This is a genomic window from Agrobacterium sp. SUL3 (genome assembly GCF_001263295.1).
Lineage (GTDB): Bacteria > Pseudomonadota > Alphaproteobacteria > Rhizobiales > Rhizobiaceae > Agrobacterium > Agrobacterium tomkonis.
On the sequence record NZ_KQ414509.1, the window covers coordinates 107009 to 163661 of the forward strand.

Sequence of the window (56653 nt, forward strand, 5' to 3'; positions counted from 1 at the left end):
TCCCATAACGCCGGCGTGATGGCATTAACTGTCGAGCGTTTTGCCGAGATGGGTCTTGTCGCGCTGATGTTCGCCAATGCGCCGGCATCCATGGCCCCGTGGGGTGGCAACAAACCGCTATATGGCACCAATCCGATCGCATTCGCTACCCCTGTTGGTAACGCCGATCCTCTGGTGATCGATCTGGCGCTTTCCAAGGTCGCGCGCGGAAAGATCATGGCGGCCCGCCAGAAGGGCGAGACTATTCCGGGTGACTGGGCGCTCGACAGAAACGGCCGGCCAACGACCGACCCTGAAGAAGCCATCGAGGGAACCATGGTGCCCGCGGGCGAGGCGAAAGGTGCCGCACTGGCGCTGATGGTGGAAATCATGGCCGCCGCACTCACCGGCGGAAATTTCGCGTTCGAAGCCTCTTCACTTCTGGATGATAAGGGCGCGCCACCATCACTTGGCCACACGATCATCGTCATCGACCCGGTATCCTCGGGTGGTGCAGTCTTTACTGAACGACTGGCGCTCATCGCCGGCGAGATAGAAAAGCAGGAGAATGTGCGCTTGCCCGGCCGCCGTAGCCAGGGCGTTCGCCGGCAGGCGCTGGAAAGCGGCATCGTCGTCGAAAGCGATATTCTCGCTGAAATCCAGTCGCTTTAAACAGATGCAAAATGAAAAACCCGGCGGACCTGATGATCCGCCGGGCAAACCGTTTATGGCCGCTTTGCATTTGCGTCGATATGGACAGGAAATCATTTCCGGTCCGCTTTTGGTCCGCCATCCCGCCATCGAAATGATGGGATTTTGACGCAGAAAGCCGCTCATCCGGTTTTGGCCTATGGGAAGGGGACGTCTCCACATAAGCCTCTGAAGCGAAAAAGCCTTAGATATCCTGCTCGATCAGGCCACGCAGCAGGGCAATGCTGACGGCATTCAGCAGATTGGTGGCACCCAGCCGGTTACGCACCACTTCCAGCACGTCCTTCACCTCTGCCTCGGTCGCACCGGTCACAAGGGCGATGTGGGAGGGGTGTTTACCCCGCGCCACCAGTCCCAGATAGTGCCGTTCCCGGTCAGATAGGGCGATCTCGCGCGTCTGGCGATGTTCATGCGGCGTTTTTAAAGACATGTTCTTTCTGCCTCAAAAGAGATTGACCTTCCCGGCTTTGCGATCAGGTAATGATTTCATTCCCCGAGGCCCGCCCGCGAACGTTCTGTCTGCACGCGAACGGAAACGTCGATTTCGCCAATAGGTTTCATCTGGCATCAGGAATATGCAATGATGGCCGCTTTCGCAGCCAGCCGGCCCAGCATCGACGTTGTTCCGGGGCATAGGGAGTGCTGCCCCACTGACACTCACAAAACCGGAATCGGTTGTGGATCAGAACAATGTGCAGATTCAAAGCTTTGGAATGTTTTCCGTCACACCCGAAGGGCCACGCGGCGCTCTAATAGGCGATATACTGCACCAATAGAATAACATCTCGCGCCAAGTTTTGCGCTTTTATTGTTATGTTTCGGCACAGAAACCGGGAAAAGCCGACATATTTCTGAATTTTAATGTGTAATTTCGAAATATTGGTGCTGAAAATATGTTTTATCCGGCGGAATGATGCGCATGTTTCTTGCGAATATCCGTCGGGGTCGCCCCAAACCAGCGGGAAACGGAGCGCGAAAACGCACCGGGCGTCGAATAGCCCAATCGATAGCTTATGTCGGAAACCGAAAGGTCGCTCTCCACCAGAAGCTTGAAGCCGGCATTTTTGCGTATGGCGTCCTTTATCTCGTTGAGATTGGTGCCAAGTTCGGCAAGCCGCCGCTGAAAACTCCGTTCGGAAAGATTGAAGTAGGGGGCGATTTCGCCAAGTGAAAGCTCCGCATCCGATAGCCGCATCTGCATATACCGTTTTACCTGATCGATGAAATGTGTTGCATCCGCCGATGTTTCCGGTCGCAGCATCCGGCATTGAAGGTTCATCAGTTCGAACAGCCGCTCATCTGCGTTCGGATTGGCCACGTCGAGGAGCGATACAGGAAGACGCATCGTGTGGATCGCCTGGGAGAAGCTGATCCGCTTGGTCATTCTTTCTTTAAATAGCTGAATATTATTCGGTTTCTGCCGCTCCAGACCGATTTCGACCTGATTGATGCGCTCACCCAGAATATCGCGAAGACGCTGGATCAGAACTGTCAGGGAAAGATCCACATATTGATCACGCTTGACGATGACGGGCGCGAAGGACCAGGAAAGCGTTACATGTGTGGTATCCGCAACCATGGTAAAATTGCTGTTGTTGGTCGCGTAATAAACGTGATCCTGAAGAAACCGCAGGAAAGCCCGCACCGTCGGCGCGCTGATCAGACCGTAACCAAATGCACCGGATGCGCCGGCCGGAAAAGCGGAGGCGCATTGCAGACCGAACGCGTCGTCACCGGAAATCAAGGCGCAGGTTTCGAGCAATCGGCATAATCTGTCGAGGCTTATGCGCTCCGTCAAACTGTCGAAAGTGGCGGGATCAATATCGAGAGCCTTGCAGATGGGGACGATATCGATGCCGCGCGAGCGCGCATAATTGCTAACGCCGGCGGCCAGACCAGCCACCACAGTTATCTCGTCACTGACCCTCTTTTCGGGCATCCCTCGCCTTGGCGTACCATGTTTGGAAATTGTCGCCTGATGGTAAGCTTTGTGTGACCTTTTGTCGAGCGGTCCGGGCCGGGGACATTAAGATCGGTCGGGGCCGACGCTTTGTTCCAGCACCTGCATGATGGTCTTGCCCGCATCTTCGATCGCGCCGCTATTATCCACCGTCGTTACGTCAAAGTCGCCGACGACCGTAAGCGAGCTGCGTTCCAGGCGCCGCAGAATATCCTCGCGGCTTTCCCGCCCGCGCTGTTCCAGCCGCTGCGCCAGCACTTCCGGCCGGGCGACGATGTTCACCACCCTGAGACGGGAAAAGGCGGAACTGAACTCAGGCAAGGCCGAGCGGGAACCGTTGGCAATAACCACGTCTCCCGCCTCAAGTTGGCGATAGACGGCAGCCGGGATGCCATATTTCAGCCCGTGCGCCTGCCAGAAGACGGCGAATGCGCCCTCATCCTGCAGCCGGTTGAACTCCTGCATCGAAACGGCATCGTGATTTTCGCCGCCGGCATCCCCGCTGCGGGTAATCACCCGGCGGGTGAAATGAAAGCCGGGCCGTCCGGACAATTGCCTTGCCGCATAGTCCATCAGCGTATCCTTGCCGGCCCCGCTTGGGCCGACAACCACGATCATCGTGCCGGGCGTTTTCTCACGCCGGCTGTCCTCTCCGTTGCCGGTCATGCCACGCGCTTGCCCTGACGCCAGACCGAGCGGGTGACGGGCACGCCATCTTCGCGGTGAACCCGCACCAGATCGGCCCGCAATCCAGTTGCGATACGGCCGCGGTCAAGAAGACCAACCGTCCGAGCCGGCGTGGCGGTGACCATACGCAGCGCTTCCGGCAGGGTGATGGCTTCCACCTGATCGGCGAGCAGGAACGGTGCGAAAAGCAGGCTGAAGGGCACATAGTCGGAAGAAAGAACATCCAGCACGCCGATCTCGGCGAGATCGCGGGCGGCGATGTTGCCGGAGTGAGACTTGCCGCGAACGATGTTCGGAGCGCCCATCAAGACGCTCATGCCGGCGCTGTGAGAGGCTTTTGCAGCCTCAACGCTGGTGGGGAATTCCGCCAGTTTAACGCCGTGGCCGATGGCTTCGCCCACATGCGCTTCGGTGGCGTCGTCATGGCTTGCGACGGTGATGCCGCGCTTGGCGCAGCTGGCGGCCAGATAATCACGGTGCTTGGCGGAATATTCGGCCGATGCGGCCTGCCGCCGGCGCACGAATTCAGCAAAAGCCTCGTCGCTCAGCCCGCGCTTCTTCTGGTAATAGAAAATGTACTGATCCATGGACTGGAACTGGCGCTGACCCGGGGAGTGGTCCATCAGCGAAATCAGCCGCACGCGCGGATCGGTTTCGAAATCTTCGAAATGGTCCAGAACATCCGCGGAGGCGACCTCACAGCGCAGATGCAGCAGGTGATCTGCGCGCAAGCGGTTCTGATCCGCCGCCGCTTCGATGGCATCAGCCATTTCCCGCATTTCGCCCTTTTTGAAGCCGCCATCCTCGTCCGAGCCGAGCCTCAGGCAATCGAATACGGTGGTGATGCCTGATGACGCAACCTGTGCATCATGGGCCTGAATGGCGGCGATCTTATCCCAGATCACGCCGGGGCGCGGTGAATAATGCTGTTCCAGATGGTCGGTATGCAGTTCCACCAGACCCGGGATCAGGAAATCGCCTTCTAGGTCTTCTCCGGTTTTGGAGGCGCCTTCACTGATATCGGCAATCTTGCCGTCGCGGATCAGAACGGACCCCAGAATGATATCGTCTTCCAAAACGATACGGGCATTGGAGAGGGCGTGCTCGGTCATGGGTTCGCATCTTTCTTTGGCTGCTGGCCAAACGGGTGCCAGCGATGAACGGTAAAGGGGGCGCCGCGCGTTTCTTCAATGAACAAAGCGAGGCCGGAAATGGTGAGAGGCTGATCGACGAATTCGGCAAAACGCGCAGAAAGCACCTCTTGCATGGTGGGCTGGTCGTCCTCGTCGATACGACCGGTCAGTGTCATGTGAAAACGGAAGTCGTCCATGACATGCGGATAACCCCAGAGTGACAGATTTTGCCGTTGGCTCTCCGTCAGCATTTGTGGCCGCCGGCGGGCAATATCGGTCTCGGACAGAGGCGCGCGAAATCGGTCAAAATGGTCGACGATCTCGGCCGCGAAATCCTGCAGTGGCTGGTAGGTCCGGTCTGGAACCAACGCGAAAAACGGTCCGAGCGCGCCAACGACGACACGCGGGATGTCGAAGGCCGGCTGGCTTGCGGCAAAACCCTCGACGGCGGCGAGAAGCGCGGCCTCGCTGTATTTTTCGGCAAGCTCGAAAGGAGCCTTCAGGGTTGCGTGGAAACCGTAACGGCGGGGTTCTTCCGTCATTTCCGCATAGGCGTCATGATCATCATGCAGCGTACCGGAAAATGCATTGCGCCCAAGCCAGCGCGACGCTGCTTCAGTCAGCGGATGATCTTTAGCCGGAGAAAAATAGATGGCGTAGCGCACGGCAAGCACTCTTCAGTGTCATGGAAAACCAAGGATGAGAAGCTATTTGGCGTGACTCGCCCGCTTCCCGCAAGGTCAGGAGTGCGAGGTAATCGCTTTCCGTGACAGAATGATGATGCAGATGGAAAAAAGCACATTCGAAATGCGGTTAAGCCCCCGCACGCCCCTTTGGGGCGCCCGGACCTCGGGGTGAATGCGTCAGGGACAAAAAAACGTCTTTGGGCGGGTGGTTTTATGGGGCGGGGAAAGGAAAGCCGTTACGGCCTTCGCATACAGTCCCGCCCCTTTTATGGCCTAATGCTGCGTTTTCCCAATCAGGCGCGAACGCAGCGAATTGGAGATGTGGTCGAACAGGAAAACGACGAAGAGGATGAGCAGGACCATATAGGCAACCTTGTCCCAGTCGGCGTTGGTACCCATCGCTTCCAGCAGCTTCAGGCCGATACCGCCCGCACCCACCGCGCCGATGATCGTGGCGGAGCGGGTGTTGCTTTCCCAGAAATAGAGCGACTGGGAAATGAAGACCGGCAGCACCTGCGGAAGCACGCCGAAACGATTGACGGCAATCGGGGAAGCACCGACCGATTTGACGCCCTCACGCTGCTTGTCATCGACATTCTCCAGCGCCTCGGCATAGACCTTGCCGAGCGCTCCGGTATCGGTGAAGAAGATCGCGGCAATGCCGGGGATCGGTCCGGGACCGAAACTGCGGGTGAAGAACAAAGCCCAGATCAGCATGTCGATCGAACGCAGGAAATCGAACAGACGCTTCATGCCCCAGTTGGCAGCCCTGTTGGCGGTGATGTTGCGCGCGGCGATGAAGGCGAGCGGCAGGGCAACGAGCGTGCCGAACAGCGTGCCCACAAAGGCCATAACCAGGGTCTGCATCAGCTTGGAAAGAATATCGGCGTGCTGCCAGACGCTGTTGTCGAGGAAATCATCGACCATGTGGTTGATATTCGAGCGCTCGGGATCGAGCCTCTCACCCCACAGCGCCAGAGCCGCGAGTTCGCCATAGCCTTTGCCCCAGAATTCCGACTTGGTGTCGAACAGGAAGTTTGCCCATCCCAGGAACCGGCGCTGCACATAGACCTGGCTGGTGCGGATTTCCGCCTGGCCGGCAAAACCGTAATGGACGAGAACCTTGTTACCGTCCTGCTGGATTTCTTCCGGCAACCCCTCAGGTGCCCGCGCCTGCTCACCATTGATGATGACGGGGTAGTTCTTGCCGTCGACATAAACATCCACCCGGGTTGGCGTCACGTCGAGGCGGTTTTCCATGCCTGCATAAATCACGCTGTAGCCGCCATCCGGCAGGGGCTGCAACCAGTCGATCTTTGAGTCGACCGGATATTGCCCACGGCTGGACCACTGCGGCGCCACCTTGCCATCTTCGAAGCGCAGGCGCGGCTGGGCACGCCAGGAATACCAGTCCTGAATATAGCTTGAGGCTCGATCCCAGCGGCCCTGCATGAAAGCCGGCCCGACATTAAAGAAGAAAAAGCAACTGATGAGATAAACGACGGTAGCGAGAATACCGACCAGCAGACCGTAACGCTGCATGAAGCCGCGTTTGAAAATCGCGGGATGCGCGGCGGTCAGCCTTTCGCGCTCGGCAGTGTTGAGAATGAAGCTTGAGGACATCAGGCTGCTCCCCGTCCGAATTCGAAGGATTGATGGCCGATCAGTCTGCGGCGCAGCCAGCTGGAAAACTGGTCGACGGCGATGATGGTGATCAGCAGCAGGATGATGATGGCATAAGTCTTGGAAGCATGATCGTTGCCGATCGACAGCCGGAACACCTCGCCGATGCCGCCGCCGCCGACAGCACCGATGATGGTTGAGGCACGCACGTTGATTTCGGCGCGCAGCAGCGCGTAGGAGACGAAGTTAGGCAGAACCTGCGGCACGATGGCGAAACGGACACGCTCCAGCCAGTTGGCGCCGGCGGCGCGCAGGCCTTCATCGGGCCTCATGTCGGCATTTTCCACCACTTCGAAGAACAGCTTGCCCAAAGCGCCGATCGTGTGGACTGAAATGGCGATGATCGCCGCAATCGGACCGATCGAGAGAATGGCGGTCAGCAAGCCGGCGACGACGATTTCCGGAAAGGCGCGCAGCACTTCCATTACCCGGCGCACCACCCAGCGCACGAGACCGGCGCCGACAAGGTTGGTGGAGGCGAAGAAGCAGAGCACGAAGGCGAAGCCGGTGCCGATGATTGTCGAAACAAGCGCGATGTTGAGCGTGATGATCAGCTGATAGATGAAGTGCGGGATGTAGAAGCTGTCGGTGATGTAAACGCGGTCTGCGACGTAATTATATTTCAGCGAACCGTCCGCATAGGGTGACGGCAGGTCGAACATCGCCCGGAAGATTTCCAGCGGGCTGTCCGGCACGAAGGTTTTCATGAAGTCGAAGAAATAGGGCAGGCGCTCGAAGAATTTGCCTGAATTGGCCGCGTTGGCAAAATTCAGGGAAGCGGCGAGGATGACGAGAAAGATCACGAGCGAAATAACGGTATAAATCCGTCTTGTCGCAAGCTGCTGTTGATAATGACGCATGACCGTCTGGGACGATGCGCTCAATCCCTTGGGGGAGAGGGTGCCATGATGCAGTGAGGTCGCCATCCGCTTTTTCCTTTATTGGCAAAAGCGGCGGCGCCGCAAGGCACCGCCGCTTTCGGGTATGATCGCAGGATCAGCCGCCGATAACGGACTTACGGGCGTCGATGATCGTCTGGTAGAAGGACGGGTCGACCTTGATGTAAGCGGTGTTCTTGCCCTGGGTGAAACCCTGGAAGCAGGCGAGGTCCTTCTTCGGCAGTTCCATGAAGAAGTTTTCTACCTTCTGCTTCATGGCGTCGCCGAGCTTGTTGGTGACCATGAGCGGGCCGTTCGGGATCAGCGGCGACTTCCAGACTTCGACGATATCGTCCATGTCGAGATTGCCCTTCTTGACCATCTGGTAGAGGTTGCCGGCGGTGTAGCCTTCTTCCCACTTGCCAACGCCCGAACCGAAGGTGGTGCCAACGTCGAACTTCTTGTCGAGAACGGCGAGAACGAGGTTTTCATGGCCGCCGCCGAAGCCGGTTTCAGCGAAGTATTCCTTCACCGGAACGCCGGTTTCCTTCGGAATAGCCACGTTCGGGACGAGGAAGCCCGAGGTGGAGTCAGGATCGGCAAAACCGATCTTCTTGCCCTTGGCGTCAGCCAGCGTCTTGATGCCGCTGTCCTTGCGGGCAACCATGATCGTGTAATAACCGGTCGAACCGTCAGCGCCGGCCGTGGTCAGGATCGGATCTACGGCTTTCGGATCGGCAAGAGCGATCTTCGCGTAGGAGGATGCGCCCATGGAAGCGATGTCGATGGTGCCGCCGAGCAGACCCTGGATGACGCCGTTATAGTCCGGCGACGGGAAAACCTGAACTTCGGAAACGCCGGTCGCAGCCTTCAGGCCATCGGCAACGCACTTCGTGTTGCGGATCTGGTCGGCTTCGTTTTCCGAACCGTCGAGACCGATACGCAGGACCTTGACGTCCTGAGCCATGGCGGAACCGGCCAGAACGCCAAGGGCGACTGCCGAAAGAAGGATTTTCTTCAACATGGACTTTCTCCTGTTTCCCGGCGAGCCGGAGTTTGTTGTGAAGTGTCGGCCCTTGACGCGGGCACAAACGATGCTGAGCGGTTCCTCAGAGCCCGGCGAGAGCGAGCGGTTCGGGACCGGCAGATTGCTGCACCGGACGCGCGGGAAGCTGCGCGCCGGGAATATTGATGCTGGTCGAGGTCATGGTCTCGTCGATGCCAGCCCCTTGAGAATCGGTTCCGTAAATCTCCGTTACGGCCGAAGCGGTCAGTTCCGCCGGTGTTCCGTCAAAGACGACGCGGCCCTGCGACATGCCGATGATGCGCTCGCAATAATTGCGTGCCGTATCCAGCGTATGCAGATTGGTGATGACGGTGATGCCTTCGCGCTCGTTGATGTCGCGCAGCGCATCCATCACGATCTTGGCATTGAGCGGGTCGAGCGAGGCAATCGGCTCATCGGCCAGAACCATCTTCGGAGACTGCATCAGGGCGCGGGCGATGGCGACGCGCTGCTGCTGGCCGCCGGAAAGCGTGCCCGCGGCCTGCATGGCCACATGTTCGATGCCGAGCCGCTCGAGCGCGGCGATCGCCATCAGGCGCTCATCATTGGTGAAGATGTTGAACAGGCTGAGCGCTGTCGAACGGTGGTTGAGACGGCCGAGCATGACATTGGTGAGCACATCCAGGCGCGGCACCAGATTGAACTGCTGGAAGATCATGGCACAGTCGCGCTGCCAGTTGCGGAGCGCTGCGCCTTTCAGCGCCGATACTTCCGTGTCGTTGAAATAGATGGAACCCGAGGAGGGATCAACGAGGCGGTTGATCATGCGCAGCAGCGTTGATTTTCCCGCACCCGAGCGTCCGATAACGCCGACCATCTGGCCCTGCGGTATTTCGACGTTCACGGCATCGACCGCAGTATGGTTGCCGAAACGGCGCGTGACTTGCTTCAGGTGAAAGCTCATTTCCCCGTCCAATCTTCTTTTTTGACGGGGTTCGGCGTAACAGCGGTGCGTGAAGTGTGGATGTCAGTTTCATGAATAAAATATTACAGAATTCGCAGATACGACACCCGAGGGTTCGCCGACAAACCTCTCGTCAGGCATGTCATGAGCAGGAAATCCCGCCGGCATTTCTGGAGCCGACAAACAGAAATCCCGGGACGTGGCCCGGGATTTGCAATTGCTTCGCTATGAGCGGAGTTCATCCACCATATTTCGCCACGAAATCCTCGGCGGCGAGGGCGCGGAAATCATCGAGCGCGCCGCGCAGTCTGGCATGGTCCCAATCCCACCAATTCAGATCGTCCATGCGCCGGCCAAGCTCCGCTGGAAAACGCTCGCGGATCAGCCGGGCGGGCACGCCACCGACGATGGTATAGGGCGCGACATCTTTCGATACCACCGCGCCAGCCCCGATCACCGCACCGTTCCCCACCGTCACGCCGGGCAGGATGGTCGCGCCATGGCCGATCCAGACATCATGGCCGATCACCACCCGCTTGGCGCGGCGGGCGGCGAAGAAATCCGTTTCATCCTCAGCGTCGTCCCAGTAGCTGCGGGCGCGATAGGTGAAATGGTGCAATGTCGCCCGCTGCATCGGGTGATTGGTGGCGTTGATGCGGACGGAGGCGGCGATATTGACGAATTTGCCGATGGTGGCGCACCAGATCGCACCGTCCTGCATGACATAGGAATAGTCGCCCATCTCAACCTCCTCGAGGCGGCAGCGTTCCGAAATTTCGGTATAGCGGCCGATCGAGGAGTTGGTGACGCGGGCGGTTTCGTGAATGGCGGGTTCGAGACCGACCTTGACACTCATGCCGCTGCCTTCCGGGGAGAGAATTGCGAGACGTCGAGAATGCGGTCGGCCACGGCTTCCCGCACTTCCTCGTCGTGGAAGATGCCCAGCAGCGCGGTGCCCTTTTCTTTTTTCTCCCTGATCATGTCGACGACCACGCGCCGATTTGTGGCGTCGAGTGAGGCCGTCGGCTCGTCGAGAAGCAGGATCGCATGATCGGTGATGAAGCCGCGCGCGATGTTGACGCGCTGCTGCTCGCCGCCCGAAAAGGTTGCGGGCGGAAGCGACCACAATTCCCGTGGCAGGTTCAGCTTCGAAAGCAGCGTCGCCGCCTGTTCGCGCGCATCTTCGGCGGCCACCTTGCGGGCCAGAAGCGGTTCGGCAACGACATCGATGGCAGCGACACGCGGCACGGTGCGCAGGAACTGGCTGACATAACCGATCGTGTGATGGCGAATTTCGAGGATCGTCCGCGGCGAGGCATTGCCGATATCAACGACCTGATCCCCGTGGCGGATGAGGATCTGCCCGCTGTCGATGGCGTAGTTGCCATAGAGCATTTTCAGGATCGAGCTTTTGCCGATACCCGACGGGCCGCCGAGCACGACGCATTCGCCGCCGCAAACGGAGAAATTGACATCGCGAACGACCGGCAATTCGATGCCGTCGCGAAGATGCATGGTGAAGCTTTTGAAGACTTCCGAAACGATAAGGGGCGTCGGCATGGCGTCAAACCTGCAGAATAGAGGAAACAAGCAATTGCGTGTAAGGCTCGCGCGGATCGTCGAGCACCCGGTCGGTGAGACCATGCTCGATGACGTCGCCGCCCTTCATCACCATCATGCGATGGGAAAGCAGTCGCGCCACCGCCAGATCATGGGTGACGACGACGACGGCAAGGCCGAGATCGTTGACGAGGCCGCGGACCAGATCAAGCAGGCGTGCCTGCACGGACACATCGAGACCGCCGGTCGGTTCGTCCATGAAGACGAGGCGCGGCGAGGTGACGAGGTTGCGGGCGATCTGCAGGCGCTGGCGCATGCCACCGGAAAAGGCACGCGGCTGATCGTCGATACGGTCGGTGCCGATTTCCACCCGCTCCAGCCATTCGCTGGCCGATTGCCTTATATTGCCATAGTGCCGATTGCCCACGGCCATCAGCCGTTCGCCGACATTGGCGCCGGCCGAAACAGCCATACGCAACCCGTCCGCCGGGTTCTGGTGAACGAAGCCCCAGTCGGTGCGCATCAGGAAACGGCGTTCGGCCTCACCCATGTGGTAGAGGTCGCGCACGGAGCCGTCGCGCATGCGATATTCCACGCTGCCCGCCGTTGGCATCAGCCGGGTGGAAATGCAGTTGAGAAGCGTGGTCTTGCCGGAACCGGATTCTCCGACAATGGCCAGGACCTCGCCCGGATAAAGTTCAAAGGAAACGTTGCGGCAACCAGCCCGGTCGCCGTAATATTTGGAAACGTCCCGGACTTTCAGAAGTGGTGCGTCGCTCATTCTGCGGCCTCCTTCACATCCGCCAGCATATGGCCCTTGTGGCCATGGGCGCGGCGGTCCTCGCAATGGTCGGTATCGGAGCAGACGAACATCCGCCCACCCTTGTCATCAAGCACCACCTCGTCCAGATAGACATTCTCGCCGCCGCACAGTGCACAGGGCTTGTCAAAGCGCTGGATTTCAAACGGATGGTCCTCGAAATCCAGGCTGACCACGTCGGTATAGGGCGGCACGGCATAGATGCGCTTTTCGCGCCCGGCGCCGAACAGCTGCAGCGCGTCCGACATATTCATTTTCGGATTGTCGAATTTCGGCGTCGGCGAAGGATCCATCACATAACGTCCGGCAACCTTCACCGGGTATGCATAGGTGGTGGAGATGCGGCCGTTGCGGGCGATGTCTTCGTAGAGCTTGACGTGCATCAGGCCATATTCTTCCAGCGCGTGCATGACGCGGGTTTCGGTCTCGCGTGGCTCGAGGAAGCGCAAGGGTTCGGGAATGGGAACCTGATAGACCAGAACCTGTCCGGAATGCAGTTCTTCCTCCGGAATGCGGTGCCGCGTCTGGATGATGGTCGCGTCCCTGGTGCGGGTGGTGACGGCAACATTCGCCACCTTCTGGAAAAAGGCGCGGATGGAAACCGCGTTGGTGGTGTCGTCGGCGCCCTGGTCGATGACCTTCAGCACATCGTCGGGGCCGACGATGGAAGCGGTCAGCTGCACACCGCCGGTGCCCCAGCCATAGGGCATGGGCATTTCACGGGAAGCGAAGGGAACCTGATAACCGGGAATGGCAATGGCCTTCAGGATCGCCCGGCGGATCATCCGTTTGGTCTGTTCGTCCAGATAGGCGAAGTTGTAGGCAGCCAGCCCGTCGTCAAATGAAACTTCTTTAAGCATTGCGCGTTAACCTTGCGAAAAAAGGAGTACAAGCTCATGGAGATTGGAATTCTTGCAGCCGTGTTCTTTGCTGTTTTTGCAGCATCGACCGTCTTTTGCGCTTACTGGTTTGGAGAGCAGCACAGCCGCTGAGCTATTCGGCTGCATCGCCCATCCACTCCGCGCCATCAGCGTTGATCGCCTCGAAATCGGCGCGCATTTTCCTGACCAGACCGAGTTCGGCCTGAAAATCCACGTAATGCGGCAATTTCAGATGTTCGACGAAACCCGTCGCCTGGACGTTGTCTGCATGTGAGATGACGAATTCTTCATCCTGCGCCGGGGCGACGACATCTTCGCCGAATTCACCGGCGCGAAGCGCGCGATCGACCAGCGACATGGCCATCGCCTTGCGTTCGCTCTGGCCGAAAACCAGACCATAACCGCGGGTGAACTGCGGTGGCGCTTTGGCCGAGCCCTTGAATTGGTTGACCATCTGGCATTCAGTAACCTGAATGTCCCCAAGCGAGACGGCAAAGCCGAGTTCGGGAACCTCCAGCTCCACTTCAACATCACCGATGCGGATTTCACCGACGAAGGGATGCGTGCGGCCGTAACCGCGCTGTGTCGAATAGGCGAGTGCGAGAAGGAAGCCCTCGTCACCGCGTGCCAGCGATTGCAGACGCAGGTCGCGTGGCATCGGAAATTCCATCGGCTCGCGCGTCAGATCGCCGGCAATATGCTCATCAGGCATATCACCATCGCTTTCGATCAGCCCTTCTTCGGCGAGAATGTCGGAAACCCGCATGACATAATCCGGCTCGCCTTCACGAATGGCGGGGGTTTCGACAGCCTCGTCTTCGAGCAGCGAGGGATCGAGTAGACGGTGGGTATAATCGAAGGTCGGTCCCAGTAATTGCCCGCCCGGCAAGTCCTTGTAGGTTGCCGAAACGCGTCGCTGCACCGTCATGTCAGCCGTATTGACCGGCAGCGAATAGCCGAACCGCGGCAACGTGGTGCGGTAGGCGCGCAGCAGGAAGATGGCCTCGATCATGTCGCCGCGTGCCTGCTTGACGGCAAGGGCTGCAAGCGACTGATCGTAAAGTGAGGCTTCCGCCATGACGCGGTCGACGGCGAGTGAAAGCTGGGAAACGATCTGCGTGACAGTCATCGCCGGCAGGTCACGGTCTCCGCGCCGCTTGTCGGCCAGAAGCCGGTGGGCGTTGGCGATGGCGGTTTCCCCGCCTTTGACAGCAACATACATCTTATGCCTCCACGGATTTAATACGCGTCGTGCGCGGCAGGCAGACGAATTTGTCGGCGCAGGTCAGAATGACATCGACGCCGCGCGGGAAAATGGCGTTGTTCTCCGCCCAGAGCCTCGGGAATATCTCCGGCAGGCCGGAAGGGCTGATGATATTGATGTGGCGGATGCCGGGGCCGGACAGCATTAATTCCTGTCCGCCATCAAGATCTGGCAATTCGATGATGACCGTCGTCGAACGGTCGGGATATTCCTGGCTTCCCTGAGCGAAAAGGCCGAAGGAGGCAATGGTGCTGCCCGCCTCGATCACGGCGAACTGCGCAGCCCCCTTTTCTTCCGTCGCAATCGCGCCGGTGTGAAACCCAACCCAACCCGGCACGGCCGTTTTCCGCAGCGCGCCGCTCAGCCAGACTGGTGTGTCGTGGTCGCAGAGCGCCAGCAGAACCGCACCCGTCGCGGTGGCAAGCGGTGCCGGCGGGGCAACTGCGGTTTCGATCGTCTGCGGTGTGCCCGGCCGGGCCATGCCGTCCATCAGCTTTTTGAAAACCCGTTGGGAATCGAAGACGGCGTCGGAAAAACCGCCCGTCAATGCTTCGGCTTTGACACCCATCAATCTTCTCCTCGAACCATGGTGAAGAAATCGACCCGCGTGGCGGCGGTCTCTTTTGTTTTCCGCTGTTTTTCCTCGGTCAGTCTTTTTTCGACCGGTGAGAGAAGCTCGGTTTCAATGAAGTTACGGGTCGGATTTTCCTGCCAGAGCGCGTCGAAAACGGCTGCGTACCAGGCCTTCTTGCGGCCGGTGCCGAGAACATGGGCATGGCCGACAGTGCCGGAAGCAAGCTTGATCGTTGCGCGGGTAACGGTGGTTTCACCCAGATTGAAAGGCGCGCCGCCGCCGCCGATACGTCCCTTGACCATGACGAGGCCGGTTTCCGGTCCGCGCACATTTTCCGTCTGCGGGCTGGCGTCCTGCCGGTTCCAGACCGTTTCGAGTTCCTGAACGGTTGCGCGGGCGAGAAGGGCCGCCACCCGCTTCCTTCCCGCATGTATATTCGCAGCTTCGTTATTCATCGCTTGACCTCTAATGTCTATTGATATAGACAACTATACAATATAAGCTACAATTAACGGCGATGAATGACAAGCGTGTGACATGAGCCCTGCAGCAGCAATGAAAAGAAAGAACGGCGTCGCGCTCTGGCGGCAGATTGCCGACCGGATCAGAGGCGAGATCGCGGCAGGTGATCACGACGAAACCGGCATGTTGCCGCCGGAAATGGCGCTGGCCGAAAAATTCGGCGTCAACCGCCACACCGTCAGAAGCGCCATTGCCGCATTGGCGAGCGAAGGCATCCTCGAGCCGATGCAGGGGCGTGGCACGATGATCGCCCGCAAGGAACGGCTGAGTTTTCCGATTTCACTGCGCACACGGTTCACGGCAGGCATCGCAGATCAGGTGAAGGAAATGGAGGCGCTGCTTCTTTCCCACACGACCGAACCCGCAAGTGCCGATCTGGCAGCGCGGCTGCAACTGCAGACCGGCGCACCGCTCGTGCGTCTGGAGACCTTGCGCAAGGCTGACACCCGGCCGGTGTCCCGCTCGACCACGTGGTTTCCGGCGGATCGTTTTGCCGGAATTGGCGAGGCCTATCAGAAAAGCGGCTCGATCACGGCCGCTTTCAAATCGCTCGGCGTGGCCGACTACGTGCGCATTTCCACCGTCATCTCCGCCAGCCATGCGGATACGCAGGATCTGGCCGATCTCGAATTGTCGCCGGGCGCGATCCTGCTCGTCACCCAGGCGCTGAATGCCGATATGGATGGCGTGCCGGTGCAATATGCCGTCAGCCGATTTTCGGCCGATACCGTCGAATTCACGGTGGAAAATTAGGCTTATTCCGTCTGCGAAAGACCGAGCACATCCAGCATGGAATAGAAGCCCGGCTTCTTGTCTGAAGCCCAGACAGCTGCCGTAATCGCACCGCGTGCGAAAATGGAGCGGTCGCCGGCATAGTGGGAAAGCTCGACGCGTTCACCCTCGCCGGCAAAGATCACCGAATGTTCACCGATCACTGAACCGCCGCGCAGCGTGGCGAAACCGATGGTGCCAGTCTCCCGCGCACCCGTATGTCCGTCGCGCACGCGAACGGAAGAGGTGGTGAGATCGACCTTGCGGCCGGCCGCGGCCGCTTCACCCAGCAAAAGCGCCGTGCCCGAAGGAGCGTCCACTTTGTGCTTGTGGTGCATTTCCAGGATTTCGATATCCCAGTTCTGCGCATCCAGCGCCTGCGCCGCCTGCTGCGTCAAAACGCTGAGCAGGTTGACGCCGAGGCTCATATTGCCCGACTTGACGATGCGCGCATGGCGCGACGCCGCCTTGAATTTTTCCTCGTCATCCGGCGAACAGCCGGTGGTGCCGATGACATGCACGATGCGAGCCTGCGCGGCGAGACCGGCGAAGGTGACGCTGGTTGCCGGTGAGGTGAAGTCGATCACCCCTTCGGCATGGAGAAAGGCTTGCAGCGGATCGCTGGTGATTTCGACGCCGATGGGCCCAAGACCGGCAATCTCGCCAGCATCGCGGCCGACAAAGGCCGAGCCTTCGCGCGCGACGGCGGCATGCAGCTGGACGCCTGGTGTCTGGTGAATGAGGCGGATGAGCGCCTGTCCCATGCGGCCCGCCGCGCCGACCACCACCAGTTTCATGTCGCTGCTGCCCATGTTTTTACTCACTTTTCATGTCGGGCGGATCGGAACCCGCCGGTATCGGACGTTTGATGTTTGCAGCGGTGACGTTAAAGACCAGCCGCTCGCTTCGCAAGCGTCACATGGGAAGGATAGCCCGTTGAGAGGAGAGCGATCAGGCTCTCCAGCGCCGCCCGTCCAGCGCCAGGCCGAAATCGGCAGGCGTTCTCGCATAGGTGGCGAGGCCGGAAAGGGCCGCCTGCGGATGGGTGACCACGAAGGTCGGAATGGTCCGCATCAGTGCGCTGTGTGGCGCCTTGTCTTCAAAGGCGGCCCGGAACTCCGGGCTCTTCAGCGCCGGGATGATCTTCTGCGAAATGCCGCCGGCGAGATAGACGCCGCCCTTTGCCATGAAAATCAGCGCGAGATCGCCAGCCACGCGGCCGAGATAGGTGCTGAAAAGCGAAAGCGTTTCTTTTGCCTGCGCGTTCTGGCCCGAAAGCCCATGCGAGGTGATATCGGCCGGATCGGAAAAGACGGGTTCGATGCCATCGGTCTTGCAGACGGCGCGGTAAAGATTAACCAGTCCGCGCCCGCACAGGATCTGTTCGCCGGCAACACGGCCCTCGATGGTTTCGATATGCGGGAAAACCGCATAATCACGCGCACTTCTTGGGCCGACATCGATATGGCCGCCTTCGCCGGGCACGGGGAACCACATATGACGGGCGTAAACCAGACCGGCGACGCCGAGACCCGTGCCCGGTCCGAGAACGACGCGCGACGCCAGCATGTCTTTCTTGCCGGAGCCGATAGGCTCGCGGTTGTCGTCGTCAAGCGCTGCAATCGCCAGAGCCTGTGCCTCGAAATCATTGATGACGATGACATCCTTCAGGCCGAGATTAGCCAGCATGCCCTTCGGCTTGACGACCCAGTGGCAGTTGGTGAGCGGTATCTCGTCGCCTTCGATGGGGCCGGCAATCGCAAGAATGGTCGAGACCGGCTGAAGCGATGTCTTGTCCAGGACCGCTTTCTGGATGGCGTCGTCGATCGTCGGATATTCCGCCGTCTTCACGGTGGTGAGGTGCACCGGTTCCGCAAAGGAATCGATCAGGATGGAAAAGCGGGCATTGGTGCCGCCGATGTCGCCAAGAAGGATCGGAAAGGACAGATATTCGGTATCGGACGTCTTCGGCATTGCCTGTTCCATATTGGGGTGCGGGTCAGTCGGCGGAGTTGAAGTCGATCAGGTTTTCTGCGGTGGCGCGGTTGAGCGCCATGGGAATATCGTAAACCGTGGCAAGCCGGGTCAGCGCCTTTACATCCACATCATGTGGCATGGCCGTCAGCGGGTCGGTGAAAAAGATCAGCATGTCCACTTCGCCGGTGGCGATCATCGCGCCGATCTGCTGGTCGCCGCCAAGCGGTCCGCTTTTCAGACGAATGACCTCGAGCGCCGGACAGGCTTCCTGTACCCGCCCGCCGGTCGTGCCGGTGGCGACGATCCTGAAACTGGAGAGCGCCTTCTGGTGATGACGGGCGAAATCCGCCATATCGTCTTTTTTCTCGTCGTGAGCGATGAGCGCGATACAGCGTTGCCCTTCCATGGTCCCAGCCTGTCCCCGTAAAGAATTAAATCGATTTGAAGCCTTCTATAACAGCTTGCCGCCATTTGAAAAGGGAAGCTGTTGAATGCCTCATTTCTGTTTCAGTTCAATGTCGGACGTTGGGTCGGAAGCGGAATATCCGAAGGCGGCTGGAGGGTCGGAGCGTTCTGAATAACCTGTTCCACGCTTTGCTGGCGCACGGCCTGGACCGGCGCGGGGGAATATGCCTGCGCAGCAATACCCTCGGGGTTGGCGGAAGGGGCGGCGGCCACGGCGGCGCAGGCGGCGGGCAGGTCGGAGACCATGACCGGACGCGGTTTCACCGGTTTGGCATTGGGGTCTTTTTTCGGCGGCGCCCATGGTTCTTTGGTAAACCACCAGGCGAGCGACTTGTCGCAGCCATCGCCTTTGCCCACGGCCGCCTGCGGTTTGCAGTTAGGCGCGCCGGGCGGGCATTCGAGGCGAATGTGGAAATGTTCGTCGTGCCCATAGATCGGCCTGATCTTGCCCATGAAGGTGCGGTCGCCGGTCCATGTCTGGCAAAGCTTCTGCTTGATGGCCGGGTTGACGAAGACGCGCTCCACCTGCGGATAGCTCGCCGCCATCATCACCAGCCGGGCATTGAGCGGCGACCATTTGCGATCATCGACCGTCAAAAATTTGCTCTTGTCCAGCATGGAGATGAACGGCACCGTTTCGCGTTGCTCCACACTCAGCCGGGGATTAGGCATCGGCCGCCACCAGACATCCACATCGAGGCCGATCTGGTGCGAGGCATGGCCGGTCAGCATCGGCCCGCCGCGTGGCTGGGAAATATCGCCGAGCAGCAGACCCGGCCAGCCGATCTTCTGCGCATCCTGCGAAAAGCGCTCGAGGAAGGAAATCAGCTGCGGCTGGCCCCAGCGCCGGTTGCGCGAAAGCCGCATGGCCTGCCAGCCGGGACCGTCGGTCGGCATGGCGATGGCGCCGGACTGGCAGCCCTTGGCATAGGAGCCAATCGGCTGGGAGGCCGCTGCGGAGGGCAGCGCCGTGTGGCCGAACACTTCTTTCGCGGGCCGGTCCTCGGCCGATGCGGTTTCCATCTGCAACTGCAGCGCGGAAACGACCGAAATCGCCAGCATGGCCGCCTTGAAAACTCTCGATGATCCCGCCGTCATATAGCCGTGTCCGTCCGATCAGATGATTCTCTTCCCCTTAAGATAAACTGGAACGGGATTTTGTTGAAACCATGTTTCGCCCTGTTTGTGCAAAGCAGGGAATTAAGGGTGCCGATAAAGAGCTTGTGAGTCGAAGCATCTGTTTTTTGCCAATCTTTGTTTTATGCTCTGCGCAACAAACACAAAACAGGAACCGCCCCGAATGATATTGGCTCCACTGAAATCCCGCCTTCTGATCGCCCTTGCGGCATCCGCCATGCTGATCCCGGCGGCGGCCTTCGCCCAGTCGGGCGATGTCTGGCGAAAGGGGATTTCGACGGTCGGGGAACTGAAACATCCTGATGGTTTCGATCATTTCGACTATGTGAACACCAAGGCCCCGAAAGGCGGTGCGCTGCGCATGTCGACGACGGGAACCTTCGATACGCTCAATCCGCTACTCGCCAAGGGCGAGGCGGCGACCGGCCTTTCGCTGGTTTTCGATACGCTGATGAAATCGACGGAAGAAGAGCTGTCAGCCTCCTACGGGCTTCTGGCCGAGGGCGTCAGCTATCCCGACGATATTTCGAAGGCGACATTCCGGCTACGGGCGGAGGCCAAATGGGCGGACGGCAAGCCGGTGACGCCGGAGGACGTGGTTTTCAGCTTCGAAAAGGCCAAGGATCTGAGCCCGCAGCTTGCCACCTATTACACCCACGTCACCAAGGCGGAGGTGAGTGGCGAGAGGGACATCACCTTCACATTCGATGAAAAGAACAATCGCGAATTGCCGCAGATCGTCGGGCAGTTGCTCATCGTTCCGAAGCACTGGTGGGAAGCTGCCGGCCCAGACGGCAAGCCGCGTGATATCTCCCGTGGCACGCTGGAGCCGGTTATGGGCTCCGGCCCCTACAAGATCGCGTCCCTGTCTCCCGGCTCGACGATGACCTATGAGCGTCGCGACGACTATTGGGGCAAGGACGTCAATGTGAATGTCGGGATGAACAATTTCAAAACCATCACCTACAATTTCTTTTCCGATCAGGATGTGGAATTCCAGGCCTTCAAGTCCGGTACGGTCGATTTCCGCCAGGAAGCCTCTTCCAGCCGCTGGGTTACCGGTTACGATTTTCCGGCCGTCAAGGAAGGCCGCGTCAAGAAGGAAGAATTGCCGAACATTTATCGCTCCGTCGGCATCATGCAGGCCTTCGTGCCGAACATGCGTCGTGAAAAGTTCCAGAACCCGAAACTGCGCAAGGCGCTCAATTACGCCTTCGATTTCGAGGAGCTGAACCGCACGCTCGCTTACGGGCAGTTCCAGCGCATCAACAGCTTCTTCATGGGCAGCGAGCTCGCCTCTTCCGGCTTGCCGACCGGGCGCGAGCTGGAACTGCTTCAGGAACTGAAGGACCAGGTTCCGCCGGAAGTCTTCACCACCGAATACCGTAACCCGGTGGCAGGCGATCCTGCCAAGCAGCGTGACAATCTGCGCGAGGCGGTGAAGTTGATGAAAGAGGCCGGTTACGAGCTGCGCGGCAACCGCATGGTCAATGCGGCAACCGGACAGCAGCTGGATATGGAATTCCTGATCGATTCCTCAGGTATGGAAAGAACGATCCTGCCCTATGTCCAGAACCTCAAGAAGATCGGCATCAATGCCACGATCCGCACGGTCGATGCGTCGCAATACACCAACCGCACCCGCAGCTTCGATTTCGACATCGCCGTCAAACTCTGGGCGACATCGGCCAATCCCGGCAACGAACAGGCGGATTTCTGGGGCTCGGCCGCCGCCGATCGGCAGGGATCCAACAACCTTGGCGGCATCAAGAACCCCGCCGTCGATGCTTTGGTCAGAAAGGTCATATTTGCGCCCAACCGGGATGAACAGGTGGCCGCGGCGCGGGCGCTCGACCGGGTGCTTCTGGCAAACAGCTACGTCATTCCGCAATTTTACCGCGGCGAGATGTTCCTCGCTTACTGGAATACACTCACGCGTCCTGAAAACCTGCCTGAATACGGCATCGGTTTTCCGGACGCATGGTGGTCCAGTCAGGCCGGAAACTGACGCTGGCCTTGCTTTCGCGCCGAAGGCTTGATTCACATAGGGCGAAACGAATCGCTTAAGGCGCAGGCAAGCGCTTTCAGGAAAGGACCGGGTTTGACAGAAACGAAAACCGCTGACGTGTCGGCCGGGAGCCGAGGCTGATGGGCGCCTATATCCTCAGACGTCTGGCGTTGATGATCCCGACCATCATCGGCATCATGGGCATTTCGTTTCTCGTCATCCAGTTCGCGCCGGGCGGGCCGGTGGAGCAGGTTGTCGCGCAGCTCACGGGGCAGGGCGACAGCGCCTCCGACCGGCTCTCGGGCGGCGGCGATCTCATGGGTCAATCCGGCGGCTTCGATGAAAGCGGCTCGAAATATCGCGGTGCGCAGGGGCTTGATCCGGAGTTGATCGCCAAGCTCGAGAAGCAGTTCGGTTTCGACAAGCCGCCGCTTACCCGTTTTCTCGAAATGATGTGGAATTACATCCGCTTCGACTTCGGGGACAGCTTCTTCCGCAATTCCTCGGTCATCGATCTCATCATCGACAAGCTGCCGGTGTCGATGTCGCTTGGTTTCTGGATCCTGATCATCTCCTACATCATCTCCATTCCCCTCGGAATCAAGAAAGCCGTTTCCGATGGCTCGACGTTCGATGTCTGGACCTCCGGCATCATCATCATCGGTTATGCGGTGCCGAGCTTCCTGTTCGGTATCCTGCTCATCGTGCTTTTCGCCGGCGGATCGTTCTTCGACTGGTTCCCGCTGCGCGGTCTGGTGTCGGATAATTTTGACCAGCTGAACTGGTGGCAGAAGATCATCGACTACTTCTGGCACCTGACGCTGCCATTGATCGCGCTGTCGCTCTCGGCTTTCGCAACGACGACGCTTCTGACGAAAAACTCCTTCATCGACGAGATCAAGAAGCAATATGTCGTCACCGCCCGCGCCAAGGGTCTCACCGAACGCAAGGTTCTCTATGGCCACGTCTTCCGTAACGCGATGCTGATCGTGATTGCCGGTTTTCCTGGCGCTTTCATTTCGGCCTTCTTCACCGGCTCGCTGCTGATCGAGAATATCTTCTCGCTCGATGGCCTTGGCCGCCTCGGTTATCTCTCGGTCGTCAACCGTGACTATCCGATCGTGTTCGGCACGCTCTTCATCTTCTCACTGATGGGCCTCGTTGTCGGCCTCATATCGGACCTCATCTATACATGGATCGATCCGCGCATCGATTTCGAGCGGAGGGACGTGTGATGACGCTCGCCCATACCGCCGCAGCCGAAACGATAGAAAAGCCGAAGCGCCCGTGGTTTTCGCCGACCACCAAACGCCGCTGGCAGAATTTCAAGGCGAACCGGCGCGGTTACTGGTCCTTCTGGCTGTTCCTGATCCTGTTTTTTCTGAGCCTGATCGCGGAATTCATCGCCAATGACAAACCCATTCTCGCTTCCTACAAGGGTGAGATTCTGGTGCCGGTCATGGTCGATTATCCCGAGGAGAAATTCGGCGGCTTCCTTGCCCAGACCGATTACAAATCCTCCTTCATCCAGGATGAGATCAACGCCAATGGCTGGATGATCTGGCCGCCGATCCGTTATTCCTACCAGACGGTCAATTCCAATATTCCGCATTCAGCGCCCACCGCGCCTTTCTGGCTGATGGATGAAAAAGATCGTTGCTCGGCCTACCCGCAGGGGAATGCCGATCCCGGCTGCACGCTTGGCAATCTCAACTGGCTCGGAACCGACAATCAGGCACGTGATGTCACGGCGCGAATGATTTATGGTTTCCGCATCTCCGTGCTGTTCGGCCTGACACTAACGATCGCGTCGGCCCTTGTCGGCGTCACCGCCGGCGCCATTCAGGGTTATTTCGGCGGCTGGACCGATTTGCTTTTGCAGCGTTTCATCGAAATCTGGTCGTCCATGCCGGTGCTCTATATCCTGCTCATCATCGCGGCCATTCTTCCACCCGGCTTCTTCGTGCTGCTCGGCATCATGCTGCTGTTCTCATGGGTCGGATTCGTCGGCATCGTGAGAGCGGAATTCCTGCGCGCCAGAAACTTTGAATATGTCCGTGCGGCCCGTGCACTTGGCGTTGGCAACTGGACGATCATGTTCCGGCATCTTCTGCCCAACGCCATGGTGGCGACGCTGACTTTCCTGCCGTTCATCCTTTCCGGCTCGATCACGACGCTCACCTCGCTCGATTTCCTCGGCTTCGGCATGCCGCCGGGATCGCCGTCGCTGGGCGAGATGATTGCGCAGGGCAAGAACAACCTTCAGGCCCCCTGGCTTGGCCTCACTGCGTTTTTCACCATGTCCATCATGCTCTCGCTGTTGATTTTCGTCGGTGAAGCGGTGCGCGACGCCTTCGATCCACGCAAGACGTTCCGGTGACGAAGTGTCGTGTTTTGAAAGGCTCTGTAGTAGGATTGCGAATATTGACACTACGGGTGAAGACAAATGAATAGAGTGGTCAGAGAGCACTATCCCGTTAGCAAACTGCCCCCGGAGCTCAGAGAAGGACTCGATGAAGGGGCCATGGTTCGAATCGTGGTTGAAGTCGAGGATACGCCTCGGTTGGATGCTGATGCGCTCTCCGGTTTCGCAGCATTGGCAGATGCGCCGCGTCGATCTTTGAGCGCCGAGGAAGCCGTCAACGCCATGGCGGAGTATCGAAAAAATAATACGCGGCGCGTCACGGCCGAACAGGCAGTTGCCCGTATTCGCGAGCTTCGCGATGAGTGGGATAATTGATGGAAGGCGTTGAAAAGGTCTACATCGATACCAACATTTTTATCATGGCAGTGGAGGGCGAAGAGGCAACGCGGGCGATGCTCCCAAGCCTTTTTCTGGTCGACAATTCCAACGCGCCTGCATTCGTAACGAGCGAACTTACGTTTTCCGAGCTTGTCGTAAAACCCTATAAAGAGCGAAACGATCAACTGATAGATCAATATCAGAACCTGATACTGACGAGCGATTGGCTCAAGGTCGTTCCCGTGGAGATGCCGATTTTGCACTATGCTGCGGTTTTACGAGCGCAATATCCTTCCATAAAACTGCCGGACGCCATCCACCTTTCCACCGCTATAGGATTGAGTTGCTCGCATTTTCTCACCAATGATTTTGGGATTCGCGGAGAATATAACCTCACCCACACCAGATACGGCGTCGTCAAGCACGCGAGACCATTGCAAATTATTCGGCCTGACGCCGAAACGCTAACGTTCCTTCTCGAAAGCCTCAGTGCATGACCCAACCGCTTCTCTCCGTCCGGGATCTCTCCGTGGCATTTCATCAGGGCGGCGCGACCAGCATCGCCGTCGATCACGTCTCCTTCGACCTCATGCCGGGCGAAGTCGTTGCCCTCGTTGGCGAATCCGGTTCCGGAAAATCGGTGACGGCGAATTCCATCCTCAAATTGCTGCCCTATCCGGCGGCGAGCCACCCGTCTGGAAAAATCCTGTTTGACGGCAAGGACATGCTGGCCCTGCCGGAACGCTCCCTGCGTGCGGTCCGCGGCAACGACGTCACCATGATCTTTCAGGAGCCGATGACCTCGCTCAATCCGCTCCACACCATCGAGCGGCAGATCGGCGAGATTCTGGAGCTGCACCAGGCAATCACCGGGGCTGAGGCGCGGGCGCGCACGCTGGAACTGTTGCTGCAGGTCGGCATCCGCGAACCGGAAAAGCGCCTGAAAGCCTATCCGCATGAATTGTCCGGCGGCCAGCGGCAGCGTGTGATGATCGCCATGGCGCTTGCCAACCGGCCGAAACTGCTGATCGCCGATGAGCCGACCACTGCGCTCGACGTGACAGTGCAGGCGCAGATCCTCGAGCTTCTGAGTGATCTGAAGACGAAGCACGGCATGTCCATGCTGTTCATCACCCACGACCTCGGTATTGTCCGAAAATTTGCCGACCGCGTCTGTGTCATGACCAAGGGCAAGATCGTCGAGACCGGCACCGTGGAGCAGGTGTTTACTGATCCTCAGCACGCCTATACGCGCCATCTTCTTGCAGCCGAACCCAAAGGCGAGCCGCCGCATTCCGATGCCAGCAAACCGGTGGTCATGCAGGGTGACGACATCAAGGTCTGGTTCCCGATCAAGGCCGGGTTGATGCGCCGGGTTGTCGACCATGTGAAGGCGGTCGATGGCATTGATATTACCCTGCGCGCCGGCCAAACGGTGGGCGTGGTGGGCGAATCCGGTTCGGGCAAGACGACGCTTGGTCTGGCTCTCTCCCGGCTGATCGCATCTGAGGGACGCATCAGCTTCATCGGCCAGTCGATAGATCATTATTCCTATGAGATGATGAAGCCACTCAGGAACCGGCTGCAGGTGGTGTTTCAGGATCCCTATGGTTCGCTTAGCCCGCGCATGTCGGTGGGCGAAATCGTCGCCGAGGGCCTGAAGGTGCACGAGCGGTCCCTGTCCGCCGATGAGCGCGATACACGTGTCGCCGTCGCGTTGGAAGAGGTCGGCCTCGATCCGGCCACCCGCTGGCGCTATCCGCACGAATTTTCCGGCGGCCAGCGCCAGCGCATCGCCATCGCCCGCGCCATGGTGCTTAAACCCCGTTTCGTCATGCTGGATGAGCCGACATCCGCGCTCGACATGAGCGTGCAGGCGCAGGTGGTCGATCTGCTGCGCGATCTCCAGGCAAAGCATGAACTCGCATACCTCTTCATCAGCCACGATCTGAAGGTGGTAAAGGCGCTCGCCAACGACCTGATCGTCATGCGTCACGGCAAGGTGGTGGAGAGCGGCCCGGCGGCGGAGATTTTCGCCAACCCGCAGCAGGACTATACCAGGGCGCTGCTGGCGGCCGCCTTCAATATTGAGGCTGTCGAAACCAAAGCGGTGAGCCAGTAGGCGCATCGCGCTTCTATTAAGGCAATGATTTTTCTGTTGCTTTGCGGAAAATGCCGACCCATGTTGCGGGGGCAATGTGACGCGGAAACGGATTGATTGTCATGGCAGCGGATGTGATTGTTCTGGGAGCGGGGATCATCGGGGTCTCCGTCGCTCTGCAACTGGCCCGAAGGGGCAAATCGGTGGTGCTGGTCGACCGGCGCGGGCCGGGCGAGGAAACCTCCTTTGGTAATGCAGGGCTGATCCAGAGAGAAGGCGTCGTGCCTTACGCCTTCCCGCAGGATATCGCCCTGCTGCTGCGTTATTCCCTGAACAACAGCATCGATGCTCGCTATCACCTCTCCGCACTGCCGAAGATCGCGCCTTTCCTCGGCCGCTACTGGTATAATTCCGCAGCCACACGCCACGGGGCGATTGCCCGCGCCTATGCGCCACTAATCGAGCATTCGGTTTCCGAACACAGCATTTTGATCGATGAAGCGAAGGCTGGCGATCTGATCGTGAAAAACGGCTGGATGGAGGCTTACAGGACTGCCGCAAGGCGGGATGCGGATTATGCCTTCGCCGAGCGGCTGGCGCGGGACCACGGCATTTCCCACACGAAACTCGATGCTGAAGAGCTTGCCTCCGCTGAACCGCATCTCAGCCGGGATTTCGTCGGCGGCCTGAAATGGAACGACCCCTGGTCCGTGCTCGATCCGCACGCGCTGACGCTCGCCTATCTCAAACTGTTTGAGAGCTACGGTGGAACCTTTGTCCGGGGTGATGCATCGACGCTCAGCCAGACGGTAAGCGGTTGGACGGTGCGTACCGAAACCGGCGCAGTTGAGGCGAAACATGCCGTCGTGGCGCTTGGTCCGTGGGCAGATACGGTGACAGAGAGGCTGGGCTATCGTTTCCCGCTCGGGGTGAAGCGTGGTTATCACATGCATTATGCGCCGCAGGAAGGGACAAAGCTCAACAACTGGCTGATCGATGCCGAGCGCGGCTATTTCCTGGCGCCGATGCGAAAAGGCATCCGCCTGACGACGGGTGCTGAATTTGCCGAACGCGATGCGCCGAAATCCCCGGTACAGATCGAGCGGGCCGAACGGGTGGCTCGCAGCGTCTTTCCCCTCGGCGGCAGGCTGGATGCGGAACCGTGGATGGGCGCGCGTCCCTGCACGCCGGATATGATGCCGATCATCGGCAAGGCGCCAAGGCACAGGACATTGTGGTTCGCTTTCGGGCATGCCCATCACGGCCTCACACTCGGACCGATCACCGGTCGTGTGCTGGCGGAAACCATGCTGGGCGAAACGCCTGTTATCGCCATCGACGCTTATCGCCCTGAAAGGTTCAATCCCTAATAGCTAAATCCGCTGGCCTTCCTGTGACAGGCCACGTAACATGGTCCCATGCAAAGGGGAAAAGGGGCAAGCGTCATCATGGTGGCGAGGTTTCTCATTTATCAGCAGCAGGATGATTTTCGTTAGCGAAGCGCTTCTGCGCGCGAAACAGAAGAGAAACGGCCTGCTGGTGCATGATGGATGATATTGAAAAAGCAAAGAAATTTTTCGCCGACAACCCCGACATCGAAATTCTCGAAGCCTTCGTCATAGACGCGAACGGTGTTCCGCGCGGCAAATGGATTCCGCGTGAGAGGGCAATCGACGTGCTCGAAAAGGGAATGGCCATTCCCCGCTCCGTTTATGCACTGGATATTTGGGGCCGGGATGTGCACGCCGCAGGCCTTGCCGAAGGTACGGGCGATCCGGACGGTTTTTGTTTCCCCGTTCCCGGCACGCTGTCGCGTGTGACATGGCTTGGCCGTCCAACGGCGCAGGTTCTGCTGGCGATGAGAAACCCGGATGGAACCGGCTTTTATGGCGATCCGCGCCATGTTCTGTCGCAGGTTCTCAGCGCCTATAAAAAGGCTGGCCTCACGCCGGTCGTGGCGACCGAACTTGAATTTTACCTGATCGATCCAGTCCGCTCTGCGCTTGATCCCGTGCGCCCGCCGCACAGCCGCGAGGGACGCTGGCACACGGGCCAGACCCAGGTTCTGTCGATTTCCGAATTGCAGGATTTCGAGGATGTCTTCCATGATATCGCCACAGCCTGCCGGGCGCAGGGTGTGCTTGCCGATACGACGCTGCGGGAAAACGGGCCGGGGCAATATGAGATCAACCTCAACCATGTGCCGGACGCCTTGCAGGCCGCCGATTTCGCCGTTTTCCTGAAACGCATCGTCAAGGGCGTGGCGCGGCGGCATGAGCTCGACGCCACCTTCATGGCCAAACCTTATGGCTTGCAGGCCGGCAACGGCATGCATGTGCATTTTTCCGTTCTCGATAGGGACGGCAGGAATATCTATGCCGGCGAAAACGGCCCTTCGGATGCACTGATGCATTCGGTCGGCGGCCTTCTGGAAAATATGGGGGAAAGCATGGCGATCTTCGCCCCCCATGCCAATTCCTACCGCCGCCTGACACCGAGCGAACATGCGCCGACCTACGCTTCCTGGGGCATCGACAACCGCTCGGCGGCGGTGCGCGTCATCGTTGCCAGCAAGGCCGCGACGCGTATCGAACACCGGGTCGCCGGCGCCGATACCAATCCCTATCTCGTTGTCGCAATGATCCTGAGTGCGGCACTTGCCGGCATGAAGGAAAAGCGCCAGCCCGGCGGAGCGATCGCGGGTGACAGCCATGCCATCAACCACGAACCGCTGCCCACCAATTGGGACTACGCCCTGCAGCGCTTCACACGATCGAGCTTTGCTTATGCGACGCTCGGCCAGAAGTACCGCACGCTGTTTTCCGCCTGCAAGCAGCAGGAGCTTTCCGAATTTTCCCTGCGTGTAACCGACGTCGAATATGACGCCTATATCAGGACGGTGTGAGATGGCTGAGGTAACGACTATTCCCAATCCAGGCCACACATCCTCATGGTATGCGGCCTCCGCCAATGTCAAATCCGTGCGACCGACGCTTGAAGGCGCGCTGGAAGCCGATGTCTGCATCATCGGCGGCGGTTTCACCGGCATTTCCGCAGCACTGGAACTCAGTGAACGCGGTTATGCCGTCATCGTTCTGGAAGGTGTGCGGGTTGGCTTCGGCGCCTCGGGCCGCAATGGCGGCCAGATCGTCAACGGCTATAGCCGTGATCTCGAAACCATCGCCGGTCGTTATGGACACGACAAGGCGGTGAAGCTCGGGGAAATGTCGCTGGAAGGCGGCGCGATCATCCGTAGCCGCATCGCCAAATATGCCATCGATTGCGATCTCGTCGATGGCGGCTTCTTTGCCGCCTTCACGCCGAAACAGATCCGCGAGATGGAGGCTCACAAGGCCCATTGGGAAAAGCACGGCCATGGTGGGCTGGAGATGGTCTCCAGGGCGGATGTCGGCATTTATGTAAAGTCCAACCGTTATGCCGGCGGCATGATCGACCGCCTGGGCGGGCACATCCACCCGCTCAATCTGGTGCAGGGCGAGGCGGCGGCAGCCGAAAGCCTTGGCGCGCGGATTTTTGAGAATTCGCGGGTCATTTCGGTAGAACAGGGTGCAAACCCCGTGGTGCGCACGGCGACGGGCAGCGTGAAGGCGAAATATGTACTCGTCTGCGGTAATGCCTATCTCGGCACATTGCTGCCGGAAATCGGCGAGCGGATGATGCCGGTCTCAAGTCAGGTCATGGCGACGGAGCCGCTCGATGCCGATCTGATCGAGGCGCTTTTGCCCGCCGATTATTGCGTCGAGGATGCCAATTATATTCTCGATTATTACCGCCGCACCTCGGATAACCGCCTGCTTTACGGCGGCGGCATCGGTTATGGCGGCAGCGACCCTGCCGACCTGACGGGCGTTATCCGCCCGAACATGCTGAAGACCTTTCCGCAACTGGAAAAGACCAGGATCGACTTCGCCTGGAGTGGCAATTTTGCGCTGACGCTGACGCGCATCCCGCATATGGGCAAGCTTTCGGACAATATCTATTTTTCGCATGGTGACAGCGGCCATGGTGTCACGACCACACATCTGCTCGGCAAGATACTGGGCGAGGCCGTTGCCGGCCACGCCGAACGTTTCGATGTCTGGAGTTCGCTGCCGAACTATCCGTTCCCCGGCGGCAAGACCTTCCGCGTGCCACTGACCATGCTTGGCGCCTGGTGGTACGGCATGCGGGACAGGCTCGGCTTTTAGAGCATTTCCAGCGAAAGCGTGAAGCGGTTTCGCATCCGGAAATGCAACACACAAGGAGTTAGAACGTCACCGTTTTAAGGCCGGAAAGCGCATTCTTCGCGATTTCGTCCGGTGTGGTGTCGATGCTGACGGTTACGACGCCCGGTTCGCCGGTCGGCACTTCCAGCGTGGCAAGCTGGGTTTGAAGCAGCGAGAGCGGCATGAAATGGCCCTTGCGTTCACCCATGCGCCGGCTGAGAAGCTCCAGGCTGCCATCCAGATAAACAAAAGCAAGCGGGCTGCCGGTGGCCGTGCGAAGCCGGTCGCGGTAGATTTTCTTGAGTGCCGAGCAGGAAACGACGACACCGTTGCCTTCGCTGCCCTTGCGCAGTTCCGCGCCGATCAGGTCAAGCCACGGCCAGCGGTCTTCGTCCGTCAGCGGAATGCCCTCGGACATTTTATCGACATTGGATTTCGGGTGAAGCTTGTCGCCTTCTATGAAGGCAATGCCCAGTTTTTCGGCCAGTTCCTCTGCGACCGTGGACTTGCCAGAGCCGCTCACTCCCATCACGACGATTGCCTGTGTCACCCGAACCTCTGATGTTACTGTTTCGACGGTCAGCCCCTAACATGTGCGGCTGACGTCGGGAACATAAAAATGCGAGGCTAGCCCGTGTCAGTGCCCGGTTTTGCGGGCTGCGGTCCTTTCCAGCGCGGAAAAGGCAGAGTGGATCAGGATTGCCAGTGCGGCGACGATCAAACCGCCCTGCAGGATGAAGGCGAGATTGTTGGATTGTAGCCCGGCGATGATCACTTCGCCAAGCGTGCGCGCGGCGACCGTGGAGCCGATGGTGGCGGTTGAAAGGCTGATGACTGCTGAAAGCCGGATGCCCGCGAGAATGGCCGGCAAGGCAAGCGGCAGTTCCACTTTGACAAGCCGCTGCCAGCCGGTCATTCCGCTGCCTCTGGCGGCATCCATCACCGTGGCGGGCAGGGTGGTAAGCCCCGTCAGCGTATTTTCGAACACCGGCAGCAACGCGTATAAAAACAGCGCAATAAGTGTCGGTTTCTCCCCAAAACCGATCATCGGCACTGCAAGCGCCAGTACCGCCACGGGGGGAAAGGTCTGGCCGATATTGACGATGCTGCGCGACAGCGGCAGGAAATCCGCCCCGAAAGGCCGGGTGACGAGAACTGCGAGCGCACCCGCCACCAATGTGGCCAGCCCCGTGGCGATCGCCACGGTGGTCAGATGCGAAAGGGTGAGGGAAAGCAGGTTGGCCTGGGTGTAGATCGCCGGTGCATTGGCCTGCACGAGAGGGCGAAATATCGGCGCGAAGATTTGCGGCGCGGCAAGAAAGACGATCAGCACCAGCACCAGAAATCCGATTGCAAGCAAAGAGGTTGCGTTTTTCATGAGGCTCCGGCAGCACGCTGGAGGAGAACGTCCCGCCGCACCCGGCCGGTGAGCTGGCCATCGTCTTTGACCACCGGCAAGACATCGCAGCCCGCCCATAACATCGCTGATAGGGCATCGCGCTGGCTTGTATGTTCGGTGAGCGGCTCGCCCTCGGCGCTTCCCGGCTCCACGATGTCGGCAATGGAGAGAACCGAAAGCAGTTTCAGCGCGCGTTCGTTTTCGCCGATCATCGTTCGCACGAAATCGGTTGCCGGTTTCAGCACCAGTTCCGCCGGCGGGCAGTCCTGCACGATGCGCCCCTTGTCCATCACGGCAATACGGTCCGCCAGATGAAAGGCCTCGTCCATATCATGCGTCACGAGGACGACGGTGACCCCGAGCTTTTTCTGAATATCGAGAAGATCGTTCTGTGCCTTGGCGCGGATCACCGGGTCGAGCGCGCCGAAGGGTTCGTCCATCAACAAAATGTTCGGCTCTGCGGCGAGCGCCCGCGCCACGCCGACACGCTGTTGTTGACCGCCGGAAAGTTCATGCGGAAAACGGTCCGCATAAAGCGTGGGATCAAGCTGGAAGAGGTGCATCAGCGCATCGATCTTCGCCTCGATACGTTTGCGGTCCCAGCCGACCAACTGCGGAACGGTGGCGATATTCTCCGCCACCGTTCTGTGTGGAAACAGGCCATGGCCCTGAATGGCATAGCCGATCTGTCGGCGCAGTTTGTAACCCGGCATAGTGCTGACATCCTCGCCGTCGATCCGGACCGTGCCGGAGGTCGGTTCCACCAGCCGGTTTATCATCCGCAGCAGCGTGGTTTTTCCCGATCCTGATGTGCCGACGATGACGGTGACGGTGCGCGGCGCTACCGTCAGCGACACCTGATCCACGACGGCTGCATCGCCATATCGTTTCGTGATGGTATCTATCTCGATCATGCCTGTTGCCTTCCGCCTGCGCTGAAGAGATTGCTGTCGATGAGGGCGTCGAGTGTGATCGCGGCGGCAAAACCGAGGAGAACGGTCGGCACGGTGCCGAGCAGCACGAGGTCCATGGCCGTCTGCCCGATGCCCTGAAATACGAAAACGCCAAATCCGCCCCCACCGATCAGCGCGGCGATCGTCGCCAGCCCGATATTCTGCACCAGCACGATGCGGATACCGGTTAAGATGACCGGCATGGCAAGCGGAAATTCCACCCGCAACAGCCTTTGCACCGGTGTCATGCCGAGCCCGCGTGCCGCTTCCCGGACCGCCTGCGAGACGCCGGAAAGGCCGACAACCGTGTTGGAAACGACCGGCAGCAGCGAATAGAGAAACAGCGCCACAAAAGCGGGCGCCATGCCGATGCCGGCAATACCGATCTTTGCCGCGCCCGGCACAGTGGCAGCGATCCATCCGAGTGGCGCGATCAGAAGACCGAAAAGGGCAATGGACGGGATGGTCTGGATGATATTGAGGCTGTTCAGCAGGCCGGCACGCAACCGTTCGACCTTGTAACAGAGTATTCCCAGCGGAATGCCCGCGACGGTTGCCGCGATCAGCGAGCCGATTGCAAGTTCCACATGCCGGAGGGCCTCGGTCCAGAATATATCTGCCCGGCCATCATATTCCTTGATGATGGAGAGATCATTCCAGAGGCCGCTGGTTAAGATCCCTGCAAGTGAGGCAATCGCCAGCAGCAACAGCAAAATTCGCAAGGCGGGTTTCGGCTGGAGACGGGCAATGCAGTCCGTCGCGAGCAACGCCAGCCCGGCAAACATCAGCCAGAAACCGCTGGCAGGTGAGACGCGGGCAAAACTGTTACCCTCCGGTATCAGGGCAGAGGCTGCCTGGCCGACGAAGATCGCCAGTGCCGCCAGCCCTCCCAGCGCCGCCGCCAGTTTTAGCCGCGCCGGGAAGCGAAAGAACGCGATGAAGGCGGCAATCAGGATAATGGCGACAAGGAAGGCTGCGGCCATAGGGGTAAGGGCTTCGAAGATCGTTCGCGCTTCACCCTGAACAATCCGATTGGCACGGAATATCATGAAGGGCGAGGCGAAAAGCGCGTAGAGCAGCAGGCACGAAATCAGCACACCCACCTTGTCAGGCCATTTCGTCAAGTTCCGCTCCCCCTGGGCGCTAAGCTGGGGCCGGATACTGAAAACCGCCCCCGCTTTTCGCCATCCCGCTTCATTGTCTCACAGGTGATTATTTGACGAAACCGTTCTTTGTCAGGAAGTCGAGCGCCACGGTCTTGGCCTGTTCGCCGCCCACCTGCACACGGGCATTCAGCTCCTGCAGCGTTGCCAGATCAAGTTTTTCGAAGACGGGTTTCAGCAGTTCCTCGATATTGGGGTTCTTTTTCAGAACCTCCTCGCGAATGACCGGCGCAGGCTGATAGACCGGCTGCACATGTTTGTCGTCTTCCATCACGACAAGCCCCGAAGGCGCGATACCGCCATCGGTGCCGTAAACCATAGCGGCATTGGCATTGTTCGTCTGGTTGGCGGCAGCTGCGATCGTGGCCGCCGTGTCGCCGCCAGACAGCGTGATCAGCTGCTCCGGTTTCAAGGTAAACCCGTAGGTCGTCTGAAACGCCGGCAAGGCAGCGGCAGAATTGACGAATTCGGAAGATGCGGCAAGAACCACCTCACCGCCGCCCGTAACATATTTGCCGAAGTCCGAAAGCGACTTCAGATTGTTCTTGTCGGCGACATCCTTGCGCAGCGCGATAGCCCAGGTGTTGTTTGCCGGTGATGGCGTCAGCCAGACGATCTTGTTGGCGTCGTAATCAAGCGTTTTCGCCTCTTCATAGCCCTTTGCGGCGTCTTTCCAGAGCGGATCATCGGCTTTGGAGAAAAAGAAGGCGGCATTGCCGGTATATTCCGGGTAGATATCGATTTCGCCCGCCGTAATCGCTTTCCTGACCACCGGGGTGGCGCCGAGCTGGATGCGGTCCGTCGTCTCGATGTTATTCTTGTTCAGCACGGCGAGGATGATGTTGCCGAGGACGCCACCCTCCGTGTCGATCTTCGACGACACAACCACCTGCGCCTGAGCGATGGAAACAGAAAGGGCAAGCGCAAGTCCGGCGCCGGTCAACGTCATCAAGCGGTTCATGAATGTTCCTCCGGTGGGTCAGCCTGCCGAACAGGCGAGAGATCGCCGCCGCAATTGCGGCGAAATATCAACGGCCGTGAGGAAAAATGGTTGCACGCCATTCGGATTTTTAGCGCTGGCGGTTCCGGCTGGGTGCTGTCAGGTCTTGTCGTTCGGCTTGCGGGCGTCCTTGCCCATGACGAGCGGCATGAGTACGGAAAGGAACAGAAGCCTGATGACATGGTGGGAGCCGACATAGGCGGTATCGGCATGCATCATCACCGCCATGGCCGCCATGGTTTCGAGACCGCCCGGCGCATAGGCGATCATCACCGCATTGAGCGGAACGCCGGTGACGCTGGAAATCATCCAGGCAATGCTGCCGGCGATCACCATCACGGCGATAGTGACGACGAAGCCGGCCAGAAAACCTTTGCGCACTTCCATCAGCGATACGTTGGAAAAACGCGTGCCGATGAGGCAGCCGATCAGTACATAGACTGGCAGGCTGAGCCAAGTGGGAACGCCGCCCTCTGTGAGGCCGGTAATATGGGTGCCGATCGAAACGGCCACGCCGCCAAGCAGCAGGGCTGCCGGAAATCTCCAGCGCAGGAAAAGCCAGCCGGTCAGAAGCGATGCGGCGATGGTCAGCGCCAGGGTCAGCAGACCCATTGGCGGGTTGGTCATCAGCGGTTCGGTGCTGACCAGATCGAAATATTCGACGATCAGCGGTACGGAAAGCGTCAGCGCCAGTACTCTGACACTTTGTACGATGCTGACGGTCGCAAGGTCGCTTTTCGTTTCCGCCCCAAGGCTGATGATATAGCTGAGGTGACCGGGGGAGGCGCCCAGCATCGCCGTCGTCCGGTCATATCCGAAACCGTAATGCAGGATCCAATAGGCGACATAGAGCATGATGACGACGGCGGCGAGCACGACGACGAAGCTCAGCGGCCATGTCTTTGCCGCATCGATGACCGAGGGCGTTACGCTCGTTCCCATCGAAATACCGACGACGACGAAACAGGCATTGCGGATGAAGGCGGGAATTCCGAGCTTTACGCCCGCCAGTCCGGTGATCGTTACGGCAAGTGCCGGCCCGGAAAGGAAGGGGGCGGGAACATGGAGCAGGCTGGCGAGCAGTGCGCCCATGCTGCCGACAAGGGCGGTAAGCGCAAATGTATGGAATTCAGGCTTGATGATCATTGCGACGCTGATTGGTTGCTTGAAAAAGCTCGTGACCAAATGCGCCGTTTCGTCTGGCGGCGTCAACCTGCATCGCCAAAAATATTGTATTTCATGAGTATTTTATAAAAGAAAAACCCGCGACCTTCGGGCACGGGCTTTGGCTTTCGCTGTTCTGATATTTGCGTGATCAGGCGGCGGGAAGGGGCATGGCCTTCGGCATTTCCGTGTCGATACCGAGCAGGAAGTTGATCTGCGGGCGCGCCTTGACGAGATCGTCAATCGAATATTCCGCGAGAACATCGAAGAAGGCATTGAGCGCCTTGCGCAGCGCCGAGTTCAGGCCACAGCTGTCCACAAGCGGACACTCAACGGCGCCGTCCTCGAAGCACTCTGCCATGGCAAAACTGTCTTCGGTCACTCGTACCACGTCGAAAAGGCTGATCTTTTCGGCAGGCTTGCCAAGCCGCACGCCGCCATTGCGGCCACGCACGGTTTCTACCAGGCCCGCCTTGTTGAGTGGCTGCAGGATTTTGAAAAGGAACAGCTCAGATACGCCGTAAGCCCTGGCGATCTCTGGAATGCGGCTCAGCTTGCCTTCATTCGCAGCGCAATACATCAACATGCGAACGGCATAGTTGGTCTGTTTGGTCAAACGCATGCTGGTCTCCTAACTCTCAATGTGGAGTTATATAGTCTCTTTTTCAGTTTAGAACAATTCCAGAAACTGAAAAAACTGGCGCCCATTCGATATTTCTCGAACAGCCTTGTTGACCGCCTCAATGATTCATGAACAAACAAGTCAAGAATCTGAATGTAATGGAGGCATTCGTAATGGCAAGCTTGAAATCGTATTTTTCCGCTGCCGTTTTTTCAGGGCTGACGATCGTTTCCGGCGCGCCCGCAGCTTTTGCGGAAGGCGAGGTGAATGTGTATTCCTATCGCCAGCCCGAGCTGATCCAGCCGCTGCTCGATGCCTTCACGAAAGAAACGGGCATAGAAGCCAACGTTCTTTTCCTCGACAAGGGGCTGGTGGAGCGCATTCAGGCCGAGGGCGTCAATTCGCCCGCCGATCTGCTGTTGACGGTTGATATCGCCCGTCTCGTTGAGGCGAAGGAAGGTGGCGTCACGCAGCCGGTTCTCAACGATCCCGTCATCGAAAAGGACATCCCCGCCAATCTCCGCGATCCGCAGGGCGAGTGGTTCGGCCTGACGACGCGCGGCCGGGTGGTTTATGCCTCCAGAGAGCGGGTGACCCAGAAGGACATCACCTATGAGGAGCTTGCCGAACCGAAATGGAAGGGCAAGATCTGCATTCGTGACGGCCAGCATTCCTACAATATTGCCCTTATCGCCTCGATGATCGCCCATCATGGCGTCGATTACACTCGCACATGGCTGACCGGCCTGAAGAATAATCTCGCCCGCAAGCCTGATGGAACCGACCGCAGCCAGGCGAAATCGATCTTTTCCGGCGAATGCGACATCGCGCTCGGCAATACCTATTATGTCGGTCTGATGCTGACCAATGATCGCGAGCCGGAAGAAAAGGAATGGGCGGGATCGGTGCGGGTGATCTTCCCCAACGCCGGCGATCGCGGCACGCATGTGAATATTTCCGGCATGGCCCTGACGAAATATGCACCCAACAAGGACAATGCGCTGAAGCTGATGGAATTCCTGGCGTCCCGCGAGGCACAGGAAATCTACGCCAAGCAGGTCTTCGAATATCCGGTGCTGCCGGGCGCCGAGCCATCCGATGTCGTCAAGGGTTTCGGCCCCATCAATCCGGACAAGCTGCCGCTGACGGATATTGCCGCTCATCGCAGGCAGGCATCCGAACTGGTGGACGAAGTGGGCTTCAACGACGGTCCGACCAACTGACGCCGTTTTCCGGAGACCGGCGGATCAGTTACCCGCCGGCTTATTGTCCAGTGAGGCGTTGTAATCGAGGATAGCCTTGCGCCTTTCCGGCGTTCCGGGATGGGTGGACACAATGCTGGTGCCGCCCTTGTCCCCCAGCTTTTCCTCAAGTAGCGCGAAGAAGCGCTCGATGGCGGTGGGGTCAAGCCCGGCCTGGCGCATCAGTTGGACGGAGCGCTGATCCGCCTGCCGCTCGGCATCGCGCGAATGCGAGAGCGCCAGAAGACCACCACCCTGGGTGAGAATATCTTCCATGGCCGAACCGACGTCGCCGGCAATCAGCATGACGAGACCGGCAACACCGGCGGCGCGGTAAAGCTGCCGCAGGCTGTGTTCATATTCCACATGGCCGATTTCATGCGCGAGAACCCCGGTGATCATCTGCCTGTCGTCGCCTGCGAGTTCCACCAACTCGTCCGTCAATACCAGCGTGCCGTCCGGAAGCGCGAAGGCATTGGGACCGATATAGCCCCCCTTGCGGAAATTCAGCTTGTAATCCTCGGGCGAACCTTCCGCATGGGCGGCGATCCGGGCAAATTCCGCGCGGATGGCGTCCTGTTGTTCCTGTGGTAGTTCGCTTGCGGAGAACACCGTCTGGTCGAAGGCCTGCATGGTGCTGGCCGACATGATTTGCGGAACGATCGGCGGGGTGACAGCGACCGCCAGTTCCACCAGCGCCGGCAGCGCCAGCTTGTAAGTGCCATAAGCCAGAAGTACGGCTGCGGCGGTGATGCCGATCAGTCGCAGGCGGAACTGTTCCAGCCAGTTTACGAAGCCGGCGCGCTTGGTAATGTGCTGGACAAGCAGACGGTCCACACCGTCATTGTCGCGTGTCTCGAACAGCGAACCGTCCGGAAAATGCAACTCCCGGGGAATGGCTCCAACGCGGTGGCTGATCTCGACCGTTTTTATCTCGGCCTGGGTTCTGACATGGTTGTCCTTCGCGTCGAGCACGAGAAGGACCGTGCCGCCAAGCTTCAGCCTGGCGGCGCTGGAAAGGCTGGAGCGAGCGGCGTGCCACTCGCCCGCAACGGTTTCTCCGGTATTAGAAACCAAACTCGAAACCTTCCATATCCATATATTCGGCGCTGACGGCGGCACCCGTTGCTTCCATCGAAGAAAGGACCTCGCCCACATCGCCATTGAAACGGATTGCCGTGCGTTCGACGGTATAACGCGCTTCGCGCACTGCCGCCCATGGCCGCATCAGGCCAAGCGTGAAGACGGTGACAACAAGGTTGGAGGTGACGATCCAGAGGTAACGCCCGCGATGCAGGTCGCTGCGCAGATCGTGCTTTCCGTCCAGCAGCATGGACGAAATAACAACGTTGCGAACGCCGGTGCGATAAACAACGCCCGCGAGGCCGTAAACCAAAAATGCGCCGAAAAGGCCGACATAGAGGGAAGCAAGCGCGGTAACCATGGCGGCCGTTTCGTCTTCGAGGACCGCACTATTGGCCGCAAAGGCGGCAACGCCGAAGAAACCGACCACGATGCTGCCAATCACCACCATGATCGCCGGAATGATCCAGACCCGATAAAGCGCGCTGATCTTGGGGTCGGCACTGAAGGGCCGGTCACCATAACGCAGGTTGCTGAAAATGTAGCGGTTTGCCCAGCGGCTGGACAGTGGCGCCAGAATGCCGAAGGAGAAAAGCGCGACGAGGCTGCCGAGCAGAATAGAGACGAAGGCGCCTCCCGCAGTGCCGACGAAATCGAAACGGACATTGCGATAGCTTGTCACCCGCGCATTAAAACGAATGCTGCGCGTGATCAGCCAGGGAAAGAAGATCATCAGCAGGAGCGCCGGCACGAAGACCAGAAACGGATGGATGAGGCCGACAAGCTGCGAGACGACGATGAAGGCAAATGCAATCAACCGACCCTTGAAGATTTGTCCGCCGGTGGCGTGATAACCGAAAGCGCGGCCGGCCAGCACGGTGTTGCCATTGAAATAACGCTTGCGGCGCACCTTTGCCCAGGCGGAATAGATGCCGATCGTGACGATCGTCAGCAGAATATTGACGATCCAGATACCAAAATATTCCTTGGCATTTCCACTGAACGAGCCGCGTTCGAGTGCGCGCTGATCCACGCTGACAGAGATTTCACTCATAATAGTCCCTCATGACATGCCCCTCTCCGGGCAGATTGAGTTTGCAGGCTTCCCCGTTATCCTCGATTGGCAGCGTCCCCACGCCGCAACGGCTCTCTTACGCGATAACAGCTTTAAGTGGAATTATTTTGACAAAAGAAACTTGATTTTTTTAGTAATCTTTTTAACCGAAAAAGCCCCGCTGTTTTCGCAGCGGGGCTTTTGTTTTGGTTGCCGGCTTTTCGGCTTACTTCATCGTCGGCATGACGAATTCGGCACCCGACTTGATGCCGGAGGGCCAGCGGGAGGTGATCGTCTTGGTTTTGGTCCAGAATTTGATCGAATCCGTGCCGTGCTGGTTGAGATCGCCGAAGCTCGAGGCCTTCCAGCCGCCGAAGGAGTGGTAGGCGAGCGGAACCGGGATCGGAACGTTGACGCCGATCATGCCGATGTTGATGCGGCTTGCGAAATCGCGTGCAGCATCGCCGTCACGCGTGTAGATCGCGACACCGTTACCGTACTCATGCTTCATTGGCAGTTCCAGCGCATCTTCGTAGTTCTTGGCGCGAACGACCGACAGAACCGGCCCGAAGATTTCCGTCTTGTAGATGTCCATGTCAGGCGTGACGTGGTCGAACAGGCAGCCGCCGACGAAATAGCCGTCCTCATAACCCTGCAGCTTGAAATCGCGGCCATCGACCAGCAGCTTTGCGCCCTGTTCAACACCGCTGTCGATCAGACCCTTGACGCGTGTCTGGGCTTCCTTGGTGACGAGCGGGCCCATATCGGCCTTGTCATCGGTATAGGGGCCGATTCTCAGGCTCTCGATCTGCGGGATGAGCTTTTCTACGAGACGGTTGGCCGTTTCTTCGCCAACCGGAACCGCAACGGAAACGGCCATGCAGCGCTCGCCGGCCGAACCGTAACCCGCACCCATCAGCGCATTCACCGCCTGATCGAGATCGGCGTCCGGCATGATGATCATGTGGTTCTTCGCGCCGCCGAAGCACTGCGCGCGCTTGCCGTTCATGGCGGCGGTGCCATAGACATAGCGGGCGATCGGCGTCGAGCCGACGAAGGAGACCGCGCCAATATCGGGATCGGTCAGGATGGCGTCGACAGCGCCCTTGTCACCGTTGACGACGTTGAGGATGCCGGCCGGAAGACCAGCCTCGATCATCAGTTCGGCAAGACGGATCGGCAGCGACGGGTCGCGCTCGGAAGGCTTGAGGATGAAGGCGTTGCCACAGGCGATCGCCGGGGCGAACATCCACATCGGGATCATGCCGGGGAAGTTGAACGGGGTGATGCCCGCGCCGATACCGACCGGCTGGCGGATCGAATACATGTCGATGGCCGGGCCAGCGCCCTCGGTAAACTCACCCTTCTGCAGATGGGGAATGCCGCAGACGAATTCGCAGACTTCGAGGCCGCGGATGATATCACCCTTGGAATCCTCGACGGTCTTGCCATGCTCGCTGGAAAGCAGCACCGCCAGCTCGTTGAGGTCGCGGTTCAGAAGTTCAACGAATTTGAAGAAAACGCGGGCGCGGCGCTGCGGGTTGGTGGCAGCCCATTTCGGCTGTGCCGCCTTGGCGCTTTCAACGGCAGCACGCAATTCAGCGTCGCTCGCAAGCGCAACGGTTGCCTGCACTTCGCCTGTGGCCGGGTTATAGACATTCGATGTGCGACCGCTGGTGCCGGGCACATGCTTGCCGTTAATGAAATGACCGATTTCCTTCATGGGTAGTCCTCCGCGATTTTTTGATGGGCGCAGCATTGCACTTGAATTTGTACAAATCAATGAACTCGGATAAGAAACCGTTGTGCGTAAATTAAAGTACGATAAGCATTTGAGGCGTTTCCTTATCCGGCACGGCGAGTTCGCCAGTCAAAAAAGAAAGGTAAAAGATGGCGAGCGATGAACCTGTCGTGAGGATGGCTGAAATAGAAATCGATCCGACCCATCTGGACGCCTATCGCAGATTGCTTGCAGAGGAGATCGAGGCTTCGGTCCGTCTTGAAAATGGTGTGCTTGCATTAAATGCGGTGGCGATCAAAGGCAGCCCGGAAAAGATTCGCATCCTCGAAATCTATGCGAACCAGGCGGCATACGAGGCGCATCTGCAGACGCCGCATTTCCTGAAATATAAAGAGGGTGTGGCGGGAATGGTGACATCGCTTACTTTGATCGAAGTTGAACCCGTAATGATGCGCAGCAAGCCATGAATTGGGATGACGTCCGCATATTCCTTGCCGTTGCCCGCTCCGGGCAGATTCTCGCCGCATCGAAACGGCTCGGACTCAATCACGCAACGCTTTCGCGGCGATTGACGCTGCTGGAGCAGGCACTGAAGACCCAGCTGTTTATCCGCCGGACGAACGGCTGCGAAATGACCGAGGAAGGTCAGCGGTTTTTGGGTGCCGCCGAGCGCATGGAAACCGAAATGCTGAATGCCCAGGCCAATCTCGGGCGTGTCGATACGGCAGTGGCGGGAACGGTGCGTATCGGTGCGCCGGACGGTCTTGGCGTCTCCTTTCTCGCGCCACGGCTGGGCCGGCTGACGGCCCGTTATCCTGATCTCAAAATCCAGCTCGTTCCCGTGCCGCGTTCCTTCTCTTTGTCGCAGCGCGAGGCCGATATCGCCATCACCATCGAGCGGCCGGAGCAGGGCAGGCTGATGTTCTCAAAGCTCACCGATTATTCGCTCGGGCTTTATGCCTCCGCCGACTATCTGGCTGAATATGGAACGCCTGATGATGTCGAAGCGCTCAAGCGCCATCGTCGGATCGGTTATGTGGAGGACCTGATCTTCTCGCCTTCCCTGAATTACACCGGTGAGATCATGCGCGACTGGGATGCCGCCTTTGAAATCTCCAGCGCCACCGGCCAGACGGAGGCGGTGCGGTCGGGGGCGGGTATCGGCATTCTGCACAATTACATCGCCGGGCAATATCCTGAACTGTTGCGGATCATGCCGCATATCAGCATAAGCCGGTCCTACTGGACCGCCTATCACGAGTCCGCCCGCCAACTGGTTCGCGTCCGTACCGTGGTCGATTTTCTTCAGGAACTCGTGGCTGAAGAGAGGCGAATATTCTTCTGACATATAAGTCTTCGATCTATTAGTAATATTATTTCTCAAGTCAGCCGCTCCGGGCTTGACAAGGGGTGGCTGGCTGAACGACCAATGCAGCCATTGGGAGAGATCGGAACTGACATGTCGACTATGATACGAAAGCTTTCGCCGACTGGCCTCGGCGTGGCCGTCATGCTGCTTGGAATGCTGCTTTTCGCGCTGAACGATGCCATGGGAAAATGGCTTGTATCGACCTATAGCCAGGGGCAGGTTATCCTGATCCGAAGTGCTGCGGCCCTTGTCATCCTGGTTCCCATCGTCTGGCGAGCTGGCCTTTCCGGCCTTGTGAAGGTCGAGCGGCCCGGATTGCAGGTGGCGCGTGTCTTTTTCTCCACCGCCGAGCTTTTCTGTTTCTATTTCGCGGTCGCGAGCCTGCCATTGGCAGACGTCATGACCTACTGGCTGGCGGCGCCCATTTATGTGGCGGCCCTGGCACCGTTTCTGCTCGGAGAAAAGGTCGGCTGGCGTCGGTGGACGGCCATCGCCATCGGTTTCGTCGGTGTTCTCATCGCCTTGAAACCCAGTTCGGCAAGCCTCACTTCCGCTGCGCTGTTTTCCATTCTCGGCAGTGCTGCCTTCGCCTTCATGATGTTGTCCGGACGCCAGCTGCGCAATACGCCGGATACCGTACTTGCCTTCTGGCAGATCATCGGTGCCGGTCTTGCGGGCATCGTTGCAGTGTTTCTAACACCATCCGGCTGGCTGCCGGTCCAGTCCAGCTTCGATCTGGCGTTCCTCAGCCTGCTCGGCGTAGTCGCCATGGCAGCGCATGTGCTGGTCAATCGGGCTCTGAAGCTTGCCGATGCTGCGACCGTCGCGCCGCTGCAATATACGCTGCTGCTCTGGGCGGTGATCTTCGGATGGGCATTCTTCGGTGATGTACCGCATATCAGCATCGTCATCGGCGCGGGCCTGATCGTTCTATCCGGCCTCTATATTTTCTTCCGCGAAAATACGCTCAAGCGACGCCGCGAAACCGCCGAAGGACTGGTCGAAGAACAGGTTTGATCTTTCCTGACCACTGTCGATACAATCACGGGACTTGACGAGGGCGTGATCTTCAGGGAGTAAGAGAAGGTCCTGCGATCATATGTCTCGCATGGACAGAGGAAACAAAGGTGCCGGGCCCCTCTGGCGAGAGTTTTACGGCGCTCTCGCGATGTCGGTACCGCCTGCAAAAATTGGCCGGCGGATTAAAAACTATGAAAAACCTGAATGTGCTTCGCGCGCGTGCTTTCTGCGTGCGGCCTGACGCTCGGCGTCGGTCCGTGAACGTCCTCGTTATCGGAGGCGACCGGACATGAGCCCCGCCCAGAAAACCACGCTTTCCTACTTCAAGTGGGCATTTATCGTCACCATCGTCGGTCTGATCCTCGGCGGTTATCTCGGTTGGGAAATGACCGGAACGGTGGGCGGCACGGCGACGATCTTCTTCATCTGCGTCGTTCTTGCGGTGCTGGAAATCTCGCTCTCCTTCGATAACGCCATCGTCAACGCCAATAAGCTGAAGGATATGACGCCGGTCTGGCAGCACCGCTTCCTGACCTGGGGTATCCTGATTGCCGTTTTCGGCATGCGTATCGTCTTCCCGCTGCTCATCGTCGTCGTTGCCGCCAATGTCGGCCCCTGGACGGCAATCGTCATGGCGGCGACGCAGCCGGAACGTTATTCGGAAATCATGCGTGACGCCCATCTGCCGATTGCGGCTTTTGGCGGCACCTTCCTGATGATGGTTGGTCTCAATTTCTTCTTCGACCATGAAAAGGACGTGCACTGGGTGCGCTGGATCGAGGAAAAGGCTGCGACCTATTCCTCCGTCAAGGGCATCGAGATCGCCTTCGTGCTGGTCGTCATGCTGGTCTTTTCCCGTATCATCGGTGCCAGTGACAACCCGGAACTCGGTCCGGTCGCAGCCAACACCTTCTTCCATTCGGCGATCTGGGGTCTTTTGACCTTCCTGCTGGTGGAAGTCGTCGGCGGTATTCTCGATCGCAGCCAGGAAATGCTGGAAGGCGCGGCCAAAGGCGGCTTCGGTGCGTTTCTTTACCTCGAAGTGCTGGATGCCAGCTTCTCCTTCGACGGCGTGATTGGTGCTTTCGCACTGACCCAGAACCTGTTCATCATCGCCATCGGCCTCGGCATCGGCGCCATGTATGTGCGCTCGATGACGATCATGCTGGTTGAGAAGGGAACGCTTGCCGAATACCGCTATCTGGAACACGGCGCTTTTTACGCGATCCTTATCCTGTCGGTCATCATGTATGTGCAGACCATGTTCCATATACCGGAGGTCATCACCGGCCTTGGCGGTGCGACCCTGATCGGTATTTCGCTCTGGTCGTCGATCCGGCATAACCGGCAGCAAGGCGCCAATGCCGCTGATACGGCCCGCGGTGCAGAAATCTGAGCCACGCGGAAATCTGATCCACAACGATCCCTGCCTTCCGCCCTTGCGGCGGAAGGCAGTTTTTAAGCACTAAATTCCTGTCTGCTTATTTTTATTGCTAATCTTCGTTTGCAGAAATCCGGCCATGGCGCCGCGATTGCACGATAAATCGTTGTTTTCTCTCATATTTGTGCGCCGCAATAAAATTGGCACGCTTCCTGCTTCTCTTGTTTTAAGTCCAGAGGGGACGTTGGAAGCCCGGAAAACGGGTCCGAAATGCCGCCGCGCTGTTCGACCTATCCGGTCTGCAACAGCGCGGCGGTTTTGTTTGTGCGCTATGGTTCTTGAGTTTTGCCGTTCATTGCCTGAAAAAGGCACGATAACGACTGGAAGGTTTATCGGCGTGCCTGCAGAACTTTCGCCCACGGAAGCCTTGGGGCTCTGGCATCGCGTCGCGATCGCGCAGGTCATTGCCGACGCGCCGGATTTGACCTTGCGCCAGAGCGCCATCCTGCTGCAGATTTATCTTGTGCCGCCGCCGCACACCGTTCGCGGTCTCGCTGCAATGCTGGGCGTGACCAAGCCGGTCATCACCCGCGCACTCGACAGTCTCGGGGCGCTGGGGCTGGTCGACAGGGTGAGGGATGAGCGGGACAGACGCAATGTTGTGATAAAACGCACTGTCACAGGTGCGCTCTATCTGGAAAAATTCGGCGATCTGATTATTGATCAGGCGCGTAAGATCTAACTCTGGACGTGAAACCCATGATGCTCGACCGTCGCCTGAATGTTTTCCGCTCTGACTTGGCCGATGAAAAACTGCAAGGTGTGGTGCAGGCCGACCGCTTCGTCAGTGGTTCGCCCGCGCAAGTCGCTGTTCCCGTCATTGGCCTGCGGCCGACGCCAGACCTTGCCTCCGGTATCGATACGGAGCTTTTGTTTGGCGAAACCATCCGTGTCTTCGATAGAACGAACGGCTGGGCATGGGTGCAGGCGGACGCCGATGGTTACGCCGGTTACGTGCCGGAAACCGCTATTGGCGATGTCGTTACCGTCACGCATCGCGTCGTTGCGCCGCGCACCTTTCTCTATCCTGCCGCTGAACTGCGCAAACCACCGGTCGCGGCCCTTTCCATGGGCAGCCTTATTCGCATCGTCGGCGAGGCCGAGACGCGCGGCACCCGATATCTGATGACTGAAAAAGGCGAGGGCATCATCGCCGCCCATTGCCGGGCAGTCGGTGATGCTGTTGAAGAGGATTATGTGGCGATAGCACTGCGCTTCATCGAGACGCCCTATCTCTGGGGCGGCCGCTCGGGCCTCGGCATAGATTGTTCCGGCCTCGTGCAGCTTTCCATGGCAATGACGGGTCGGCGGGTTCTGCGCGATACCGACATGCAGGTGAAGTCGCTTGGCGTGGAAATAGAGCGCGACGAATTGCGCCGCGGTGATCTGGTCTTCTGGAAGGGTCATGTCGGCCTCATGGAAAACGAGGAAACGCTGCTCCACGCCAATGGGCATACGATGAATGTCGCTTGTGAAAATCTCGATGCGGCCATCGAGCGCATCGGCTGGCTTTATGAAAAGCCGACGGCTTTCCGCCGTCTGGAGGGCTGAGAAAGCCGTTTTCACGAAATCGTGCCCGCCTCACCCTTTGTAGGAAGGTCGTCAACGGCCTACATCGGATGAAGGATGGTATGGGACCGGCATCGATGAAGACAAAAACGGCGACGAAATTGGCAGCGTTCCTGACGGCGGTTCTATTGAGCGCCTCGGCACAGGCGCAGACCGTTTACCAGAATGGCTTTGCCCCGGCACCCGATGCCTATGCGAACCTGCCGGGTGTCAAGGACCCGCGCACGCTGCAGCCCAAAGTCCGTTATACCTGCCACAGCGAACTCGGAACTACCGGATATTCCCGCGGCCCCTACCGCGATGTTTTCGGCAGCCGGGGACTTCCCGTTCAGGGTTATCGCTGCACGGATGAAAACGGTATTTCCAGCTTCGGGGGCAGAAATCCGGTCTCAAAGGACTGGTATCCCGGCATCAATCCCGTCGACCCGACCTTCTGAGGTAAAGGGCCAACCTTCTGAGGTAAAGGGATTGAGCGCCTTCACCCGAAAAGTGCGGTACGCTTTTCGAAAAATCGGCTGCACGAGCAAAACTAAGGCCCTCTGCCGCCGCCGCTCTGGACTTGTTGTCGCTTTTTCAGATAAGTCTTTGCCATGACAGGTTGAGACCTGCCGAGGTGCGGGGTGACGTCGGGTCTCGGCCGATGTTGGGGAATGCGAGCATGACGAAGACCGATATAGCGACCCGTGTCCACAATCACACCTGGAAGCTCGATCCGATCGTTCGCAGCCTGATCGACACGGATTTTTACAAGCTCTTGATGTTGCAGATGATCTGGAAGCTCTATCCGGAAGTCGACGCGACATTTTCCTTGATAAACCGTACCAAGACGGTGCGGCTGGCCGAAGAGATCGACGAGATGGAGCTGCGCGAGCAGCTTGATCACGCGCGCACCCTGCGTCTCTCCAAGAAAGAAAATATCTGGCTCGCGGGTAATTCCTTTTACGGTCGTTCACAGATTTTCGAGCCGGAGTTCCTCTCCTGGCTTTCGAGTTATCAATTGCCGGAATATGAGCTTTTCAAGCGTGACGGGCAGTATGAGCTGAACTTCCATGGCCGGTGGATGGACACGACGCTCTGGGAAATTCCGGCGCTGGCGATCATCAACGAGTTGCGCTCGCGCAGCGCCATGCGCTCGCTCGGTTATTTCACGCTTGATGTCCTTTATGCCAGGGCGAAGGCCAAGATGTGGGAAAAGGTCGAACGGCTGCGGGAACTGCCGGGCCTGCGCATTTCCGATTTCGGCACGCGCCGCCGCCACAGCTTTCTTTGGCAGCGCTGGTGCGTCGAGGCGCTGAAGGAAGGCATTGGACCGGCTTTCACCGGCACGAGCAATGTCCTGCTCGCCATGGATTCCGATCTCGAAGCCGTGGGTACCAATGCGCATGAATTGCCGATGGTGGTTGCAGCGCTTGCGCAGACGAATGAGGAACTGGCGGCCGCCCCCTATCAGGTTCTGAAGGACTGGAACCGGCTTTATGGCGGCAACCTGCTGATCGTGCTGCCTGATGCTTTCGGTACGGCTGCGTTTCTGCGCAATGCGCCGGAATGGGTGGCGGACTGGACGGGTTTCCGCCCAGACAGCGCGCCACCGATCGAGGGCGGCGAAAAGATCATCGAGTGGTGGCAGAAGATGGGCCGCGACCCACGCAAGAAGATGCTGATCTTTTCCGACGGTCTCGATGTCAACGCCATTATCGACACCTACAGACATTTCGAAGGTCGGGTACGGATGAGCTTCGGTTGGGGCACCAATCTGACCAATGACTTTGCCGGCTGCGCGCCAAAAACCATCGCCAGCCTCAAGCCGATCTCGATCGTCTGCAAGGTCAGCGACGCCAATGGCCGGCCGGCGGTCAAGCTCTCAGATAATCCGCAAAAGGCGACGGGCGAGCCGGCCGAAGTGGAACGTTACCTGAAGTTCTTCGGCGAGGAAGACCACAAGGAACAGAAGGTTCTTGTTTGATAGAGATCGGGCGCTCCAGTTGTCGAAGCGCCCGTGGAAGTGATTACTTCGCGAATTGATGTGCGATGTAATGGAAGATCGCCCGGATACCCTGCGCCTCGCCGCCGATCGACGAGTGATGCCTCTCGCTCAGCGACCAGCCGTAAATATCGAAATGCGCCCAGCGCTTGGTATTCGTCACGAAACGCTTGAGAAACAGGGCTGCGGTGATCGAGCCGGCCATGCCGCCTGACGGCGCGTTGGTGATGTCGGCTGCCCGCGAGCGGATATCCTTGTCATATCCCATATAGAGCGGCATCCGCCACAGCGGGTCGTCGATATCGATGCTGGCTTCCGAGATGTCATGGGCCAGATCTTCGTCATCGGTATAAAAAGGCGGCAGATCCGGGCCGAGAGCGACGCGGGCGGCACCCGTCAGCGTCGCCATGTCGATCATCAGGTCCGGCGCATCCTCATCGGCATAGGCCAGCGCATCCGCCAGCACGAGACGTCCCTCCGCATCGGTGTTGTCGATCTGTACCGTCAGTCCCTTACGGCTTTTATAGATATCGCCAGGGCGGAAGGCATTGGAGGAGATGGAGTTTTCGACGGCTGGTACAAGCACACGAAGATCGACAGGCAGCTTCGCATCCATGATCATCAGTGCAAGGCCGAGAACATTGGCCGCACCGCCCATATCCTTCTTCATCAATGCCATGGAGGCAGCGGGTTTGATATCAAGACCGCCGGTATCAAAGCAGACACCCTTGCCGACGAGGGTGAGACGTGGATTGCCCTTTTTACCCCAGTTCATCTCAAGGAGGCGCGGCGCGCTTTCGCTCGCGCGGCCAACGGCGTGGATCAGCGGGAAGTTTTCCTTCAACAGATCGTCGCCGGTGGTGACGCTGACCTTTGCCTTATAGTGAGCGGCAAGGGCACGGAAGGCGATTTCAAGCTCGTCCGGTCCCATGTCATTGGCCGGTATATTGATGAGATCGCGGGCAAGGAAAACGCCGGCCAGAATGCGTTTGATCTCGCCGTCTTCCGCATCTTGCGGAATGAGAAGCTTTGCCCCGTTGGTCTTGGTGGTTCTGTATTTGTCGAAGCGATAGCTGCCGAGGCCAAAGCCGAGCGCCAGGCGGTTGGCGGTCAGGGGCGCGGTTTCGATGTGCCACTCGCCTTCCGGCAGTTCACGGGCAAGTTTCCCGGTTATGAAGGGAATTTCGGATGGATTGCCGCCAAGCCCAAGAAGCGCGCCACCCAGCGAACCATCCGCGGAAGGCACGAGCAGGATGGCGCCTGCTTCCGCCTTGAACCCCGCTTTTTTCGCCCAGTCCAGAGCAACAGGATCGATGGCGCCCTGTTCGATATGGGCTGGGGTGACGGCAAAAACCGGCAGGGTGTTGCCGGCCTTTGAGCTGAAAGGGGTGGGGCGTTCGATGAACTGGTAGGGCGCCATTGTATGCTTCCGTTGGTGCATCGGCCCCGAAAATCGGGATGATTTTCGACAGGAACGATGCGCAGTTTCAAAGTGCCAGAGCGGCCTTTTGCGTCCTCTCGGACGCGGCGCTCCAGTGTCGTGAATCGGTGCGATTAACGCTCTGTTAGGGTTAACAGATTATTGCTTTAGTGAAAGTTGCGTCATGTGAGTCTGTCGTATGTCGGGCGCAAGGTCGATCATTTTTGGGCGGGGGCGCTGCCATGACTGCTTTTTCTTTGGCTAAAACAGGCCGGACCGGGTTGCTGCGCGGAACCTGTCTGGTAGCGCTGGTTCTGGCCGTGTCCGGATGCGCGAGCACCAACAAGCCGGATCGCATGTCCACCGGTTCCATTCCCGCCGCCACCCGTTCTTATGACACGATGAACATGGACCAGCTGCGGCAGGCGGAAGAGACCGCCGGCAAGGCCTATGAACGCAACCCCAAGGACAAGTCGGTCGGCATGAACTACGCCAGCGTTCTGATGATGACGGGCAAGAATACCCAGGCACTTGCCGTCATGCAGCAGATCGCCATCGCCAATCCGGCGGATCGCGATGTGCTTGCCGCTTATGGCAAGGCGCAGGCGGCTGCCGGCCAGCTGGAGCAGGCGCTTTCGACCATACAGAGGGCGCAGACCCCCGACCGACCCGACTGGCGGCTTTATTCCGCCGAAGGCGCCGTTCTCGACCAGCTGGGACGCTCGAACGAGGCGCGCTCGAGATACCGGCAGGCGCTCGACCTCAAGCCGAACGATCCAAGCGTGCTTTCAAACCTCGGCATGTCTTATGTCCTGTCGAGCGATCCCCGCACCGCCGAAACATATCTGCAATCCGCCATTTCGCAGCCCGGCGCTGATAGCCGCGTTCGCCAGAACCTCGCGCTTGTGGTGGGTCTTCAGGGACGTTTCGCCGAAGCCGAGCGCATCGCGGTTCAGGAATTGTCACCGCAGCAGGCGCAGGCAAATCTCACCTATCTGCGCGCGATGCTCTCGCAGCAGAATTCCTGGCAGCAGCTGGCGAAAAAAGACGCAAAGCCCGCAGGCTGATAACATTTTTTGGTTTGGCCGCCAGCATGAACAGGGTCACGATTTTGCCAGCGTAATCGGAATATACCGCCCGTACAAAATGCCGGCGGTTTTTCTTTATCAGAGCGTGTCCATGACCCGGATGATGGCCGGCCCGAGAATGACAGCGATGAGTACCGGCAGGAAAAATATGATCATCGGTACGGTCAGTTTCGGCGGCAACGCGGCGGCTTTCTTTTCGGCCTCGTTCATACGCTCGTCGCGGCCTTCCTGCGCTAGAACACGCAACGCTTGAGCCAGCGGCGTGCCATAGCGCTCCGCCTGGATAAGTGCCTGCACCACGCTTTTGACACCTTCCAGCTGTGTGCGCATACCGAAATTCTCAAGGGCGATTCGCCTGTCCTGAAGAAAGGAGAGCTCCGCCGTCGTCAGCATCATTTCCTCTGCCAGTTCGGGGGATTGCTCGCCCACTTCTTCCGCAACACGGCGCATTGCGGCTTCCATCGAGACACCGGATTCAATACAGATCAGCATCAAATCCAGCGCATCGGGCCACGCGCGTTTGATCGAACTCTGCCTTTTTTTCATGGCGTTGGAAACGTAGATATTTGGTGCGTAAAAGCCGATATAGCCGAAAAGCAGTACAGCCATCAACCTGACCACAAACGCCTTGTCCGCAAGGTTTCCCAGAACAAAGACCCAAGTAAAGGCCAATGCGAGAAAAGCGAACGGTAGGAGGAATCGTGCGGCAAGAAAGGTGTTGAGCGCATTTTGTGAACGAAAACCCGCCGCTCGCAGCTTGTTCATCGTATTTGCGTCCGCAAGTGCTTCCTTAAGATTGAATTTTTCGACGATGCGACGAGCAGATTTGTTATTGCTGCCGCGCAAGGAAGCTTTTCCGTCTCTGGAGGTTGTCGCGAGCCGTTCGCGTTCGCGGCTCCTGATAATATCGCGTTCAGTCGATACCGCTTTCATGCGCTTGGCGAAGTCCTTCTGTTCGAAGAACGGCATGATGAGTGTGTAGAGGGTCGCGAAAACCGCAAGAGTGACGAGAATGGCAATGATCGTTTGCGGATCCGTTAGGTTGGAAAGGAGGTTTCCTGTCATGGCCGCGCCCTCAAATATCGAAATTGATCATTTGGCGCATGATGAAAATGCCGATCAGCATCCAGACGCCGGATGCTCCGAGAACGAGATGCCCACGCAGGTCAGTGAAAAGCACGGACAGATAATCGGGCGATGTGAAGTGCACCAACATCATGACAATAAAAGGCAGCGCGCCGATGATGACCGCAGAGGCTTTCGCCTCCATTGATAGGGCATTCACCTTGGCGCGCATCTTCCTGCGGTCACGCAGGACTTTTGAAAGGTTGGACAGAGCCTCCGAAAGATTGCCACCCGCCTGCGCCTGAATGGTGATGACGGTGCCGAAGAAACTCACCTCGAAAAGCGGCATGGTCAACATCATGCGTTCGATCCCCTGCGGAATACTGATGCCGACCTGCTGTGCATCGACGATCCGCTGGAATTCGGTTTTCACGGGCTCCTGGCCATCCGATGCTATCAATCGCACAGCGTCGTTCAGCGGCAATCCGGATTTGATCGACCGGCACATGACGTCTAGGGCATTTGGGAATTCCTCGAGGAATTTTTTCTGGCGTCGCTTGAGAAGAAACGCCAATACCCATCGCGGCAACCCCAACCCTGCAACTAGTCCTATAAGCAGAGCTATAAGCGGGTACAGACCATAGAGAAAAGCTATAACACCGGAAAAAGCGGCTGCGCCTGCGCTCAGCAGGTGGAATTGCCGGATGGAAAGCCTCAGGCCCGCCTGAATCAGCTTGTCGCGCAAATTGACGTTCTTTGCTTTCTTTGCCTTTTCATTTTGTTTCTTTTCCATTTCCCGCAGGCTGTCCTGCATGGATTTGCGGCGTTTTCCGAGTTCCTGAACACGGTCGCGCGCAGCTTTGATATTAGCGTGATCCGTTTCAGCGGCTTTCACCCGCTTGAAGCGGCTGGTGGTCTTTTTTTCGACCTCTATCTGCTGGAAAAGGAAGGCGTAAGCCAGCGCTCCTGCCGAAATAGCGACAAGTACGGCCAGTAACAGGATTGTCGGGTCCATGGCAGTCGCTTTCCCTTAAGATGTCTTTTCCATTTCATCGAGCGCGGCCGCCAGACGTTTTTCTTCGCCATAATAGCGTGCGCGATCCCAGAAATGCGGTTTGCTGATGCCGGTCGATACATGCCTGCCGATCAGCTTGCCGCTCGCATCTTCGCCTTCGATTTCGTATCGCATCAAATCCTGGGTAACGATGACGTCGCCTTCCATGCCGATGACTTCGGTGATCTGCGTTATCCGGCGGGAGCCGTCGCGCAGGCGCGCCGCCTGAACGACGATATCGATCGATCCTGAAATGATTTCGCGCACCGTTTTGGCTGGCAGGGTAAAGCCGCCCATGGCAATCATGGATTCGATACGGCTGAGGCATTCGCGCGGCGTGTTGGCGTGCAGCGTCCCCATCGAGCCGTCGTGGCCGGTATTCATGGCCTGAAGCAGGTCGAAAACCTCCGGTCCGCGCACTTCGCCGACGATGATGCGTTCTGGGCGCATACGAAGGCAGTTCTTGACCAGATCGCGCATGGTGATCTCGCCTTCACCTTCGATGTTCGGCGGGCGGGTTTCCAGGCGCACCACATGCGGCTGCTGCAATTGCAGTTCGGCGGTGTCCTCACAGGTGATGACACGTTCGTCCCTGTCGATAAAGCTCGTCAGGCAATTGAGAAGCGTGGTCTTGCCCGAGCCGGTACCGCCGGAGATGACGACGTTGCAGCGAACGCGGCCGATGATCTTGAGCAAGGTCGCGCCTTCGGGCGTGATTGCGCCGAAGCGCACCAGCTGGTCAAGCGTCAGCTTGTCCTTCTTGAATTTTCGGATCGTCAGCGCCGGCCCGTCGATGGCGAGCGGTGGCGCAATGACGTTGACACGCGATCCATCCGGCAGGCGGGCGTCGCATATTGGGCTCGATTCATCTACACGCCGGCCGACCTGGCTGACGATACGCTGGCAGATGGACAGCAACTGGCCATTGTCACGAAAGCGGATGTCGGATTCAATGGTCTTGCCGCCGACTTCGATGAAGGTCTGGCCGGATCCGTTGACCATGATATCGGCAATATCGTCGCGGGCGAGAAGCGGCTCCAGCGGGCCGTAACCGAGAACGTCATTGCAAATGTCTTCGAGCAGTTCTTCCTGCTCGGCAATCGACATGGCGAAATTCTTGATCGTGATGATATCGTTGACGATATCGCGAATTTCCTCACGTGCGCTCTCCGCGTCGAGCTTGGCGAGCTGCGAAAGGTCGATTGTATCGATAAGCGCTGAGAAAACCTGGCTCTTGGTATTGTAATAATCTTCCGTGCGCGCACGTTTTTTCTGCGGCGACTGCGATGCCGCGTTGACCTGCCGTGTTGCGGGCGACTGGCCGGGTTCAAGCGTGTCGATCGTAAGAGGCCGAGGCTCGGCTGTCACCGCTGCCTGCATGGGTACAGCTGCGGCCAAATCCGGCTTTGTGCTTCTGGCTGGGCCTTCAGACCCGCGTTTTCCGAACATCGGCGTTTCCGTCTAAAGGCGCAGAGGTAAACCCTATTTGCGCTTGAGAATATTCTTGAGTTTGTCCAGGCCGCCGCGTCTGCTTTTGCGCAGCACGGTGCGTCCTGTAATCGTATGGGCGATCTGCGAAAAGGTTTCCGCGATCTGGGATTTTTCATCCATCTCGCTGATCATGCGCCCGCTATTGGCGGCATTGCCGAACAGCTGGGTATCGAATGGGATGATTGCGATGGGCTCGATTTCCAGTGGCTCGAGGAAATCTGCCGGGGCGATCTCCGGCCGTTTCGGCACGCCCACCTGATTGAGAATGAGGTGTGGCAACTTGTCATTGGGTCGCAGTTTTAACAGAGCGTCGAACAGGTTCTTCGTGTTGCGCAGATTTGCGAGGTCAGGAACGGCCGTAATCACCACTTCGTCGGCTTCCGCAAGGACTGCTCGCGTCCAGTCGCACCATTGGTGGGGAAGGTCGAGGACTGCGACAGGGGCGCTGCGCTGCAGAACCTCGAGAATCGGCAGAAAAGCCTGACGATCGAGATCATAGGTCCTGTCGAGAAGCGACGGTGCTGCCAGAAGCGACAGATGGTCGGAGCATTTCGTCAAAAGGCGGTCGAGAAACACCTCGTCCAGCCGTTCCGGTGAAAACACGGCTTCAGCCATGCCCTGGGCAGGATCCTGATCGAAATCGATATTGGCCGTGCCATAGGCGAGGTCCATGTCGGCCAAGATGGTTTCGGTGGAAAACAGCGTGGATATGCCGAAGGCGCAATTATGCGCGATTGTCGAGGAGCCCACCCCGCCTTTTGCGCCGATGAAGGCAATGTTACGGCCGAGCGGCTCCGCCTCCGGATCGACGAAGATCGTCGCGATCGAGGCTAGCAGATCGGCCATGCTGACCGGGGCGACAAGATATTCGGAAATGCCGTTACGGATGAGATCGCGATAAAGCGTTATGTCATTGTGTCGGCCGATGATGATGACGCGAGTGGTGGGGTCGCAAACCTCTGCCAGGGGGGCGAGATCATCCAGCAGCGAAGCGGGTGC

The 56653-nt window shown here is 58.6% G+C and carries 57 protein-coding genes (1 of these 57 only partly in view); 22 read left to right on the top strand and 35 right to left on the bottom strand.

The window, feature by feature from the left end:
- A partial coding sequence (locus tag AKG12_RS31085; RefSeq protein ID WP_285277768.1) for an Ldh family oxidoreductase occupies positions 1-651 on the top strand: 651 nt, incomplete at its 5' end.
- Between the two features lie 4 nt (positions 652-655).
- Positions 656-799 carry a hypothetical protein gene (locus tag AKG12_RS30345; RefSeq protein ID WP_156316076.1) on the top strand — a complete coding sequence of 48 codons (144 nt, stop codon included), beginning with the start codon at positions 656-658 and terminating at the stop codon, positions 797-799.
- Positions 800-874: 75 nt separating this feature from the next.
- Here the strand turns inward: AKG12_RS30345 and AKG12_RS19755 are convergent, their stop codons facing one another.
- The 16 genes from AKG12_RS19755 to phnG form a co-directional block, all read right to left on the bottom strand.
- The gene (locus tag AKG12_RS19755) at positions 875-1120 is read right to left on the bottom strand and encodes a helix-turn-helix domain-containing protein (protein WP_052820141.1); all 246 of its coding nucleotides are present in this window, start codon (positions 1118-1120) and stop codon (positions 875-877) included.
- A 468-nt stretch (positions 1121-1588) separates the two neighbouring features.
- Positions 1589-2629 (bottom strand): helix-turn-helix domain-containing protein, encoded by a 1041-nt coding sequence (locus AKG12_RS19760; protein WP_052820142.1) that lies wholly within the window; start codon positions 2627-2629, stop codon positions 1589-1591.
- A gap of 87 nt (positions 2630-2716) precedes the next feature.
- A complete protein-coding gene (gene phnN, locus AKG12_RS19765) occupies positions 2717-3316 on the bottom strand; it encodes a phosphonate metabolism protein/1,5-bisphosphokinase (PRPP-forming) PhnN (RefSeq protein ID WP_052820143.1) in 600 nt (199 codons plus the stop codon).
- Positions 3313-4449 carry an alpha-D-ribose 1-methylphosphonate 5-triphosphate diphosphatase gene (locus AKG12_RS19770; protein WP_046799170.1) on the bottom strand — a complete coding sequence of 379 codons (1137 nt, stop codon included), beginning with the start codon at positions 4447-4449 and terminating at the stop codon, positions 3313-3315. Before AKG12_RS19770 ends, phnN begins: the two co-directional genes overlap by 4 nt.
- A complete protein-coding gene (locus AKG12_RS19775; protein WP_052820144.1) occupies positions 4446-5144 on the bottom strand; it encodes a DUF1045 domain-containing protein in 699 nt (232 codons plus the stop codon). The genes AKG12_RS19770 and AKG12_RS19775 overlap by 4 nt, the downstream gene beginning before the upstream one ends.
- A 285-nt stretch (positions 5145-5429) precedes the next feature.
- Complete coding sequence (gene phnE, locus AKG12_RS19780) at positions 5430-6779, bottom strand: phosphonate ABC transporter, permease protein PhnE (protein WP_052820145.1); 1350 nt, start codon at positions 6777-6779, stop codon at positions 5430-5432.
- Positions 6779-7765, bottom strand: coding sequence for a phosphonate ABC transporter, permease protein PhnE (gene phnE / locus AKG12_RS19785; protein ID WP_052820146.1), 987 nt, complete (start codon positions 7763-7765; stop codon positions 6779-6781). Before phnE (AKG12_RS19785) ends, phnE (AKG12_RS19780) begins: the two co-directional genes overlap by 1 nt.
- A 70-nt stretch (positions 7766-7835) precedes the next feature.
- Positions 7836-8741, bottom strand: coding sequence for a phosphonate ABC transporter substrate-binding protein (gene phnD / locus AKG12_RS19790; protein WP_046799173.1), 906 nt, complete (start codon positions 8739-8741; stop codon positions 7836-7838).
- Positions 8742-8826: 85 nt separating this feature from the next.
- Positions 8827-9687, bottom strand: coding sequence for a phosphonate ABC transporter ATP-binding protein (gene phnC, locus AKG12_RS19795; RefSeq protein WP_046799174.1), 861 nt, complete (start codon positions 9685-9687; stop codon positions 8827-8829).
- 238 nt (positions 9688-9925) lie between these two features.
- Entirely contained in the window at positions 9926-10543 is a 618-nt protein-coding gene (locus AKG12_RS19800) for a transferase hexapeptide repeat family protein (protein WP_052820147.1), read from the bottom strand.
- The gene (gene phnL, locus AKG12_RS19805) at positions 10540-11247 is read right to left on the bottom strand and encodes a phosphonate C-P lyase system protein PhnL (protein WP_046799176.1); all 708 of its coding nucleotides are present in this window, start codon (positions 11245-11247) and stop codon (positions 10540-10542) included. Before phnL ends, AKG12_RS19800 begins: the two co-directional genes overlap by 4 nt.
- A 4-nt stretch (positions 11248-11251) precedes the next feature.
- Entirely contained in the window at positions 11252-12028 is a 777-nt protein-coding gene (gene phnK / locus AKG12_RS19810) for a phosphonate C-P lyase system protein PhnK (RefSeq protein WP_003524419.1), read from the bottom strand.
- A complete protein-coding gene (locus AKG12_RS19815; RefSeq protein WP_046799177.1) occupies positions 12025-12927 on the bottom strand; it encodes an alpha-D-ribose 1-methylphosphonate 5-phosphate C-P-lyase PhnJ in 903 nt (300 codons plus the stop codon). The genes phnK and AKG12_RS19815 overlap by 4 nt, the downstream gene beginning before the upstream one ends.
- Positions 12928-13060: 133 nt before the next feature.
- Positions 13061-14170 carry a carbon-phosphorus lyase complex subunit gene (locus tag AKG12_RS19820; protein ID WP_052820148.1) on the bottom strand — a complete coding sequence of 370 codons (1110 nt, stop codon included), beginning with the start codon at positions 14168-14170 and terminating at the stop codon, positions 13061-13063.
- A gap of 1 nt (position 14171) precedes the next feature.
- Entirely contained in the window at positions 14172-14780 is a 609-nt protein-coding gene (gene phnH, locus AKG12_RS19825) for a phosphonate C-P lyase system protein PhnH (RefSeq protein ID WP_052820149.1), read from the bottom strand.
- On the bottom strand, positions 14780-15241 hold the full coding sequence (gene phnG, locus AKG12_RS19830) for a phosphonate C-P lyase system protein PhnG (RefSeq protein ID WP_052820150.1): 462 nt from the start codon (positions 15239-15241) through the stop codon (positions 14780-14782). The genes phnH and phnG overlap by 1 nt, the downstream gene beginning before the upstream one ends.
- Positions 15242-15323: 82 nt before the next feature.
- Here phnG and phnF point away from each other — a divergent pair, with 82 nt between their 5' ends.
- A complete protein-coding gene (gene phnF, locus AKG12_RS19835) occupies positions 15324-16061 on the top strand; it encodes a phosphonate metabolism transcriptional regulator PhnF (protein ID WP_046799181.1) in 738 nt (245 codons plus the stop codon).
- 2 nt (positions 16062-16063) lie between these two features.
- On the opposite strand, the gene dapB is transcribed toward phnF, so the two are convergent.
- The 4 genes from dapB to mepA all read right to left on the bottom strand — a co-directional run bounded on the left by dapB (position 16064) and on the right by mepA (position 19619).
- Positions 16064-16891, bottom strand: coding sequence for a 4-hydroxy-tetrahydrodipicolinate reductase (gene dapB / locus AKG12_RS19840; RefSeq protein WP_052820151.1), 828 nt, complete (start codon positions 16889-16891; stop codon positions 16064-16066).
- A gap of 139 nt (positions 16892-17030) precedes the next feature.
- Positions 17031-18053 (bottom strand): glucokinase, encoded by a 1023-nt coding sequence (locus tag AKG12_RS19845; RefSeq protein ID WP_046799183.1) that lies wholly within the window; start codon positions 18051-18053, stop codon positions 17031-17033.
- A gap of 25 nt (positions 18054-18078) precedes the next feature.
- Positions 18079-18462 (bottom strand): methylglyoxal synthase, encoded by a 384-nt coding sequence (locus AKG12_RS19850; protein WP_052820152.1) that lies wholly within the window; start codon positions 18460-18462, stop codon positions 18079-18081.
- A 101-nt stretch (positions 18463-18563) separates the two neighbouring features.
- Positions 18564-19619, bottom strand: coding sequence for a penicillin-insensitive murein endopeptidase (mepA, locus tag AKG12_RS19855; protein ID WP_052820153.1), 1056 nt, complete (start codon positions 19617-19619; stop codon positions 18564-18566).
- Positions 19620-19821: 202 nt separating this feature from the next.
- On the opposite strand from mepA, the gene AKG12_RS19860 reads away from it, so the two are divergent.
- From AKG12_RS19860 to AKG12_RS19900, 9 genes are all read left to right on the top strand, one after another.
- Complete coding sequence (locus AKG12_RS19860) at positions 19822-21666, top strand: extracellular solute-binding protein (protein WP_052820154.1); 1845 nt, start codon at positions 19822-19824, stop codon at positions 21664-21666.
- 140 nt (positions 21667-21806) lie between these two features.
- The gene (locus tag AKG12_RS19865) at positions 21807-22901 is read left to right on the top strand and encodes a microcin C ABC transporter permease YejB (protein ID WP_046799187.1); all 1095 of its coding nucleotides are present in this window, start codon (positions 21807-21809) and stop codon (positions 22899-22901) included.
- Entirely contained in the window at positions 22901-24046 is a 1146-nt protein-coding gene (locus AKG12_RS19870; RefSeq protein WP_052820155.1) for an ABC transporter permease, read from the top strand. Before AKG12_RS19865 ends, AKG12_RS19870 begins: the two co-directional genes overlap by 1 nt.
- Before the next feature lie 66 nt (positions 24047-24112).
- A complete protein-coding gene (locus AKG12_RS19875) occupies positions 24113-24406 on the top strand; it encodes a hypothetical protein (protein ID WP_052820156.1) in 294 nt (97 codons plus the stop codon).
- Complete coding sequence (locus AKG12_RS19880; RefSeq protein ID WP_052820157.1) at positions 24406-24906, top strand: type II toxin-antitoxin system VapC family toxin; 501 nt, start codon at positions 24406-24408, stop codon at positions 24904-24906. Before AKG12_RS19875 ends, AKG12_RS19880 begins: the two co-directional genes overlap by 1 nt.
- Positions 24903-26531 carry an ABC transporter ATP-binding protein gene (locus tag AKG12_RS19885; protein WP_052820158.1) on the top strand — a complete coding sequence of 543 codons (1629 nt, stop codon included), beginning with the start codon at positions 24903-24905 and terminating at the stop codon, positions 26529-26531. Before AKG12_RS19880 ends, AKG12_RS19885 begins: the two co-directional genes overlap by 4 nt.
- 101 nt (positions 26532-26632) lie before the next feature.
- Entirely contained in the window at positions 26633-27880 is a 1248-nt protein-coding gene (locus tag AKG12_RS19890) for an NAD(P)/FAD-dependent oxidoreductase (protein WP_052820159.1), read from the top strand.
- A 173-nt stretch (positions 27881-28053) separates the two neighbouring features.
- Entirely contained in the window at positions 28054-29415 is a 1362-nt protein-coding gene (locus tag AKG12_RS19895) for a glutamine synthetase family protein (RefSeq protein WP_046799191.1), read from the top strand.
- A gap of 1 nt (position 29416) precedes the next feature.
- Positions 29417-30718 (top strand): NAD(P)/FAD-dependent oxidoreductase, encoded by a 1302-nt coding sequence (locus tag AKG12_RS19900; protein WP_052820160.1) that lies wholly within the window; start codon positions 29417-29419, stop codon positions 30716-30718.
- A 58-nt stretch (positions 30719-30776) separates the two neighbouring features.
- Here the strand turns inward: AKG12_RS19900 and AKG12_RS19905 are convergent, their stop codons facing one another.
- From AKG12_RS19905 to rirA, 7 genes are all read right to left on the bottom strand, one after another.
- Complete coding sequence (locus AKG12_RS19905; protein ID WP_052820161.1) at positions 30777-31265, bottom strand: gluconokinase; 489 nt, start codon at positions 31263-31265, stop codon at positions 30777-30779.
- 108 nt (positions 31266-31373) lie between these two features.
- Complete coding sequence (locus AKG12_RS19910; protein ID WP_046799194.1) at positions 31374-32114, bottom strand: ABC transporter permease; 741 nt, start codon at positions 32112-32114, stop codon at positions 31374-31376.
- On the bottom strand, positions 32111-33049 hold the full coding sequence (locus tag AKG12_RS19915; RefSeq protein WP_046799195.1) for an ABC transporter ATP-binding protein: 939 nt from the start codon (positions 33047-33049) through the stop codon (positions 32111-32113). The genes AKG12_RS19910 and AKG12_RS19915 overlap by 4 nt, the downstream gene beginning before the upstream one ends.
- Positions 33046-34212: an ABC transporter permease gene (locus tag AKG12_RS19920; protein ID WP_052820162.1), complete on the bottom strand. Its 1167-nt coding sequence runs from the start codon at positions 34210-34212 to the stop codon at positions 33046-33048. Before AKG12_RS19920 ends, AKG12_RS19915 begins: the two co-directional genes overlap by 4 nt.
- Positions 34213-34300: 88 nt before the next feature.
- Complete coding sequence (gene osmF / locus AKG12_RS19925; RefSeq protein WP_052820163.1) at positions 34301-35212, bottom strand: glycine betaine ABC transporter substrate-binding protein OsmF; 912 nt, start codon at positions 35210-35212, stop codon at positions 34301-34303.
- Between the two features lie 138 nt (positions 35213-35350).
- Entirely contained in the window at positions 35351-36397 is a 1047-nt protein-coding gene (locus AKG12_RS19930) for an AbrB family transcriptional regulator (RefSeq protein ID WP_046799428.1), read from the bottom strand.
- Positions 36398-36566: 169 nt separating this feature from the next.
- Positions 36567-37037, bottom strand: coding sequence for an iron-responsive transcriptional regulator RirA (gene rirA, locus AKG12_RS19935; protein ID WP_046799198.1), 471 nt, complete (start codon positions 37035-37037; stop codon positions 36567-36569).
- 173 nt (positions 37038-37210) lie between these two features.
- On the opposite strand from rirA, the gene AKG12_RS19940 reads away from it, so the two are divergent.
- On the top strand, positions 37211-38260 hold the full coding sequence (locus AKG12_RS19940; protein WP_052820164.1) for a Fe(3+) ABC transporter substrate-binding protein: 1050 nt from the start codon (positions 37211-37213) through the stop codon (positions 38258-38260).
- A gap of 24 nt (positions 38261-38284) precedes the next feature.
- Here the strand turns inward: AKG12_RS19940 and AKG12_RS19945 are convergent, their stop codons facing one another.
- From AKG12_RS19945 to AKG12_RS19955, 3 genes are all read right to left on the bottom strand, one after another.
- Positions 38285-39355 (bottom strand): M48 family metallopeptidase, encoded by a 1071-nt coding sequence (locus tag AKG12_RS19945; RefSeq protein ID WP_052820165.1) that lies wholly within the window; start codon positions 39353-39355, stop codon positions 38285-38287.
- The gene (locus tag AKG12_RS19950) at positions 39345-40415 is read right to left on the bottom strand and encodes a YjgN family protein (protein WP_052820166.1); all 1071 of its coding nucleotides are present in this window, start codon (positions 40413-40415) and stop codon (positions 39345-39347) included. The genes AKG12_RS19945 and AKG12_RS19950 overlap by 11 nt, the downstream gene beginning before the upstream one ends.
- A 226-nt stretch (positions 40416-40641) precedes the next feature.
- A complete protein-coding gene (locus tag AKG12_RS19955; RefSeq protein ID WP_046799201.1) occupies positions 40642-42138 on the bottom strand; it encodes a CoA-acylating methylmalonate-semialdehyde dehydrogenase in 1497 nt (498 codons plus the stop codon).
- 167 nt (positions 42139-42305) lie between these two features.
- Between AKG12_RS19955 and AKG12_RS19960 the strand changes: the two genes are divergently transcribed.
- The 8 genes from AKG12_RS19960 to pncB all read left to right on the top strand — a co-directional run bounded on the left by AKG12_RS19960 (position 42306) and on the right by pncB (position 49518).
- On the top strand, positions 42306-42623 hold the full coding sequence (locus AKG12_RS19960) for a putative quinol monooxygenase (protein ID WP_052820167.1): 318 nt from the start codon (positions 42306-42308) through the stop codon (positions 42621-42623).
- The gene (locus tag AKG12_RS19965) at positions 42620-43501 is read left to right on the top strand and encodes a LysR family transcriptional regulator (protein ID WP_052820168.1); all 882 of its coding nucleotides are present in this window, start codon (positions 42620-42622) and stop codon (positions 43499-43501) included. Before AKG12_RS19960 ends, AKG12_RS19965 begins: the two co-directional genes overlap by 4 nt.
- A 123-nt stretch (positions 43502-43624) precedes the next feature.
- Complete coding sequence (locus AKG12_RS19970) at positions 43625-44542, top strand: DMT family transporter (protein ID WP_052820169.1); 918 nt, start codon at positions 43625-43627, stop codon at positions 44540-44542.
- Positions 44543-44834: 292 nt separating this feature from the next.
- Positions 44835-45941, top strand: a complete 1107-nt coding sequence (locus AKG12_RS19975) for a DUF475 domain-containing protein (protein ID WP_052820170.1) — start codon at positions 44835-44837, stop codon at positions 45939-45941.
- 382 nt (positions 45942-46323) lie between these two features.
- Positions 46324-46668, top strand: coding sequence for a MarR family transcriptional regulator (locus tag AKG12_RS19980; protein WP_046799206.1), 345 nt, complete (start codon positions 46324-46326; stop codon positions 46666-46668).
- 17 nt (positions 46669-46685) lie between these two features.
- The gene (locus AKG12_RS19985; RefSeq protein WP_052820171.1) at positions 46686-47537 is read left to right on the top strand and encodes a C40 family peptidase; all 852 of its coding nucleotides are present in this window, start codon (positions 46686-46688) and stop codon (positions 47535-47537) included.
- Positions 47538-47632: 95 nt separating this feature from the next.
- The gene (locus tag AKG12_RS19990; RefSeq protein WP_052820232.1) at positions 47633-47992 is read left to right on the top strand and encodes a hypothetical protein; all 360 of its coding nucleotides are present in this window, start codon (positions 47633-47635) and stop codon (positions 47990-47992) included.
- 221 nt (positions 47993-48213) lie between these two features.
- Positions 48214-49518: a nicotinate phosphoribosyltransferase gene (gene pncB / locus AKG12_RS19995; protein WP_046799208.1), complete on the top strand. Its 1305-nt coding sequence runs from the start codon at positions 48214-48216 to the stop codon at positions 49516-49518.
- Between the two features lie 43 nt (positions 49519-49561).
- Here pncB and AKG12_RS20000 read toward each other — a convergent pair whose 3' ends face one another.
- On the bottom strand, positions 49562-50956 hold the full coding sequence (locus tag AKG12_RS20000) for a leucyl aminopeptidase family protein (RefSeq protein WP_046799209.1): 1395 nt from the start codon (positions 50954-50956) through the stop codon (positions 49562-49564).
- A 356-nt stretch (positions 50957-51312) separates the two neighbouring features.
- On the opposite strand from AKG12_RS20000, the gene AKG12_RS20005 reads away from it, so the two are divergent.
- Positions 51313-52023 (top strand): tetratricopeptide repeat protein, encoded by a 711-nt coding sequence (locus AKG12_RS20005; protein WP_052820233.1) that lies wholly within the window; start codon positions 51313-51315, stop codon positions 52021-52023.
- A gap of 99 nt (positions 52024-52122) precedes the next feature.
- On the opposite strand, the gene AKG12_RS20010 is transcribed toward AKG12_RS20005, so the two are convergent.
- The 4 genes in view from AKG12_RS20010 to AKG12_RS20025 are tightly spaced (at most 33 nt apart) and all read right to left on the bottom strand, a layout consistent with a single transcriptional unit that may run on beyond the window.
- Complete coding sequence (locus AKG12_RS20010) at positions 52123-53109, bottom strand: type II secretion system F family protein (protein ID WP_052820172.1); 987 nt, start codon at positions 53107-53109, stop codon at positions 52123-52125.
- 10 nt (positions 53110-53119) lie between these two features.
- Positions 53120-54124 (bottom strand): type II secretion system F family protein, encoded by a 1005-nt coding sequence (locus AKG12_RS20015; RefSeq protein ID WP_052820173.1) that lies wholly within the window; start codon positions 54122-54124, stop codon positions 53120-53122.
- Positions 54125-54139: 15 nt separating this feature from the next.
- Complete coding sequence (locus tag AKG12_RS20020; RefSeq protein ID WP_052820174.1) at positions 54140-55612, bottom strand: TadA family conjugal transfer-associated ATPase; 1473 nt, start codon at positions 55610-55612, stop codon at positions 54140-54142.
- 33 nt (positions 55613-55645) lie between these two features.
- Positions 55646-56653, bottom strand: partial view of a CpaE/TadZ family protein gene (locus AKG12_RS20025; protein ID WP_052820175.1) — the 3' portion only. The gene runs 276 nt beyond the window's last position; only the last 1008 of its 1284 coding nucleotides appear in the window; the start codon falls outside the window, past its right edge; the stop codon is at positions 55646-55648.

Coding starts and splice junctions, on each gene's coding strand:
- AKG12_RS30345 (WP_156316076.1), top strand. CDS start 656: ATGCAAAATGAAAAACCCGGCGGACCTGATGATCCGCCGGGCAAACCG.
- AKG12_RS19755 (WP_052820141.1), bottom strand. CDS start 1,120: ATGTCTTTAAAAACGCCGCATGAACATCGCCAGACGCGCGAGATCGCC.
- AKG12_RS19760 (WP_052820142.1), bottom strand. CDS start 2,629: ATGCCCGAAAAGAGGGTCAGTGACGAGATAACTGTGGTGGCTGGTCTG.
- phnN (WP_052820143.1), bottom strand. CDS start 3,316: ATGACCGGCAACGGAGAGGACAGCCGGCGTGAGAAAACGCCCGGCACG.
- AKG12_RS19770 (WP_046799170.1), bottom strand. CDS start 4,449: ATGACCGAGCACGCCCTCTCCAATGCCCGTATCGTTTTGGAAGACGAT.
- phnE (WP_052820145.1), bottom strand. CDS start 6,779: ATGTCCTCAAGCTTCATTCTCAACACTGCCGAGCGCGAAAGGCTGACC.
- phnE (WP_052820146.1), bottom strand. CDS start 7,765: ATGGCGACCTCACTGCATCATGGCACCCTCTCCCCCAAGGGATTGAGC.
- phnD (WP_046799173.1), bottom strand. CDS start 8,741: ATGTTGAAGAAAATCCTTCTTTCGGCAGTCGCCCTTGGCGTTCTGGCC.
- phnC (WP_046799174.1), bottom strand. CDS start 9,687: ATGAGCTTTCACCTGAAGCAAGTCACGCGCCGTTTCGGCAACCATACT.
- AKG12_RS19800 (WP_052820147.1), bottom strand. CDS start 10,543: ATGAGTGTCAAGGTCGGTCTCGAACCCGCCATTCACGAAACCGCCCGC.
- phnL (WP_046799176.1), bottom strand. CDS start 11,247: ATGCCGACGCCCCTTATCGTTTCGGAAGTCTTCAAAAGCTTCACCATG.
- phnK (WP_003524419.1), bottom strand. CDS start 12,028: ATGAGCGACGCACCACTTCTGAAAGTCCGGGACGTTTCCAAATATTAC.
- AKG12_RS19815 (WP_046799177.1), bottom strand. CDS start 12,927: ATGCTTAAAGAAGTTTCATTTGACGACGGGCTGGCTGCCTACAACTTC.
- AKG12_RS19820 (WP_052820148.1), bottom strand. CDS start 14,170: ATGTATGTTGCTGTCAAAGGCGGGGAAACCGCCATCGCCAACGCCCAC.
- phnH (WP_052820149.1), bottom strand. CDS start 14,780: ATGGGTGTCAAAGCCGAAGCATTGACGGGCGGTTTTTCCGACGCCGTC.
- phnG (WP_052820150.1), bottom strand. CDS start 15,241: ATGAATAACGAAGCTGCGAATATACATGCGGGAAGGAAGCGGGTGGCG.
- phnF (WP_046799181.1), top strand. CDS start 15,324: ATGAGCCCTGCAGCAGCAATGAAAAGAAAGAACGGCGTCGCGCTCTGG.
- dapB (WP_052820151.1), bottom strand. CDS start 16,891: ATGGGCAGCAGCGACATGAAACTGGTGGTGGTCGGCGCGGCGGGCCGC.
- AKG12_RS19845 (WP_046799183.1), bottom strand. CDS start 18,053: ATGCCGAAGACGTCCGATACCGAATATCTGTCCTTTCCGATCCTTCTT.
- AKG12_RS19850 (WP_052820152.1), bottom strand. CDS start 18,462: ATGGAAGGGCAACGCTGTATCGCGCTCATCGCTCACGACGAGAAAAAA.
- mepA (WP_052820153.1), bottom strand. CDS start 19,619: ATGACGGCGGGATCATCGAGAGTTTTCAAGGCGGCCATGCTGGCGATT.
- AKG12_RS19860 (WP_052820154.1), top strand. CDS start 19,822: ATGATATTGGCTCCACTGAAATCCCGCCTTCTGATCGCCCTTGCGGCA.
- AKG12_RS19865 (WP_046799187.1), top strand. CDS start 21,807: ATGGGCGCCTATATCCTCAGACGTCTGGCGTTGATGATCCCGACCATC.
- AKG12_RS19870 (WP_052820155.1), top strand. CDS start 22,901: ATGACGCTCGCCCATACCGCCGCAGCCGAAACGATAGAAAAGCCGAAG.
- AKG12_RS19875 (WP_052820156.1), top strand. CDS start 24,113: ATGAATAGAGTGGTCAGAGAGCACTATCCCGTTAGCAAACTGCCCCCG.
- AKG12_RS19880 (WP_052820157.1), top strand. CDS start 24,406: ATGGAAGGCGTTGAAAAGGTCTACATCGATACCAACATTTTTATCATG.
- AKG12_RS19885 (WP_052820158.1), top strand. CDS start 24,903: ATGACCCAACCGCTTCTCTCCGTCCGGGATCTCTCCGTGGCATTTCAT.
- AKG12_RS19890 (WP_052820159.1), top strand. CDS start 26,633: ATGGCAGCGGATGTGATTGTTCTGGGAGCGGGGATCATCGGGGTCTCC.
- AKG12_RS19895 (WP_046799191.1), top strand. CDS start 28,054: ATGATGGATGATATTGAAAAAGCAAAGAAATTTTTCGCCGACAACCCC.
- AKG12_RS19900 (WP_052820160.1), top strand. CDS start 29,417: ATGGCTGAGGTAACGACTATTCCCAATCCAGGCCACACATCCTCATGG.
- AKG12_RS19905 (WP_052820161.1), bottom strand. CDS start 31,265: ATGGGAGTGAGCGGCTCTGGCAAGTCCACGGTCGCAGAGGAACTGGCC.
- AKG12_RS19910 (WP_046799194.1), bottom strand. CDS start 32,114: ATGAAAAACGCAACCTCTTTGCTTGCAATCGGATTTCTGGTGCTGGTG.
- AKG12_RS19915 (WP_046799195.1), bottom strand. CDS start 33,049: ATGATCGAGATAGATACCATCACGAAACGATATGGCGATGCAGCCGTC.
- osmF (WP_052820163.1), bottom strand. CDS start 35,212: ATGAACCGCTTGATGACGTTGACCGGCGCCGGACTTGCGCTTGCCCTT.
- AKG12_RS19930 (WP_046799428.1), bottom strand. CDS start 36,397: ATGATCATCAAGCCTGAATTCCATACATTTGCGCTTACCGCCCTTGTC.
- rirA (WP_046799198.1), bottom strand. CDS start 37,037: ATGCGTTTGACCAAACAGACCAACTATGCCGTTCGCATGTTGATGTAT.
- AKG12_RS19940 (WP_052820164.1), top strand. CDS start 37,211: ATGGCAAGCTTGAAATCGTATTTTTCCGCTGCCGTTTTTTCAGGGCTG.
- AKG12_RS19950 (WP_052820166.1), bottom strand. CDS start 40,415: ATGAGTGAAATCTCTGTCAGCGTGGATCAGCGCGCACTCGAACGCGGC.
- AKG12_RS19955 (WP_046799201.1), bottom strand. CDS start 42,138: ATGAAGGAAATCGGTCATTTCATTAACGGCAAGCATGTGCCCGGCACC.
- AKG12_RS19960 (WP_052820167.1), top strand. CDS start 42,306: ATGGCGAGCGATGAACCTGTCGTGAGGATGGCTGAAATAGAAATCGAT.
- AKG12_RS19965 (WP_052820168.1), top strand. CDS start 42,620: ATGAATTGGGATGACGTCCGCATATTCCTTGCCGTTGCCCGCTCCGGG.
- AKG12_RS19970 (WP_052820169.1), top strand. CDS start 43,625: ATGATACGAAAGCTTTCGCCGACTGGCCTCGGCGTGGCCGTCATGCTG.
- AKG12_RS19975 (WP_052820170.1), top strand. CDS start 44,835: ATGAGCCCCGCCCAGAAAACCACGCTTTCCTACTTCAAGTGGGCATTT.
- AKG12_RS19985 (WP_052820171.1), top strand. CDS start 46,686: ATGATGCTCGACCGTCGCCTGAATGTTTTCCGCTCTGACTTGGCCGAT.
- AKG12_RS19990 (WP_052820232.1), top strand. CDS start 47,633: ATGAAGACAAAAACGGCGACGAAATTGGCAGCGTTCCTGACGGCGGTT.
- pncB (WP_046799208.1), top strand. CDS start 48,214: ATGACGAAGACCGATATAGCGACCCGTGTCCACAATCACACCTGGAAG.
- AKG12_RS20000 (WP_046799209.1), bottom strand. CDS start 50,956: ATGGCGCCCTACCAGTTCATCGAACGCCCCACCCCTTTCAGCTCAAAG.
- AKG12_RS20005 (WP_052820233.1), top strand. CDS start 51,313: ATGTCCACCGGTTCCATTCCCGCCGCCACCCGTTCTTATGACACGATG.
- AKG12_RS20010 (WP_052820172.1), bottom strand. CDS start 53,109: ATGACAGGAAACCTCCTTTCCAACCTAACGGATCCGCAAACGATCATT.
- AKG12_RS20015 (WP_052820173.1), bottom strand. CDS start 54,124: ATGGACCCGACAATCCTGTTACTGGCCGTACTTGTCGCTATTTCGGCA.
- AKG12_RS20020 (WP_052820174.1), bottom strand. CDS start 55,612: ATGTTCGGAAAACGCGGGTCTGAAGGCCCAGCCAGAAGCACAAAGCCG.